Source organism: Pseudoalteromonas sp. APC 3355, assembly GCF_030407615.1.
GTDB lineage: Bacteria > Pseudomonadota > Gammaproteobacteria > Enterobacterales > Alteromonadaceae > Pseudoalteromonas > Pseudoalteromonas distincta.
In genome coordinates, this window is record NZ_JASDDB010000008.1 from 704 (window position 1) to 58,374 (window position 57,671).

General features: G+C 39.3%; 54 protein-coding genes and 1 tRNA gene (1 of these 55 cut by a window edge). 40 read left to right on the forward strand and 15 right to left on the reverse strand.

All coding sequences use genetic code 11. The features are described from left to right. Window positions 1-313 precede the first annotated feature (313 nt). Window positions 314-928, forward strand: coding sequence for a trimeric intracellular cation channel family protein (locus QMA08_RS11365; RefSeq protein ID WP_002957915.1), 615 nt, complete (start codon window positions 314-316; stop codon window positions 926-928). 34 nt (window positions 929-962) lie between these two features. Continuing rightward, a complete protein-coding gene (locus tag QMA08_RS11370; protein ID WP_002957914.1) occupies window positions 963-2,474 on the forward strand; it encodes a YifB family Mg chelatase-like AAA ATPase in 1,512 nt (503 codons plus the stop codon). On the opposite strand, the gene QMA08_RS11375 is transcribed toward QMA08_RS11370, so the two are convergent. Beyond that, complete coding sequence (locus QMA08_RS11375) at window positions 2,471-3,175, reverse strand: response regulator transcription factor (RefSeq protein WP_002957913.1); 705 nt, start codon at window positions 3,173-3,175, stop codon at window positions 2,471-2,473. The genes QMA08_RS11370 and QMA08_RS11375 overlap by 4 nt on opposite strands. Before the next feature lie 216 nt (window positions 3,176-3,391). Next, a complete protein-coding gene (locus QMA08_RS11380; protein ID WP_290174543.1) occupies window positions 3,392-5,887 on the reverse strand; it encodes a prolyl oligopeptidase family serine peptidase in 2,496 nt (831 codons plus the stop codon). A gap of 84 nt (window positions 5,888-5,971) precedes the next feature. Here QMA08_RS11380 and QMA08_RS11385 point away from each other — a divergent pair, with 84 nt between their 5' ends. Beyond that, complete coding sequence (locus QMA08_RS11385) at window positions 5,972-7,048, forward strand: hemolysin family protein (protein WP_002957910.1); 1,077 nt, start codon at window positions 5,972-5,974, stop codon at window positions 7,046-7,048. A gap of 32 nt (window positions 7,049-7,080) precedes the next feature. On the opposite strand, the gene QMA08_RS11390 is transcribed toward QMA08_RS11385, so the two are convergent. Further along, window positions 7,081-8,292 (reverse strand): EAL domain-containing protein, encoded by a 1,212-nt coding sequence (locus tag QMA08_RS11390; RefSeq protein WP_193225523.1) that lies wholly within the window; start codon window positions 8,290-8,292, stop codon window positions 7,081-7,083. 166 nt (window positions 8,293-8,458) lie between these two features. Between QMA08_RS11390 and QMA08_RS11395 the strand changes: the two genes are divergently transcribed. The 5 genes from QMA08_RS11395 to QMA08_RS11415 all read left to right on the forward strand — a co-directional run bounded on the left by QMA08_RS11395 (window position 8,459) and on the right by QMA08_RS11415 (window position 14,568). After that, a complete protein-coding gene (locus QMA08_RS11395; RefSeq protein WP_033020507.1) occupies window positions 8,459-9,475 on the forward strand; it encodes a site-2 protease family protein in 1,017 nt (338 codons plus the stop codon). A gap of 131 nt (window positions 9,476-9,606) precedes the next feature. Beyond that, window positions 9,607-10,848, forward strand: coding sequence for an HlyD family efflux transporter periplasmic adaptor subunit (locus QMA08_RS11400; protein ID WP_290174544.1), 1,242 nt, complete (start codon window positions 9,607-9,609; stop codon window positions 10,846-10,848). A gap of 202 nt (window positions 10,849-11,050) precedes the next feature. Continuing rightward, window positions 11,051-11,230, forward strand: a complete 180-nt coding sequence (locus QMA08_RS11405; protein WP_290174545.1) for a hypothetical protein — start codon at window positions 11,051-11,053, stop codon at window positions 11,228-11,230. Between the two features lie 112 nt (window positions 11,231-11,342). Next, window positions 11,343-12,371, forward strand: a complete 1,029-nt coding sequence (locus QMA08_RS11410; protein ID WP_290174546.1) for a rhomboid family intramembrane serine protease — start codon at window positions 11,343-11,345, stop codon at window positions 12,369-12,371. Between the two features lie 55 nt (window positions 12,372-12,426). Next, on the forward strand, window positions 12,427-14,568 hold the full coding sequence (locus QMA08_RS11415; protein WP_290174547.1) for a peptidase domain-containing ABC transporter: 2,142 nt from the start codon (window positions 12,427-12,429) through the stop codon (window positions 14,566-14,568). Window positions 14,569-14,614: 46 nt separating this feature from the next. Here the strand turns inward: QMA08_RS11415 and QMA08_RS11420 are convergent, their stop codons facing one another. Further along, complete coding sequence (locus QMA08_RS11420; protein WP_290174548.1) at window positions 14,615-15,925, reverse strand: TIGR00366 family protein; 1,311 nt, start codon at window positions 15,923-15,925, stop codon at window positions 14,615-14,617. Window positions 15,926-16,094: 169 nt separating this feature from the next. On the opposite strand from QMA08_RS11420, the gene QMA08_RS11425 reads away from it, so the two are divergent. After that, window positions 16,095-17,162 carry a potassium channel family protein gene (locus QMA08_RS11425; RefSeq protein ID WP_024597278.1) on the forward strand — a complete coding sequence of 356 codons (1,068 nt, stop codon included), beginning with the start codon at window positions 16,095-16,097 and terminating at the stop codon, window positions 17,160-17,162. Continuing rightward, the gene (locus QMA08_RS11430; protein WP_002957905.1) at window positions 17,162-17,359 is read left to right on the forward strand and encodes a PLDc N-terminal domain-containing protein; all 198 of its coding nucleotides are present in this window, start codon (window positions 17,162-17,164) and stop codon (window positions 17,357-17,359) included. Before QMA08_RS11425 ends, QMA08_RS11430 begins: the two co-directional genes overlap by 1 nt. A gap of 36 nt (window positions 17,360-17,395) precedes the next feature. Here QMA08_RS11430 and QMA08_RS11435 read toward each other — a convergent pair whose 3' ends face one another. Further along, window positions 17,396-18,430: a cytosolic protein gene (locus QMA08_RS11435; protein WP_138489747.1), complete on the reverse strand. Its 1,035-nt coding sequence runs from the start codon at window positions 18,428-18,430 to the stop codon at window positions 17,396-17,398. 69 nt (window positions 18,431-18,499) lie between these two features. Further along, entirely contained in the window at window positions 18,500-18,958 is a 459-nt protein-coding gene (locus QMA08_RS11440) for an EVE domain-containing protein (protein ID WP_290174549.1), read from the reverse strand. Window positions 18,959-19,035: 77 nt separating this feature from the next. On the opposite strand from QMA08_RS11440, the gene tesB reads away from it, so the two are divergent. Then, on the forward strand, window positions 19,036-19,893 hold the full coding sequence (gene tesB, locus QMA08_RS11445; protein ID WP_002957902.1) for an acyl-CoA thioesterase II: 858 nt from the start codon (window positions 19,036-19,038) through the stop codon (window positions 19,891-19,893). 20 nt (window positions 19,894-19,913) lie between these two features. On the opposite strand, the gene plsB is transcribed toward tesB, so the two are convergent. Beyond that, a complete protein-coding gene (plsB, locus tag QMA08_RS11450; RefSeq protein WP_290174550.1) occupies window positions 19,914-22,352 on the reverse strand; it encodes a glycerol-3-phosphate 1-O-acyltransferase PlsB in 2,439 nt (812 codons plus the stop codon). A 417-nt stretch (window positions 22,353-22,769) separates the two neighbouring features. Between plsB and rpsJ the strand changes: the two genes are divergently transcribed. From rpsJ to QMA08_RS11555, 21 genes are all read left to right on the forward strand, one after another. Then, window positions 22,770-23,081, forward strand: coding sequence for a 30S ribosomal protein S10 (rpsJ, locus tag QMA08_RS11455; protein WP_002957900.1), 312 nt, complete (start codon window positions 22,770-22,772; stop codon window positions 23,079-23,081). Window positions 23,082-23,108: 27 nt separating this feature from the next. Beyond that, window positions 23,109-23,744, forward strand: a complete 636-nt coding sequence (gene rplC, locus QMA08_RS11460; RefSeq protein WP_002957898.1) for a 50S ribosomal protein L3 — start codon at window positions 23,109-23,111, stop codon at window positions 23,742-23,744. A gap of 17 nt (window positions 23,745-23,761) precedes the next feature. After that, window positions 23,762-24,367, forward strand: a complete 606-nt coding sequence (gene rplD / locus QMA08_RS11465) for a 50S ribosomal protein L4 (protein ID WP_002957897.1) — start codon at window positions 23,762-23,764, stop codon at window positions 24,365-24,367. After that, window positions 24,364-24,666 carry a 50S ribosomal protein L23 gene (gene rplW, locus QMA08_RS11470; protein WP_002957896.1) on the forward strand — a complete coding sequence of 101 codons (303 nt, stop codon included), beginning with the start codon at window positions 24,364-24,366 and terminating at the stop codon, window positions 24,664-24,666. Before rplD ends, rplW begins: the two co-directional genes overlap by 4 nt. Before the next feature lie 15 nt (window positions 24,667-24,681). Next, a complete protein-coding gene (rplB, locus tag QMA08_RS11475; protein ID WP_002957895.1) occupies window positions 24,682-25,506 on the forward strand; it encodes a 50S ribosomal protein L2 in 825 nt (274 codons plus the stop codon). A 15-nt stretch (window positions 25,507-25,521) separates the two neighbouring features. Next, window positions 25,522-25,800, forward strand: a complete 279-nt coding sequence (gene rpsS / locus QMA08_RS11480) for a 30S ribosomal protein S19 (RefSeq protein WP_004588689.1) — start codon at window positions 25,522-25,524, stop codon at window positions 25,798-25,800. A gap of 13 nt (window positions 25,801-25,813) precedes the next feature. Beyond that, window positions 25,814-26,146 (forward strand): 50S ribosomal protein L22, encoded by a 333-nt coding sequence (gene rplV, locus QMA08_RS11485; RefSeq protein WP_002957892.1) that lies wholly within the window; start codon window positions 25,814-25,816, stop codon window positions 26,144-26,146. Between the two features lie 11 nt (window positions 26,147-26,157). After that, window positions 26,158-26,859: a 30S ribosomal protein S3 gene (rpsC, locus tag QMA08_RS11490; protein WP_002957891.1), complete on the forward strand. Its 702-nt coding sequence runs from the start codon at window positions 26,158-26,160 to the stop codon at window positions 26,857-26,859. A gap of 12 nt (window positions 26,860-26,871) precedes the next feature. After that, window positions 26,872-27,285 (forward strand): 50S ribosomal protein L16, encoded by a 414-nt coding sequence (rplP, locus tag QMA08_RS11495; RefSeq protein ID WP_002957890.1) that lies wholly within the window; start codon window positions 26,872-26,874, stop codon window positions 27,283-27,285. Further along, complete coding sequence (gene rpmC / locus QMA08_RS11500; protein WP_002957889.1) at window positions 27,285-27,476, forward strand: 50S ribosomal protein L29; 192 nt, start codon at window positions 27,285-27,287, stop codon at window positions 27,474-27,476. The genes rplP and rpmC overlap by 1 nt, the downstream gene beginning before the upstream one ends. Beyond that, window positions 27,476-27,733 (forward strand): 30S ribosomal protein S17, encoded by a 258-nt coding sequence (gene rpsQ / locus QMA08_RS11505; protein ID WP_002957888.1) that lies wholly within the window; start codon window positions 27,476-27,478, stop codon window positions 27,731-27,733. The genes rpmC and rpsQ overlap by 1 nt, the downstream gene beginning before the upstream one ends. Window positions 27,734-28,402: 669 nt before the next feature. After that, the gene (gene tsaE, locus QMA08_RS11510) at window positions 28,403-28,870 is read left to right on the forward strand and encodes a tRNA (adenosine(37)-N6)-threonylcarbamoyltransferase complex ATPase subunit type 1 TsaE (protein WP_002957887.1); all 468 of its coding nucleotides are present in this window, start codon (window positions 28,403-28,405) and stop codon (window positions 28,868-28,870) included. Window positions 28,871-28,897: 27 nt separating this feature from the next. Continuing rightward, on the forward strand, window positions 28,898-30,241 hold the full coding sequence (locus QMA08_RS11515) for an N-acetylmuramoyl-L-alanine amidase (RefSeq protein ID WP_290174551.1): 1,344 nt from the start codon (window positions 28,898-28,900) through the stop codon (window positions 30,239-30,241). 36 nt (window positions 30,242-30,277) lie between these two features. Then, window positions 30,278-32,125, forward strand: coding sequence for a DNA mismatch repair endonuclease MutL (gene mutL, locus QMA08_RS11520; RefSeq protein ID WP_272451097.1), 1,848 nt, complete (start codon window positions 30,278-30,280; stop codon window positions 32,123-32,125). Window positions 32,126-32,135: 10 nt separating this feature from the next. Next, window positions 32,136-33,053: a tRNA (adenosine(37)-N6)-dimethylallyltransferase MiaA gene (gene miaA / locus QMA08_RS11525; RefSeq protein ID WP_002957884.1), complete on the forward strand. Its 918-nt coding sequence runs from the start codon at window positions 32,136-32,138 to the stop codon at window positions 33,051-33,053. Between the two features lie 78 nt (window positions 33,054-33,131). Beyond that, window positions 33,132-33,395 carry an RNA chaperone Hfq gene (hfq, locus tag QMA08_RS11530; RefSeq protein ID WP_002957883.1) on the forward strand — a complete coding sequence of 88 codons (264 nt, stop codon included), beginning with the start codon at window positions 33,132-33,134 and terminating at the stop codon, window positions 33,393-33,395. 15 nt (window positions 33,396-33,410) lie between these two features. Continuing rightward, window positions 33,411-34,700: a ribosome rescue GTPase HflX gene (gene hflX / locus QMA08_RS11535; RefSeq protein ID WP_024597267.1), complete on the forward strand. Its 1,290-nt coding sequence runs from the start codon at window positions 33,411-33,413 to the stop codon at window positions 34,698-34,700. Between the two features lie 100 nt (window positions 34,701-34,800). Next, the gene (hflK, locus tag QMA08_RS11540; RefSeq protein WP_002957881.1) at window positions 34,801-35,970 is read left to right on the forward strand and encodes an FtsH protease activity modulator HflK; all 1,170 of its coding nucleotides are present in this window, start codon (window positions 34,801-34,803) and stop codon (window positions 35,968-35,970) included. Between the two features lie 5 nt (window positions 35,971-35,975). Beyond that, on the forward strand, window positions 35,976-36,854 hold the full coding sequence (gene hflC / locus QMA08_RS11545; RefSeq protein WP_002957880.1) for a protease modulator HflC: 879 nt from the start codon (window positions 35,976-35,978) through the stop codon (window positions 36,852-36,854). A 214-nt stretch (window positions 36,855-37,068) separates the two neighbouring features. Continuing rightward, window positions 37,069-38,382, forward strand: coding sequence for an adenylosuccinate synthase (locus QMA08_RS11550; protein WP_024597266.1), 1,314 nt, complete (start codon window positions 37,069-37,071; stop codon window positions 38,380-38,382). A gap of 111 nt (window positions 38,383-38,493) precedes the next feature. After that, window positions 38,494-39,132: an SEL1-like repeat protein gene (locus tag QMA08_RS11555; RefSeq protein WP_039489024.1), complete on the forward strand. Its 639-nt coding sequence runs from the start codon at window positions 38,494-38,496 to the stop codon at window positions 39,130-39,132. Window positions 39,133-39,201: 69 nt separating this feature from the next. On the opposite strand, the gene QMA08_RS11560 is transcribed toward QMA08_RS11555, so the two are convergent. Next, window positions 39,202-41,049 carry a sodium:proton antiporter gene (locus QMA08_RS11560; RefSeq protein WP_002957877.1) on the reverse strand — a complete coding sequence of 616 codons (1,848 nt, stop codon included), beginning with the start codon at window positions 41,047-41,049 and terminating at the stop codon, window positions 39,202-39,204. Between the two features lie 870 nt (window positions 41,050-41,919). Here QMA08_RS11560 and proB point away from each other — a divergent pair. Both proB and QMA08_RS11570 read left to right on the forward strand, forming a co-directional pair. Beyond that, window positions 41,920-43,026 carry a glutamate 5-kinase gene (proB, locus tag QMA08_RS11565; protein WP_002957876.1) on the forward strand — a complete coding sequence of 369 codons (1,107 nt, stop codon included), beginning with the start codon at window positions 41,920-41,922 and terminating at the stop codon, window positions 43,024-43,026. Next, entirely contained in the window at window positions 43,023-44,270 is a 1,248-nt protein-coding gene (locus QMA08_RS11570; RefSeq protein WP_149603296.1) for a glutamate-5-semialdehyde dehydrogenase, read from the forward strand. The genes proB and QMA08_RS11570 overlap by 4 nt, the downstream gene beginning before the upstream one ends. Before the next feature lie 72 nt (window positions 44,271-44,342). On the opposite strand, the gene QMA08_RS11575 is transcribed toward QMA08_RS11570, so the two are convergent. The 4 genes from QMA08_RS11575 to QMA08_RS11590 all read right to left on the reverse strand — a co-directional run bounded on the left by QMA08_RS11575 (window position 44,343) and on the right by QMA08_RS11590 (window position 51,345). After that, window positions 44,343-46,550, reverse strand: a complete 2,208-nt coding sequence (locus QMA08_RS11575) for an EAL domain-containing protein (RefSeq protein ID WP_290174552.1) — start codon at window positions 46,548-46,550, stop codon at window positions 44,343-44,345. A 59-nt stretch (window positions 46,551-46,609) separates the two neighbouring features. After that, complete coding sequence (locus QMA08_RS11580) at window positions 46,610-49,828, reverse strand: response regulator (protein ID WP_290174553.1); 3,219 nt, start codon at window positions 49,826-49,828, stop codon at window positions 46,610-46,612. Beyond that, window positions 49,828-51,090, reverse strand: a complete 1,263-nt coding sequence (locus tag QMA08_RS11585; RefSeq protein WP_290174554.1) for an extracellular solute-binding protein — start codon at window positions 51,088-51,090, stop codon at window positions 49,828-49,830. Before QMA08_RS11585 ends, QMA08_RS11580 begins: the two co-directional genes overlap by 1 nt. A gap of 179 nt (window positions 51,091-51,269) precedes the next feature. Beyond that, window positions 51,270-51,345 (reverse strand) — tRNA-Ala (locus QMA08_RS11590). A gap of 166 nt (window positions 51,346-51,511) precedes the next feature. On the opposite strand from QMA08_RS11590, the gene QMA08_RS11595 reads away from it, so the two are divergent. Together QMA08_RS11595 and QMA08_RS11600 are read left to right on the forward strand one after the other, a co-directional pair. Further along, a complete protein-coding gene (locus QMA08_RS11595; RefSeq protein ID WP_002957870.1) occupies window positions 51,512-51,907 on the forward strand; it encodes a hypothetical protein in 396 nt (131 codons plus the stop codon). A gap of 1 nt (window position 51,908) precedes the next feature. Further along, complete coding sequence (locus QMA08_RS11600) at window positions 51,909-52,409, forward strand: prolyl-tRNA synthetase associated domain-containing protein (RefSeq protein WP_290174555.1); 501 nt, start codon at window positions 51,909-51,911, stop codon at window positions 52,407-52,409. On the opposite strand, the gene QMA08_RS11605 is transcribed toward QMA08_RS11600, so the two are convergent. Beyond that, the gene (locus QMA08_RS11605) at window positions 52,376-53,524 is read right to left on the reverse strand and encodes an MFS transporter (protein WP_290174556.1); all 1,149 of its coding nucleotides are present in this window, start codon (window positions 53,522-53,524) and stop codon (window positions 52,376-52,378) included. The two genes, QMA08_RS11600 and QMA08_RS11605, sit on opposite strands and share 34 nt — an antisense overlap. Before the next feature lie 198 nt (window positions 53,525-53,722). Here QMA08_RS11605 and QMA08_RS11610 point away from each other — a divergent pair, with 198 nt between their 5' ends. The 4 genes from QMA08_RS11610 to QMA08_RS11625 all read left to right on the forward strand — a co-directional run bounded on the left by QMA08_RS11610 (window position 53,723) and on the right by QMA08_RS11625 (window position 56,904). Continuing rightward, on the forward strand, window positions 53,723-54,262 hold the full coding sequence (locus QMA08_RS11610) for a DUF2058 domain-containing protein (protein WP_002957867.1): 540 nt from the start codon (window positions 53,723-53,725) through the stop codon (window positions 54,260-54,262). A 183-nt stretch (window positions 54,263-54,445) separates the two neighbouring features. Beyond that, the gene (locus tag QMA08_RS11615; RefSeq protein ID WP_002957866.1) at window positions 54,446-54,769 is read left to right on the forward strand and encodes a c-type cytochrome; all 324 of its coding nucleotides are present in this window, start codon (window positions 54,446-54,448) and stop codon (window positions 54,767-54,769) included. A 165-nt stretch (window positions 54,770-54,934) separates the two neighbouring features. After that, entirely contained in the window at window positions 54,935-55,702 is a 768-nt protein-coding gene (locus QMA08_RS11620) for a class II aldolase/adducin family protein (RefSeq protein WP_010554363.1), read from the forward strand. Between the two features lie 26 nt (window positions 55,703-55,728). Further along, on the forward strand, window positions 55,729-56,904 hold the full coding sequence (locus tag QMA08_RS11625) for a mandelate racemase/muconate lactonizing enzyme family protein (RefSeq protein WP_007375956.1): 1,176 nt from the start codon (window positions 55,729-55,731) through the stop codon (window positions 56,902-56,904). A 94-nt stretch (window positions 56,905-56,998) separates the two neighbouring features. Here QMA08_RS11625 and QMA08_RS11630 read toward each other — a convergent pair whose 3' ends face one another. Together QMA08_RS11630 and QMA08_RS11635 are read right to left on the reverse strand one after the other, a co-directional pair. Beyond that, window positions 56,999-57,370, reverse strand: coding sequence for a hypothetical protein (locus QMA08_RS11630; protein WP_039489041.1), 372 nt, complete (start codon window positions 57,368-57,370; stop codon window positions 56,999-57,001). A 49-nt stretch (window positions 57,371-57,419) separates the two neighbouring features. Continuing rightward, window positions 57,420-57,671, reverse strand: the 3' portion of a protein-coding gene (locus tag QMA08_RS11635) for an amidohydrolase family protein (protein ID WP_290174557.1). It continues 588 nt past the right edge of the window; only the last 252 of its 840 coding nucleotides appear in the window; the start codon falls outside the window, past its right edge — the gene reads right to left on this strand; the stop codon is at window positions 57,420-57,422.

A 57,671-nucleotide genomic window follows, 5' to 3' on the forward strand; every position in this document is an offset into this window, starting at 1 on the left:
AATTTAGTGTGTATATTGAGGCTCATAACCCGAAGGTCGTCGGTTCACCTTTTATAAGTTCAGGCTTCCGCAACCACTGAAATAAATAAGAATGAAACGACACGCTTAAAGCGTGTTTTTTTATGTCTAAAATTTGATGAGTGTGGTGAGATCATCTTCACTGCATGAGGCATTCACTTCTCATAAGCGCAAGCTCCCGCCCCCTGAGATACACTTTAAAAATGTTATAAACTTCTTAAAATAAAGCGTTATTACTTAAAACCTTGTTTGGTTTGTGTTAAAACGGCACAAATATTTTTAGGTTGTTACAAATATGACTGAACTTTACCACTGGTTTGATTTAATAGGCATTGCGGTGTTTGCTGTATCGGGCACTTTGCTAGCGTATGAGAAAAAAATGGATGGCTTTGGGGTCGTAGTTTTAGCGACAGTAACTGCTATTGGTGGTGGTACAGTGCGAGATCTAATTTTAGATGTTCCTGTGTTTTGGTTACACGATCAAAGTTACTTTTTTGCCATACTCGCTTCAGTATTTGTTACAACACGCCTTATAAATAAACAAAAGCCGATACCTCATTATATTTTACAAACAGCGGATGCGTTCGGGTTAGCTTTTTTTGCTGTAATGGGGGCGCAAAAAGCACAGCTTGTTGGTATGCCCGATATGACTGCGGTAATTATGGCTGTAATTACAGGCTGCTTTGGTGGATTAATTCGAGATGTGCTTGCACGCGAGATCCCAATGCTATTAAAGGGTGAGCTTTACGCTATTACCTGTATAGCGGGTGGTACTGTATATACGCTTGGCATTAGTTTTTCGTTAGCAACCGAAATGGCGATGGTATTAGGCATGTTAATGACCTTATTACTTCGTTTAGCCGCTATAAAATGGCAAATCACATTACACGTTTTTAAATATCCTGACTAAACTGGTGTAATCACACCATTTACTAGGATAAGGAATGTCGTTAGCTCGTATATTTTCTCGTGCTCAAGTGGGTATAAATGCCCCTGAAGTTATTGTAGAAGTTCACCTAGGAAATGGTTTACCCGCTTTTCATATTGTAGGTCTGCCCGAAGCGTCTGTTAAAGAGTCGAAAGACAGGGTGCGTAGCGCACTCGAAAACTCACAATTTGGTTTCCCCGATCAACGAATAACCGTAAATTTAGCCCCAGCCGACTTGCCAAAAGATGGCGGACGGTTTGATCTGGCTATTGCGGTGGGTATTTTAGTCGCCTCTGGGCAAATAGTGTGTCCTGATATTCATAAATACGAGTTTTATGGTGAGCTCGCTCTTAATGGTGAAGTGCGTGGTGTAAACGCTATTTTACCTTCGGTACTTGCTGCAAAAGAGCAAGATCGTTGCTGCTTTCTACCCCTTGCAAACGACAGCCTAGCAAGCTTAGTTAATGGCGTTAAACGCAAAGCTGTAAGCTCTATTCAAGAAGTATGGGGCGACCTACTTAATCAACAACCCTTGCCATTAAATATAGAGTACCCCGACTGCACTCAAGCCCCTGATTTTTTACTCGATTTAAGCGATGTTAAAGGTCAGCCTGGTGCCAAGCGAGTACTCGAAATTGCTGCAGCTGGCGGGCATAATTTACTATTTTTAGGCCCTCCTGGTACTGGTAAATCAATGCTGGCCCAGCGAATGGCTACTATAATGCCCACTATGTCGGACGATGAAGCTATTTCAACAGCTGCGCTTTACTCTATTATTGGACAATCCATAGATTTAACTAATTGGCGACAGCGGCCATTTCGTAATCCACATCATACGTGCTCAGCTGTTGCTTTGGTGGGGGGCTCTTCAAATCCCAAGCCTGGTGAAATTTCGCTGGCACACAACGGTGTGCTCTTCTTAGATGAGTTACCGGAATTCGAGCGTAAGGTGCTTGATTCACTGCGTGAACCAATGGAGACCGGCACAGTAACTATTTCACGTGCAGCTAGGCAAATGGAGTTCCCAGCGCAGTTTCAGCTTATTACAGCATTAAACCCAAGCCCAACGGGGAGCCATACTGATAAGCGGGCAACTCCCGATCAAGTTATGCGTTATTTATCACGCGTGTCGGGGCCTTTTATTGACCGTATTGATTTGCAAATAGAACTACCTCGTTTAACGAGTGTTGAGCTACAAAGTACCAAACCAGAGGAAACCAGTGCTGAGGTTAGAGCAAGAGTTGAGGCTGCTTATTATGTGCAGCTAAAACGCCAAGGTAAGGTTAATGCGAGACTTAATAATAAAGAAATGAGTGTGCACTGTGAACTTGCGCCTGCAGAGTTGCAATTTTTAGCTAGAGCAAGCGAGAAGTTGTCTTTATCGCCACGCTCCTACCATAGAGTAATTAAGGTGGCGCGTACAATTAGTGATTTAAAAGGCGCTGAAAACATTAGTTTAAATGAGCTTAAAGAAGCACTTAATTACCGCGCATTTGAGCGCCTTATTGCGCAATTAACTAAGTATTAAATAGAAAGCATATAGCCTTTACCGCGGACGGTAACGATGCGTTTTTGATCTTTTTCATCATTTAATTTTTTACGTAAACGACCAATAAGCACATCAACAGTACGATCGTTTGGACTCCAATCGGGCTGGCCTATTTCTTCAGATATTTTTTCACGGGATGTGGCTTTACCTGCGTTACTAATTAAGCAAATAAGCACTTTATGTTCGGCTTCAGTTAAGCGTGACTCAACGCCCGCAGCAGTAATTAATGTACGGTTATCAGGATGAAGCTTAAAGTCAGCATATTCTATAAACTCTTCGCTTTCGTCGTCTTCTAGGTTGACGGCAACACGCTTATAGAGCGCGCGCATGCGAAGCTCTAACTCAAGTAAATCGACGGGCTTACAAATATAGTCATCAGCACCTTGTGCAAGACCAGCGATACGATCGGCTTGGGAGTCACGACTCGATAATACAATAACGCCAATATCGGTCAGTGTGTTTAATTCTTTTGCGAGCTGAAGCCCGTCGCGCTTTGGTAAGACAATGTCAATTATGGCTAATGATATAGCACCGCGCAGGTTTACCCGCTGCCTTACAATGTTAAGTGCATCAGCGCCAGTTGGGTCTACCTCTATTGTAAATTCGGTATCTGCAAAGTGATTTTGGATGCGTTTAACGAGTAGTTCATCGTCTTCAACCAATAAAACATTAATAGCCATAGTACTTTATTTTGAATGCTTATAGCTCTGTATGGTAGCACCATTAGGTAAATGCTGAGAAGGGGGTTTATTAGTTTTAAGTAACTTAATATTTCAAAGGTGTATAAGACGTTATTAGAGGATGAGGCTAGCACCTTTAGACTAATTAAAAGGTGCTAAATAATTAATTCTACTATTAATAAATCTATATTAAGTCGTTATTTTAAAGGTTCAGGCTCAGTCATTTTTATACATTGAGTCCCACCATTGAGGCTCGTTTTTTAGCTTTTTATCAAAGTATGCGAGCATGGTGTTCCACCAATCAAATCGTTTATCGCGTGCAAAAATTTGATGGTCAGCGCCTTTGTATTCGATTAACTCTACGTCCTTATTAAGCAGTTTAAGCGCAGTGTACATTGTTAAGCTTTCGCCAACAGGTACATTGGTATCGCTATCACCATGAAGAAGTAGCATAGGTGTTGTTACCTTGTCGGCATGAAATACAGGGCTATGTTGGCTGTAAAGCTCAGGGTTATTCCACGGGAAGCTATTTTTTGATGCTTCGCCAGAATATAAGTAACCCCACCAACCTTCACCCCAATACGAGGTAATATTAGAAATACCCGCATGAGCTATTGAAGCACTAAATATATCGGTTTTAGTTGCTAATAACATGGTCATGAAGCCACCGTACGATGCCCCTAAGTTACCTACTTTTTTACTATCAACATAGTTGTATTTATTTAAAAAGGCTTGCGTGCCTTCGATAATATCGTCTGCGGTGTAGTCGCCCCAGGCATTAACATGCTGCGCTGAAAACTTTTGTCCAAACCCTGTTGCGCCAGTAGGTTGCACTACATAAACAACGTAGCCATTTTCTGCCCATAAGTTAAACGGGTAACGACCTGTAAAACCACGCGTAACTGGTGAAGTACCGCCGTAGTAATACACGAGCGCTGGGTGCTTTTTAGTTTTATCTAAATTGCTTGGAATGTAAACACGGCCCGTTATTTCAACCCCATGTTTATTTTTAAAATTAAACTCTTCTAATGTAGGGAGTAGTGTATTTGCATAGCTACTTGGTTTTGAATCCCATATTAAATCTGTTTTATTTTTACTTACGTTCAGGCGCTTTAGTTGTTGTGGTGTTAAAGCGTTAGTGCCACTTAATAAAATATCGGTATTGCGGTCGTGTGAGTAACTAAATTGTTCAACAATATCCAATCCTGTATTTAACTTTTTAAAGCGCTGTTTACTTAAATCAAATAGGTAAAGTGGTTGAGTGTCTTGCTCTGTTACTTTAATGAGCGCATCGCCGTTTTCTAAAACGTGTAGTTGGCCAATAGCGGGGTCGAATTGTTTACTGAGTGTTTTTACGTTTTTACCACTTTCAGTAAGTAGGTAAAGTTGCCCGTCGTAGTTATTAGCAAGCATTGCTTTTGGTAGTGCTCTGCCTGCGCCATTTTTAAAGTCAGGGCCTGCAACTACATAAATATCTTTATTTGTATATTTGGCTAAATTAAACGTTTTGAATTTACCAAGCGATGAAAGCTTGTTTGATTTTAAATCGAGTTCAACTAACTCTGTTTCTGGGTGAGTTGATGCTTGCATTGCCATTACTGGGCGGCTCATTAATACTTTGCCACGGTTACTATTTGAATCTTCAAGGCTGTAAGAAAGAGGACCTTGGCTAAGTGCTTTTGTTAAACCACTTTTAGTATCAAGCATATAAATTTGGCTGATGGAACGTGCATACGACCAGCGATCTTGCAGACCTTTATAGTGCTTGGTTAAGCTGTTAGTGCTCTCAGGTGATTTAGACCAGCTAAACAAAAGACTGGTGTCGTTATAAAAGGTAAAGCCATTAGCTCCTTCTAAATCGTTTGCTAATGTTTTTATTGAGAAGTTTTTACGGTTAAGTTGTTTAAGCTCACCATTTAACAAATACACTAAATATTGGTTATCTGGACTCCAAATAATGTTACTTGGTTGGCCTGCTTCAAAGCGATAAAGCGTTTGATTGTCTGAATCTTTAAGTACAGTAACTGTATTTGCTTGATTTTGTGTTTTATCACTATAAGTGCGAGTGGTAGTAACGTACTGCTTGGCATTAGGTGCGAGTGATAATTGGCTAATTGTAGGAGCATCAAACAGTTGTTTTGCAGATAAACGTTTTATGTGTGAAGTGCTAAGCGTAATTTTATCAATGTCGCTCTTAGGTGCAAAATCAAGCGTTACATCGTGCCAATTAGCTACTTGCTGGGCTACTATTAAAACAGTGTGAGTACTGTTATTTAAAGCTAACTTATAGCTATTTTTATCGCCTGTTTGTAGTTCGCCATTAATAAATAACTGACCTTGCTCAATCCCTTTTAAGGTAAGCGTACCTTGCGTAAAGCGGGTTGTTTCAATATTAAATTTTAGTGCCTGTAACCCACCTAAAGTGAGCGCATTGATTTTATTAAACGGCTGCCAGTTTTGTTTTTTCCCAAATACAGAAAAACTATCTGTGTCTGCTTGTAGTTGTGGCAATAGGTTGTTAATAATCGCACTGCCATGAGGTGTCTGAAAAGGCTTTAACTGCATATATTCGGCAAGTGGGCCGATAAACTGAATTTTTGATTTATCCAATGGTGCAGCTATTGCAGCAAAGCTTAAGCTGCTAAGCGTTAAAAGAGCTGCTGCGTACTTAAATAGCTTATTTTGATGACACCATGGTGCGCTAAATTTCATTATTATGCCTATTATTATTGGAAGTTTGGCCAAATATAGCATGTATTGTTACCATGCTCACATATCCAATATAGAGGAGAGAAAGTGACTTTACTGATAGTTTATATGGTAGTGGCGATTGTTATTTCGTTTTTATGTTCTGTGATGGAGGCTGTGTTATTAAGTATTTCGCCCAGCTATGTTGCATCACTTAGAAAAAAACACCCTGAGCTTGCTAAACAGCTCGAAAAGCTTAAAAACAATATAGATCAGCCTTTAGCTGCTATTTTAACTTTAAATACAGTTGCCCATACAGCAGGTGCAGCGGGAGTTGGTGCACAAGCGGCTGTCGTTTTTTCCGATGCGGCTGTAGGTATTGCATCAGCCATTATGACATTTCTCGTATTAATTCTTTCTGAAATTATACCTAAAACCTTGGGGGCTAATTACTGGCGAGCTTTAACGCCAAGCGTTACCTACGCTTTGCGGTTTTTAGTTATATCGCTAAAGCCTTTTGTATGGTTTGCTCAAAAGCTAACAAATTTAATGGGTCCAAAGCACGATGAGGCTTATTATATTCGTCAAGAGATAGAGGCAATGGCAGATATAGGCACGGAGTCGGGAGCATTACATCAAGATGAATCTGATATTATCCGTAATTTGTTGCATTTTAAGCATGCAAAATTATGCGACTTAATGACGCCGCGAACTGTTATTTTCAAAATCCATAAAGACTTAACAGTTAATCAGTATTTAAATGAACATGGATCGTCATCGTTTTCTAGAGTGTTGGTATTTGATAAAGATGCCGATGATATCGTTGGGTTTGTGCATAAAAACGATATTATGCTGGCATTTCACCGCTTAGGCACCGATTACAAAATTAGCAAATTGATTAAGCCTATTTATACGGTACCAACTTCTCAGAACGTATCGTCGTTACTGCAAACACTTTTAACAAAGCGCACTCATATATGCTTAGTTGTTGATGAGTATGGTGACGTGCAGGGTATTGTAACGTTAGAGGATATGATTGAAGCTTTAATGGGACTAGAGATTGTAGATGAGCGTGACCAATCTACTAATATGCGCGCAGTAGCAAGGCAGCGTTGGCACAAACGCTTAGCAAGTAGTGCACATATAGTTAGTGAAGAAGATAAACACACGCGGGGTGATAATTAGCTAACAGGCCCCGAGTAAATATTAGTACCGCTTTAAGCGGGGCTGCCATCAGTTTTTAGCCAATCTTTAGCCCAAGATATAAATTCGTCTTGTGGTTTAGGGCGACTAAATAAAAAACCTTGTATGGCTAGGTTTCTTCTATAGTGCCTTAAATAATCGAGCTCTTCTGGGCGTTCAACGCCTTCTGCCACTAAATCTAAATGATCTTTATTCGTAATATTAAATAACGAACTTACAACCACTTGAGAAAATAAATCTGTTTCTATATGGCTAATGAGTGAACGGTCTATTTTAATTTCAGTAAAAGGAAGGTTTCGAAGCTGGTTCATATTAGTAAAGCCAACACCAAAGTCGTCTAGCGATATACCAAAGCCATGCATTCTTAATCTATTTAGTGTTTCTAATTGCATGAGGCTTGAGAGTGCATGTTGTTCTGTTATTTCTATAATTATATTACTAGGCGTGAGTTGGTTTAATTCTAAAATGAGCAGTAATTTATTTGGGCAGTTTAGGTCATCGAGCTGGGTTGGCGATAAGTTAAAGGCCATTTTAAAATCATGACCTAGTTGTGCTGTCATATTTTTGAATTCGCTGGTGGCCTTTTCAAAAAGAGAAAATGTAATTTGATTAATTAAGTTGTGTTGTTCGGCAGTATTTATAAAACGGCAAGGTAAAATAATATTGCCATCTTTACTTGATAAAATACGCGCTAACACTTCAACGCTTTCAATTTTATTGTTATCAGCATTTATCTTTGGTTGATAAAAAGGCGTTATTTCATCGTTTTTTAATGCATCAATAAGCTCATCTTTTGAAATGGCTGACTCTTTTAATAAAGTGTGGCTGTTTAATTGCGCCACTTTAATAAGTAACCTACTAACCTGAGACAGTTGCACTGGCTTTGCAATATTACCAATGAGGTGAGCGTTATGTTGTTTCGCGAGATTGGCAGCTAAGCTAATAACTTTATGGTCCATTTCAGAAACAATTATTATACCGCCTTGATAATGTAACTCTCCTAAGTGGCGGATTAATTCCATGCCGTCCATTTCGGGCATATTGAGATCAGTAAAAATAGCATCAAAGTAGTTGATATCCTCTTTAACTTTTTCAAGCGCTTCTTTTGCATTTAGGCACGTAGTTATAGTGTTGGATATACCCAATTCGTTAAGTATAGCTTCCATAACGATCAAAATTGCTTTTGAATCGTCAACAACTAAAATATTAGGCACTATCTTCTTCACTGTTATCCCTTTCAATGTATCGCTTGGAGTTACTATAAAAGTAGTAGTGTTTTTTTATTTTGTCAGTATCAAATGCTTTTATTTTGAAAAAAGTTACCTAGCACCTTCCCTCGTGTTTTTAAGCTGATTAGGTATACTAGCGCCATTGTTTTAAACGGTCTTAATTATGATAAGAATAGATCTTACTTTAGCCGAGCAACCATTTTCGCTTATGGTGTCTGGGCAAAAAATTGTGCAGGTATTTCATGCGCAACAAGCCATTACCTTTGATAACCCTCGTGAAAACTACTATCAGTTTACTTACGACAACAAAAAAATAGGCATCGATACAGGGGCAGTCGAAGAGCAAAGCATTTCGCTTTTTGTAGATGATCAATTTGCAACACAGCTTGCGCTACCAGCACCTACAAATGGCTCACCTAAAAAAGGCTTTTTAGGGCTAGCTGCATTAGGTTTTAAGCTTTTTAAAAGTGCTAAGGTAATTAAAGTAGTGCTTGCAGGGGCTTCTGTTGCAGGCTATGCGTGGTTATTTAGTATTGAATTTGCACTAATGCTAATTGGTTGCTTAGTCGTACACGAGTACGGCCATGTGCGAGCAATGAAATACTTTGGCATAAAAACCAAAGGTATTTACTTAATCCCATTTGTGGGTGGGCTAGCTGTAAGTGACGACAAAATAACAACCCGCTGGCAAGATGTAGTTATATCATTAATGGGGCCTGCATTTGGTTTAATTACCTCGGTACTGGGTGTCGTTTTATATTACGCCACCGAGATGGAAATATTTGCAGGTGTTGCGGTGCTTAGTGCGTTATTAAATTTATTTAACTTGTTACCTATTTTACCGCTTGATGGCGGGCATGTATTAAAAAGTATTAGCTTTTCAATGCGTTCATGGATTGGCCTAAGTGTATGTTTACTCGGTGTACTGTTTGGTTTATGGCTGAGCTACACATTTGGCTTAATGTTACTGGTATTCTTTTTGTTTGTAGGTGCGCTGGAAATTGTATTTGAATGGCGAGGCCGTCACTATTCACACTTAATGCCGCTAGATAAATATGGCCAAGGCTTTTCAGCGGTTATGTATGCAATTGTAGTAGCTGGGCATGTAGCTGTAATGATGCACTTTGCCGATTCAGAAAATCCAATATTGAGCCTGCCGATGACTATTTTATCGAGCTAGTATTTTTATTTTTCCAACAGCATAAGTTAGTTTTTTGCATTAATATTTTATTTTTTAACTTTCTATGTTGATTTATTGTTAATTGAATTCTAGTGTAATATAAATTAGAACAATCTTAGCGAATCAACTGGATGTTATTTAGAAAGGAAGCTGTCGCTCAGCAAAGTGAGCGTTTAACTGGTGTAATTACGCTAGCACAACCATTATCAATAAAACTTACCGTATTTGTTTTGGTATGTATTGCGATTGTAGTGATAAGCTTCTTATTTACAGCAGAATATTCCCGCAAGGAAACAGTACGGGGGTTTTTAATACCCAGTAAAGGGATAATCCAAAGCTTTGCTAGTCAAGGTGGTATGATTGAGCAGCTATTTGTACGAGAGGGTGATGCAGTTATTAAAGGTCAGCCACTGGCGACTATTATTGTGCAGCAAAATAACAGCCAAGGTATAGCCTTGAGTACCCAGCTTGTTGAGCAGCTAAGTATGCAAATACAGCTGCTCAATGATGAGATAACACAAAACCATACCCTACAAAAGCAAGAGTCACTTAACTTGCAAGCGCAAAAACGTGCACTTACTAATGAGCAAGTTGCATTACAAAGTCAACTTGCTCTGGCTGATGAAAAATTAGGGCTACTTAACCGCCAACAAAGCAACCTTAATCAACTTAATAAAAATGGCTTTTTATCAAATATTGAACGTGAGCAACAACAGCAAGCTTTGTTAGATGTTAAGCAAGAAAAACAAAACCTAGCGCGCTTGCTTATGCAGCAAGAAAATCAATTAAGTCAACTTAGTTTTAATATTGCTAACGTACCCCAGCAGTATACTTTGCGTATAAATAGTCTTAAACGCCAACAAGCGGATATTCAAAACCAGCTCACACAAATTAAAAGTAACTATCAATATACCATAACAGCCAGTAACAGCGGTGTTGTTACTGGCATTCAAGTGGTTGAAGGCGAAACACTTACCCAAGCCAAACCACTGTTGCATATCATTCCTGAAGGATCAGAGCTAGTAGCAGAGTTGTTGCTACCAACACGTTCCGCAGGCTTTATACAGCTAGGTAACGATACGCGCCTGCGTTTTGATGCTTTCCCTTACCAACGCTTTGGTTTTATTAACAGTAAAATTAGCCGTATCGACAAGGCGCTCATTACTCCAAATGAAATACGCCTGCCTATTACCCTGCAAGAGCCAGTGTACCGTTTGCGAGCGACACTCAGCCAACAACAAATGCAGGCCTATGGTAAGGCGTTTGAGCTGAAAAGTGGCATGTTGTTTGAGGCAGATATTATGTTGGAGCAGCGCACATTAATCGAGTGGTTACTCGAGCCACTGTACAGCCTAAAAGGGCGCGTAAGTTAAGTGTAGCGTTTTATAAAATAAAGAAAAATTTGAAAGTTTTGGTGGTTTGCTAAATGCAAACAACCGAAAAAGACGGCCAGCTTTAGTTAACTTTAGCGAGCAGCTAAAGCTAGCCTATTAACCGCTCACCTTTATTGAAGGCGAGCATATTAACAACCCGATGACTTAATTAAAAAGCATCGGATTTATGGAGTATAACATTATGCGTGAATTAAACGTAAATGAAATTAAAGACGTAAATGGTGGGATGTCTGCAGAAGATGGCGGTGCTGCTAGTTTAGCTTTAGCTGCAACAGCAGCAATCGTAGGCGCCCCTTTCGCATTGGGCTTCGGATTAGCTGTTGGTGTTGGACTGCTTTACGCAGCTTATTCAGCAGAATAATACGATTAATAGCACTCATATTAATAACTTGATCTGAGTGCTTTTTAAGCTATTTATGTAACTAGATAAAATTTTATAACAATGTATTAGTAAATTTGAGGCAGTTAAAGTTATGACTAAAAGATGGTCACTATTAAAAGGAGGTAAAATTCGGGAGTTTGAATCTTTAAGTCAAGTTAATAAAGCATTAAAGAATTGGTCTCCATTCACACCAATATTGATCGCAAAACCCAATAGCAATAAGTTTTTACCACCGACTTGTTTTAATGAGTTAGCTTCTACAGTAGTTGTAAATTATAAAGCTCGAGTTTGTATTTGTATCTTAATGACTCTAGTTACAACATTGATGTTATTTTTGGGTATGTTAATTTATGGTAGCCCTATGTTTATAAATGGGACTGTTTTGTTTTCATTAATAACAATAGCGGCACTATCTGATTATTTAATTTCGTTTAAATCCTTACTTACCATGGGTGAAAGAACTAAGTTTTTTTACTGGGTATTTAATTCTAAGTTAATGAAGAAGATAACAATAGCTTGGCTATTGTCCATAGCTGCTCTTGCATTTTTTCAGTTATTTTTTGAGTTCTATTTAGTAGGAAGAGAGCCTCTATTTAAATTCATGGGTACTGTTCATATTCAGGTTTTGAGCGGTGAGATATGGAGGCTAGTTACAGGTCCATTTCTACACTCATCTCCAACACATTTTATTTTGAATGCCATATTTTTAATGGTAATAGGGCCTTTAGCATGGTGCTTATTTTCCTATAGGTCAGCTTTGATTCTTATATTTGGAAGCGGTCTAGGTGCTTTAGTATCAACGCTATTAGGTACTTATACGGAGGACTATCCTTATGATAGTTATGCAGGTATTTCGCCAGGTGTTTTTGCTTTATTTGGAGTGGTTTCTATGTTGGGGCTTATAAGGAAAAATATACTGCCGCAAGGTGTTGCATTACATTTAGGCTTTGTAGCAATAATATCTATTGTTGCAGCTAGTGTATATACAAATAATTCGGCTAATGCCAGCCATTGGGCTGGATTTATATTTGGGATTATTTTATCTCCGCTATTAAACTATAAAAAAATAATCTTAACCGAAGTTAATGTACTTAATTTTAATTGCTTGGAAGAAATTTAAGCTTCAAATATGGGTACGTTTTATTTATAAAATAATATGTCAATTGAAATTAATTATGCAAACAGCTTTAAATTTTACATTATCTAAGTCCGTACCTTTAATCCTCCAATCCGGAATAGCGGAATGTGGCCTAGCTTCTATGGCTATGATGGCATGTTATCACGGCCATAAGTTGGACATGCCTGCTATGCGTAAGCGCTTTTCGGCTAATTTAAAGGGGATGAATTTACAGCAGCTGATTGAACTGGGTGATAACTTGGGGCTCGCCAGTCGTGCATTACAATGCCCGCTTGATGAAGTTCATAAACTGCAAACGCCGTGTATATTACACTGGGATATGAATCACTTTGTGGTATTGACCAAAGTCTCTGGTAAAGGATCTTCAGCTAAATTTGCAATTAACGACCCAGCTGTTGGTAAACGCAGTTTAAATAGTAATGAGTTTAGTAAACACTTTACCGGTATTTGTTTAGAGCTCACGCCAACGAGTAAGTTTGAAGCTAAACAAGAAAAAGCGCAGATGAAGTTTACCCAACTTTGGAGCACCATGAAGGGCTTAAAAGCAGGGTTACTAAAACTGATTGCGTTGTCACTGGTATTACAGTTATTTGCCTTGATGACCCCTTATTATATGCAGTGGGTGGTGGATGAAGTATTAATCAGTTTTGATGAATCGTTATTAACGGTGCTTGCTATGGGTTTTGCGCTGATTGCTATTATTTCGGTGGTGACTAATGCGGTACGAAGTTGGCTAATTTTACGTCTTTCCAGCCTTTTGAATATGCAAATGGGTGTGAACTTACTCCGGCACTTATTGCGGCTACCGATGAATTATTTTGAGTCCCGCCATATTGGCGATATTGTCTCGCGCTTTGGCTCATTAGCGCAAATACGTGAGCGTATTACCACGGGGTTTGTAGAAACACTGGTCGATGGCGTGATGGCTATTACCGTATTGATTATGATGCTAATTTATTCGCTAAAGCTCACTGCAATAGTTGTAGGTGCAATTTTGCTTTACACCTTAGTACGTTTAGCGCTTTATAGGCCGCTGCACCAAGCTACTGAAGAAATGATTCAATCATCTGCCAAAGAGCAATCGAACTTTTTAGAAAATATTCGCGGTATGCAAACTATAAAGCTGTTTGGCAATGAATCGCAGCGCCAAGGCATTTGGCAGAACCGTTATGCTGAAGTCATTAATAGTGAAATCCGTTTAGGGCGTTTAAACATTAGCTTTGATTCATTTAATAAGCTGTTATTTGGCCTTGAAAATGTATTGGTGATTTACTTTGCTGCATTGCTAGTTATGAGCAATAGCTTGTCTGTTGGTATGGTACTGGCGTTTATTGCTTATAAAAACCAGTTAACCAGCCGCTTTGCCAACTTAATTGAGCAAATTATTCAATTCAAAATGATGCGCTTACACTTAGACCGTATTGCAGATATAGCACTCACGAAACAAGAAGCTAATCGTGACGGTGAAATGGCATATACAGGTGATGACGAAGGTAAAGTTAAAGGCCAGCTTACGCTCGAGAATATTTGCTTTAGTTACAGTGAAGAGCAAGCGCCTATTTTAAATAATGTTAATTTAACGCTGAATACCGGTGACTCGATTGCGATTACAGGGCCATCTGGCGCGGGTAAAACTACGCTAATGAAAATTATGCTGGGGTTATTACAGCCGACCTCGGGTAAAGTGCTGCTGGATGGTAAAGATATCACCCAGCTTGGCCTTAAAAACTACCGCAAACAAATAGCTGCAGTAATGCAGGATGACACATTGTTAGCTGGCTCAATCGCTGATAACATCAGTTTTTTTGACCCTCAGCCGAATTATTTAAAAATAGAGACGTGTGCTCGTCATGCGGCTATTCATGATGATATTACCAAAATGACTATGGGTTATAACTCATTAGTAGGTGATATGGGATCAAACTTATCTGGCGGTCAAGTACAGCGTTTACTCCTTGCTCGCGCATTGTATCAATCGCCCTGCGTGTTGTTTATGGATGAAGCAACTAGTCATTTAGACAAAGGCAACGAAGCCAAAATAAGTGAGCAAATTCAGCACTTACCCATCACACGGATTATGATTGCTCATCGCCAAGAAACCATTAACATGGCCAGCAAAGTCTATCAACTGAAAGAGGGTAGGTTGGTGGAGCTACAACAGCAGAGCGAGAGTGCATAAAACAATCAAGACGTGTTTATTACACGCCTTTTTATTATGTTTACAGTTAATAAAAGCTCAATACCAGCGATATAAAAACCCCAGTTACAAACAACTGCACAACACAAAACCCCATAATATCTTTTGCTTTTAAGCCTGCGATAGCAAGGACGGGTAATGCCCAAAAAGGTTGAATTAAATTAGTCCACGCATCACCCCACGCAACAGCCATTGCAACGCGAGATATATCGGCACCTAGCTCTTGTGCTGCGGGTATAACAATAGGCGCTTGTACTGCCCATTGGCCGCCGCCAGAGGGTACAAACATATTAACGAGTCCTGCACTTATAAAACTAAAAAATGGCAAGCTATCAGCATCCGCAACGGCAATAAAGCCACGTGATATCTGTTGTGCTAATCCGCTATCAACCATTACCGCCATAATGCCAGCATAAAAAGGAAATTGAATAACAATGCCAGCCCCGCTTGGAGTTGCTTGCTGCAGACTGTTAAGTAAATTATGGGGTGTTTGATGCAGCGTAATAGCTAAAAACAAAAATACGGCAATAACGCTATTAAGGTTTAAGTTTCCGCCAGCAATAAAAAAGTAATAACCTAAATATGCCAAACCTAATAAGCCAATTGTCATACCGAGTAGTTTACTTTGTTCCAAATGTTGGGCAGGTCTGGTTATTGTTGTGGGCTTAGGTGTTGTCTCTTGTAAAAGAGCTGGGTCGATATATACGCTTTCTTGCTCGCTTGGCAGCATATAGCGATTAACGAGCGGCATAATAATGAATAAACCAACTAATATGGCTATATTAAAGCCCGCAAATAAAGTGTGCTCTGTACTAATAATACCAATGCTGGCCTCTGAGAAGTGACCATCGGTTGCGATAGTTAAAGGAATCGAGCCAGCTAATCCGCCATGCCATACAACAAAACCTGAGTAAGCGCTGGCTACTAATAATCGATAATCAACACGAGTATGTTTAGCAATTGCTTTGGCAAAAAGGGCACCAATAACTAAGCCAAATCCCCAATTTATCCAGCTCGCTAAAAGCGAAATAAGCGTTACCAATATAATTGCTTTAGGTGCTGTATTTGCGAGTGTTGCTAGTTTTTCTAATAACTTACTTATAGGTGGCGTACTTGCCAACATATAGCCTGTAATTAACACTAGTAGCATTTGCATCGCAAAACTTAATAAGTTCCAAAACCCACCTCCCCACGCTTGTAATACTTCAATGTTAGTTGCGGTTGTAAATAAGCTCGCACTGACAAGGGTAATTATTGTAAGTAAAATTACAAATATAAAAGGGTCGGGAAGATAACGCTCTACAATTTTAGTAAAAGGGCGGGCTATTTTATTAAGCATAAGCACAACTGTTTTGGTTATTATTTTAACGCTAATTAATCATGAAAAATCACCATTGGCAAACAGCATTTAGTCTAATATTTGCGGTTAAAAGCTTAAACATTGCTTAAAAGCATCGCTTACAGTAACGTACTGTTTATAGATAATTTACTAACGAAGACTTTGTATTATGCCGGTGATATTTAAAAGGCTAGCGTTACTTGTTCGCGCTCATATAGATCAGTTGAGTTGGCAAGCAGTGGCATTAGCTATTTTGACTCATATGCTATTAACATGGAGCTTACTATTTATAGCGAATGAGAAAGCGTTAACCTCGCTTACTACCTTTTTTTACTATTACACAGTAACAACATCAACAGTGGGATATGGTGACTTTAGTCCAACTACTGATCTTGGTCGTTGGGTGGTTGCATTAATACAAATTCCATTTGGTTTAGCTTTATTTGGTGTTTTGCTAGGAAAAGCAGGACAAACTGTTACTTACTTAATTAGGCGCGCTATGACTGGTGATAAAAACTTTGCTCACAGTAACCACCATATTATTATTTTTGGTTGGCACGACACTCGTACAAAAAAGATGATTGATTACATTTTGGCAGATACGAAACGTACTGACCGTCGTATTTTACTCGCGGTAACAGAGCAAATGGATCATCCTTTTTTAGCTAACGAAAGCGTTGATTTTGCACGTTTAACGAGTTTTACTAATTTAGCTGAACTAGAGCGGGTAGCTATTCGTAGTGCTGATAAAGTGATTATTGATGGTCAAGATGACGATCAGACATTTACAACAGCCCTGCGCATTAGTCGCTTAGTAAAAGATGATTGCCATATAAGCGCTCACTTTTTAGATGAAACCAAAGTTGAGATGATGTTAGAGCATTGCCAAAATGTAGAGTGTAGTAGTGCAAAATCAGCTGAGATACTCGTACGCTCAATGCAAGATCCTGGTTCGAGCCGTGTGCAAGAGGAGCTGCTATCTACTTTGCACGGCGATACACAATTTAGTTTGAAAATACCAAGCGGCTGCAAAGATATGGAGTTTGGTACTTTGTTTCATCATTTTAAGCTTGAGCATGATGCAATACTGTTGGGTGTTGCTCATAATTTAAGTGCGCAAAATATGGATTTAAACCCACCATTAGATTACAAAGTAAGTGAAGGCGATATTTTGCACTATATATCGGTAGATCGAGTATTAAGTAGTGAAGTAGACTGGTCGAGCCTAGAAAAATAATGAATGAAGTTGTATTTTTAATTGTTGTTTTAAGTGCTTATATATTACCTGTCGTTATTGTACTCAACAGTAAGCGTACACAGGGTCATGAAAAGAATGGCTGGCTAATGGGAATAATTATATTTTCTTGGTTAGGGTTAATGATGTACTTTGCCATTGTGCCCAAGTATGGGCACAAAAAGAAAAAGGCCAAATAGAGTAGTTGGCCTTTACAGCTGCTTTTACTGGCGTAACTACTCTTCTAGTTGCTTAATTTTATGCTCAATTAAAGGATCGTCAGGTACAAGTTGTTGAGCAACTTCTAATAACTGAATGGCATCATTAGGATGCTCATCTTGATGCTTAAGGGCAACATCTATTAATGGCTGAATATCAATTTTTGCCTGATGTTCCTGTACGTGAACTTCTTTTTCATCAATCAAAATATTATGAGCTTTGCTTAATAGTGTTTGACGGTGAGCTGAGTTTACATTCGCTTTATTAAGGCTTTTGTAATAATCCTCTTTAAAGCGTAAGGTTTTAGTTTGCATACGAAACTGCGCAATATCAATTTGCTGATGCTGGATAAAATCGACGGCTACTTGCTTATAAAATCCAAACTTATTCAAATATGTGGCATGCGTGCCATGTCCCATACCAAATACTCGTAAGTGAGTTAACTGCTTATAGCGCTTAGCGTGCATTCGGTCTATACGATTAGTAGGATCGTAAATAATATAGCCTTGGGCATCTCCTAAATCTAGATCGTGATAATCTTGCTGCCAGTCAAACTGCTGAGCTATATCGGTACTAGAGCGGTCATCCCACGGTACTAATTCTTTATTTTTAGTACTTACCGGATGGAAGAACAACACCTGATTTAGCTTTAATAGTTTAGCAAAAGCGCCAACAGCAAATCCGCCACGACTTAAACCATAGCCAAGTCGACAATTAAACGGCGTAAGTAATGTTGATAATTGCTCGAGAAAAAAGATTAAATTACGATTACGAAACCAATTACTTTTACCTAAATGCTGAAAAGCGATTACGTTTACGTTTTGTTTTTGAGCTAAGTGATAACCCCATGGTGCAAAATCAGGGTGAAGATCTTGCTCTTGCACGTTAGTGCCAGCAGGGGAGAAAGTAAAAAGCAGGGGTTTATTAACGTCAACAAAATCATACTTAACAAATACATCGCCGAGTAAATCATTACCCGTCATGGGTAATCGAGTTTGTTGCTCATTGCGCGGGAGAGTTAACCATTCATCTAACCAATACAGTAATTTCATTAATCCTCCAGCTATAAGTCAATATAGATCATATCAAACTCAATGAAATTAGGTCAAACCGATAGGATATTACTGCGTCATTTTGATTATTTCATCCCAGTCATTTTTAGTAACAGGCATTATTGATAGTCGTCCGCCCTTTTTAAGGGCGATTTCAGTAATATTGTCATTGGCTTTAATATCTTTAAGGCTAATTAATTTTTTTAAATGGCTTTGATAAGTAACCTCAACAACAACCCAACGTGGTTTGTCGCTGGTGGCTTTTGCATCGTAATAGTCGCTGCTTAAATCAAATTGAGTGGGGTCTGGGTAGGCTTCTTTGGTAACCTCGGCAATGCCGGCTACGCCCACGTGTTTGCAGCTTGAATGATAAATCATGACTGAATCGCCGACCTCAACGCCGTCACGCATAAAATTTCGTGCTTGGTAATTACGCACGCCTTCCCAAAGAGTCGTTTGTTTTGGTGCATTTTTTAAGTCATCTAATGAAAACGCATCGGGTTCAGTTTTAAATAGCCAGTAAGCCATAACAGTATTCCTAACAAATATTTACTTCCCACTATTGTATAGTATCATTTGGACACTAGGGTAATGAGGAAGAAATAATGAGCCAAGTATTAGATGATTTATTGTCGTTGTTAACACTTGAAGAAATTGAGCAAGGTTTATATCGAGGACAAAGCCAAGATTTAGGCTTTGGTGCTGTATTTGGTGGTCAAGTAATGGGGCAGGCGCTTTCTGCTGCCAAAGAAACCCTACCTGAAGGGCGAATAGTTCATTCATTACATTCTTACTTTTTACGCCCAGGCGATCCGGCTAAACCCATTGTTTATGACGTTGAAACTATTCGTGATGGTAAGAGCTTTAGTACGCGCCGAGTCAAAGCAATTCAGTACGGTAAACCTATTTTTTATATGACCGCGTCGTTTCAGGGTGAAGAAAATGGGTTATCGCATCAAGCGACAATGCCTGATGTTCCCGCACCTGAAGAATTACGTTCATCGCTTGAGTTTTACCAAGATAACGCTTCGCATATCCCAGAGGTTATCCGTAATAAGTTTACCCGTGAAATGCCAATTGAAATGCGACCGGTTACTTTTCATAACCCGTTTAAACCAGAAGTTATGGAGCCGGTAAAGCATATTTGGTTTAAAGCTAATGGTGAAATGCCGGACGATCAGCGTATCCATAATTACTTATTAGCGTATGCGTCTGATTTTGAGTTTTTACCAACTGCATTACAACCTCATGGTGTATCGTTTATGCAGCCAAATATGCAAGTAGCTACTATTGATCATGCAATGTGGTTTCATCGTCCATTTAGAATGGATGATTGGATTTTGTATTCAATTGATAGTCCAAGTGCGAGTAATGGGTGTGGTTTGGTACGGGGGCAGTTTTTTGATCGCCAAGGCAACTTGGTTGCCTCAACAATGCAAGAAGGGGTTATGCGTCAGCGCTAACCCCTTCTGTAAATGCATTGCTAGTTACACTGATCTTGTACTATATCGCTGATTGACTGCCAGACGCGTGCTGGCAGTAATGTTTTAAGGTGTGCGTAGGTTTCACATAGTTGTGTGCTACCTACTAAGCCCTTATCACCCTCTGTTATTAATGACTCGCCACGTAAGTTTTCAATAAAACTAACAAGTACTTTTTTGTCAAAAAACTCAGGTGTTTTTATGCCGTGCAGTGTACCTAAACGTTGTGCGAGTACTTGGCTTTCTCTTTCAAGCTCGGCTTTTTCAATGCCATCACTTGTTTGAATAAAACCAATCACAATAGCGTAACGTTGTAGGGTAAAGCTAAGTGCTCGTCCAAGCATTTCTAGCTTAGCTAAGCAGTCGTTACTGTTCGTTATATGAATGTTATCGCCATCAAACTCAATTAAATTTTGATCGGCAAAATTAGCTAAAATACGCGTTATGTAGTTTTCATCAAGAGGTTGTAAATACCATTCTTTAGCAAATAGCGGATAAAATGTTTTTACAAGTTGTTGGCATTGAGCAATCGTAGTGCTGTGTTGTTTAAATAGATGTAGTGCAATTAAGCTTGGTACTGAAAACAAGTGCAAAATATTGTTTCGGTAGTAGTTAAACAGTACTTTTTCTTTATCGCTAATCGTAATAATTTCGCCAAACTCATCACTGATAACTTCAAACTTATTAAGCTTTAATGCATGCGTTAGTAATTGCTCTGGTGTTTCGTCTGGTGTAGTTACTTTATTACTGTAGCTTGCATCACGCTGTAAGCGCAGATAAAAATCAAGCTGAGCTAATAGCTTTGGTTTACTCAATGCTTGCTTATCATTAACCAGCAATATCATCGCTAGTAAGTTAACCGCATTAAGCGCCGCTGCATTATTAATTTTAACCATTACTTGGTCGGCAAGTTTAGTTACTTGTGGTGCTAACCATTGTGGCTTTTGCACGTCAGTTGGGTGTATTGAATCACGCCAATCAGGTTGGTTATCGTTTAAGTATTGGTTAATAGAGATTGGATCGCCAAAGTTTAAATTACCACGACCGTAGTTTTTAAGGTTTTTGATTGCCTTAAAAATACCAAATATAGATTCGCCTTTTTTATCTTTACCATCCAGCTCTTTAAGGTAGGTGTTAATTTCCATGACGTGCTCGTAGCCAATGTACACAGGTACAATAGATATTGGTCTGTCTATTCCGCGTAGCATTGCTTGTAATGTCATAGATAGCATGCCCGTTTTAGGCGGCAGTAAGCGTCCAGTTCGGCTTCGACCGCCCTCCGTGTAAAACTTCACAGAGTAACCTTTAATAAACAGTTGGCTTAAATACTCTTTGAATATGGCAGAATAAAGTTTATTACCTGCAAACGAGCGACGAATAAAAAACGCACCAGAGCGTCTAAATATGCCTCCGGCAGGGAAAAAGTTAAGGTTTATACCTGCAGCTATATGCGGAGGTACTAAACCTAAATGATAAATAGAGTAAGTAAGCAGTAAGTAATCCATATGGCTGCGATGACAAGGCATATAAATTATTTCATGGCCTTTATCTGTTAGTTCATGAATTTGTTCGGCGTGTTTAATATCAATACCATTATAAAGCTTATTCCATAACCAAGTTAAAAACCTTTCGGCCACACGTATCATTGCTTCAGAGTAATTAGCGGCTATTTCATCAAGTAGCTTAAGTGCATTTTGACGAGCTTCTGTTTGGCTAATGTTTTTAGCGTTAGCTTCATCTTGAATTGCTTTTTTTATAGTAGGTGACGCTAATAATGAATTAAACAATTGCTCACGAGATGGCATTTTAGGGCCTGTAGCAGCTAGCTTTTGGCGCTTAAAGTGAACACGCGCTACGCGTAATAATTTATGAGGTAACTCACTTACGTCGGCTTTTTCATTGACTAAAAGTGATAAGTCGAGTGGTTGGCTAAAGCGAATAAAGTTATCGCGCCCTGAAAATAACACCACAAAAAACTTTCTAAACCAGCTTGGAGTAAGAGAGTGTGTAATTAAAGTACGTAGTCCTGGCTTTTCTTTACCTGGGTCGCGCCCCCATAAAATAGTAACAGGCACCACTTGTACGTTTTGCTGACCGCTTTTTATTAAGTACTCAATAATTTGCTTGCCTTGGGCTAAAGCATTGGTTGGTTTTGCTTCATCACCAAATAACGGTGGAGGATTTTTAATACCAATAAAACGGTCTAAATTTTGAGTCCCTAGCACTTGCTCTTCTGTTGGGCTTGGTAGGCCATTCTTTTTACAAACATGCGCCAGCGCGGCTAAATCAAAACGTGAATTTAAACGCACTATATAAAATGTAGGGTACTCAGGGTTTAGCTCATACTGTTTAATAGGATTTTCTGGTAGCACTTTGCTTTTCACAAATAAGCGGCTAAATCCAGCAGACATAACATTTAAACAATAATTAAAAATACGCATCGACTCACCATATTGAGAGTATTAAGGGCAAAATTAGCGCAACAGGATACCATAATATCTAAAAATCCCTTAGTTTGCGCAATTAAGATGTTTAGTTGTTTGTTGACTAGCATCAAAAGCATTAGTTCAAGTATAGCTATTGAACATGTATGGACGCATATTTAATCAAATTAGTGGTCATTGTATTGTTTCTAAATAGTTGTTGCATTTATCACCAATACCTCTATAATACGCAGGCTTTCAAAATTCCTCTGGGAATTAGAAAGGATAAATTAAGCTTGGATTTCAAGCTAATAAACAGGAGTTCCGATTTGGAACTCAACGTAGATATAATCAAACAGCCGACATCTTAAGTTTTAAGATTGTTTCGGTCGTTTTTTTATGCTCTTTTATATGCTCTTTATATTGAGGTTAAGAATGTCAAATCAACGCATTCGTATTCGCCTAAAAGCTTTTGACCACCGTTTGATTGACCAATCAACGGCAGAAATCGTGGAAACTGCGAAACGCACTGGCGCACAAGTACGTGGTCCAATCCCACTACCTACACGCTTTGAACGTTTTACTGTACTAACTTCACCGCACGTTAATAAAGATGCGCGTGATCAGTACGAGATCCGCACCCATAAACGTCTGATAGACATCGTAGAACCAACTGACAAGACTGTAGACGCGCTTATGCGTTTAGATCTTGCTGCTGGTGTTGATGTTCAAATCAGCCTGGGTTAATCGAAAGATTAGAGAGGTTTTAGGAAAATGGCATTAGGTCTAGTCGGTCGTAAAGTGGGTATGACACGAATCTTCACTGAAGATGGTGTATCTATCCCTGTGACAGTTATTGAAGCGACACCTAACCGCATTGCTCAGATCAAATCTGACGCAACAGACGGTTATAACGCGCTTCAAGTAACCGCAGGCACTAAAAAAGCAAGTCGTGTAAACAAAGCTAAAGCGGGTCATTTCGCTAAAGCTGGTGTTGAAGCGGGTCGCGGTCTGTGGGAATTCCGCCTTAACGGTGGTGAAGGCGATTTTGAAGTAGGTGCTGAGCTTACTGTTGAATTATTCAACGAAATCAACAAGGTTGACGTAACCGGTACTTCTAAAGGTAAAGGTTTCCAAGGTGGTGTTAAGCGCTGGAATTTCAGCATGCAAGACGCTACACATGGTAACTCTCTATCTCACCGTGCTCCTGGTTCAATCGGTCAAAACCAATCACCTGGTAAGGTGTTTAAAGGTAAGAAAATGGCCGGTCATATGGGTGCTGAGCGTGTAACGACTCAAAACTTAGAACTAGTTCGCGTTGACGCTGAGCGTAATTTGCTTTTAGTTAAGGGTGCAGTACCTGGAGCTATTGGCGGTGACGTTATCGTTAAACCAGCTGTTAAAGCATAAGTCCTGGAGATTTAGTGATGGAATTAGCAATTAAAGACGCTTCTGGCGGTCTTGAAGTTTCTGAAGCTACTTTTGGACGTGAGTTTAACGAAGCATTAGTACACCAAGTAGTTGTTGCATACGCAGCAGGTGCTCGTCAAGGTACTCGTGCTCAGAAGACACGTTCTGAAGTAAGCGGTGGTGGTAAAAAACCATGGGCTCAAAAAGGTACTGGCCGTGCACGTGCCGGTACAATCCGTAGCCCAATTTGGCGTTCAGGTGGCGTTAGCTTTGCAGCTAAACCACAAGACCACAGCCAAAAAGTAAACCGTAAAATGTACCGTGGTGCGATTAAAAGCATCTTATCTGAATTAGTTCGTCAAGAGCGTTTAATCGTTGTTGAAAGTTTTGCTCTAGCAGCACCAAAAACTAAAGAACTAGTTGCTAAGCTTAAAGAACTTGAGCTTAAAGATGTTCTTATCGTGACTGAAGAAGTAGATGAAAATCTTTTCTTATCGGCACGTAACCTTTATAAGGTTGACACACGTGATGTAGCTGGTATCGATCCTGTAAGCTTAATTGCTTTCGATAAGGTACTTATTACAGCCGCTGCTGTTAAGCAACTTGAGGAGGCGCTAGCATGATTCGCGAAGAACGTCTTTTAAAAGTGATCCTTGCTCCACATATCTCTGAAAAAAGCACAATTGCTGCTGAAGAAAACAATACTATTGTTTTTAAAGTAGTAAATGACGCAACTAAAGCTGAAATTAAAGTAGCAGTTGAGAAGCTTTTTGAAGTAGAAGTAACGGGTGTTCGCACACTTAACGTTAAGGGTAAAACAAAACGTACTGGCGCACGTTTCGGTCGTCGTAGCGACTGGAAAAAAGCTTACGTTACTCTTAAAGAAGGCAGCGAGCTAGACTTTGTCGGCGGCGCCGAGTAATAAGGGGATAGAATTATGGCACTTCAAAAGTGTAAGCCTACTTCTGCGGGCCGTCGTCACCTAGTTAAAGTGGTTAACTCTGATCTACATAAGGGTAAGCCATACGCACCACTTTTAGAGAAAAACTCTAAATCAGGTGGTCGTAATAACAATGGTCGTATTACGGTTCGTCATATCGGTGGTGGTCATAAACAACATTACCGTTTAATCGATTTTAAACGTACTAAAGATGGCATTCCAGCCACTGTTGAACGTTTAGAATACGATCCAAATCGTAGCGCAAACATCGCTCTTGTATTATATGCAGACGGTGAGCGTCGTTACATTATCGCACCAAAAGGCTTAAAAGCTGGCGATGCAATCCAGTCTGGTGTTGATGCACCAATCAAACCTGGTAATGCATTACCAATGCGTAATATGCCTGTAGGTTCGACTGTTCACAACGTAGAATTAAAACCAGGTAAAGGTGCTCAAATCGCACGTTCTGCTGGTGCATACGTTCAAATCCTTGCTCGTGATGGTCAGTATGTAACATTACGTCTTCGTTCAGGCGAAGTTCGTAAAGTTGAATCTGATTGTCGTGCGACACTAGGTGAAGTAGGCAATGCTGAGCATATGCTTCGTTCACTTGGTAAAGCAGGTGCAAATCGCTGGCGTGGTATTCGTCCGACAGTTCGTGGTGTTGCCATGAACCCGGTAGATCACCCACACGGTGGTGGTGAAGGTCGTACATCTGGTGGTCGTCATCCTGTGTCTCCATGGGGTAAGCCGACTAAAGGTGCGAAGACGCGTAAGAACAAGCGTACGGATAAATTTATAGTACGTCGTCGTACTAAGTAATATTGAGGAATAGCCATGCCACGCTCTCTCAAGAAGGGTCCTTTTATAGACCTACACTTGCTGAAGAAGGTAGAGAAAGCTTTGGAAAGCGGTGAGAAAAAGCCAATTAAAACTTGGAGCCGTCGTTCAATGATCATACCTAACATGATCGGATTGACCATTGCTGTCCATAATGGTCGCCAGCACGTACCAGTTTTCGTTTCTGACGAAATGATCGGTCACAAACTAGGTGAATTTGCACCAACTCGCACTTACCGTGGCCATGCTGCGGATAAGAAAGCGAAGAAACGATAAGAGGGGAAGATAAATGCAAGCATTAGCTAAACATAAATTCGCCTCTGGTTCGGCGCAAAAAGCACGTCTAGTTGCAGATCAGATCCGCGGGTTACCTGTAGATCGCGCACTAGAAATCCTGGCGTACAGCCCTAAGAAAGCGGCTGTATTAGTTAAGAAAGTACTTGAGTCTGCTATTGCTAACGCAGAGCATAACGAAGGTGCTGACATTGATGAGCTTCGTATAACAACGATCTTTGTGGACGATGGTCCTACAATGAAACGTATTATGCCTCGTGCTAAAGGACGCGCAGATCGCATCCTTAAGCGTACAAGCCATATCACTGTTATGGTTTCAGATAGCTAGGAGTATAAGTAATGGGACAAAAAGTTCATCCTACTGGTATTCGCCTAGGTATATCTAAACCTTGGGTTTCTACCTGGTACGCGAGTTCAAAAGATTTCTCTGCACAGCTTTTTGGCGATCACAAAGTTCGTACATTCCTTACTAAGGAATTGAAAACGGCTTCTGTGTCTAAAATCGTTATTGAGCGTCCAGCAAAATCAATCCGAGTAACAATCCACACGGCTCGTCCGGGTGTTGTTATCGGTAAAAAAGGCGAAGACGTAGAAAAATTACGTCAAGCGGTAACTAAAATCGCTGGTGTACCTGCTCAGATTAATATCTCTGAAGTACGTAAACCAGAACTAGATGCACAACTAGTAGCAGACGGCATTGCCTCTCAACTAGAACGTCGTGTTATGTTCCGTCGCGCTATGAAGCGTTCGGTACAAAATGCAATGCGCATCGGTTCTAAAGGGATTAAAGTTGAAGTTAGCGGTCGTCTTGGCGGCGCTGAAATCGCACGTTCAGAATGGTATCGTGAAGGTCGTGTACCTCTACATACTCTTCGTGCTGATATCGATTACGCAACTTCTGAAGCCTTAACCACTTATGGTATCATTGGTGTTAAAGTTTGGATCTTCAAAGGCGAAGTTATTGGTGGTTTACCACTAGTACAAGAGCAAGAGAAGCCAGCTAAACGCGCACCAAAGAAAGCCAAGAAAAGTGCTAAGTAGAGGTAGCGAGTAATGTTACAGCCAAAACGTACAAAATTCCGTAAAATGCACAAAGGCCGCAACCGCGGTTTAGCGCAAAACGGTAACAAAGTAAGCTTCGGTACTTTCGGATTGAAAGCAACTGGCCGTGGCCGTATGACTGCTCGTCAAATCGAAGCAGCTCGTCGTGCTATGACGCGTCACGTGAAACGTCAAGGTAAAATCTGGATTCGTGTCTTCCCTGACAAACCGATTACAGAAAAACCTCTTGAAGTTCGTATGGGTAAAGGTAAAGGTTCTGTTGAATATTGGGTTGCTGAAATTCAGCCTGGTAAAGTACTTTACGAAATGGAAGGTGTTTCAGAAGAGCTTGCTCGTGAAGCGTTTGACCTTGCTGCTCGTAAACTGCCATTCAAAACAACTTTCGTAACTCGGACGGTAATGTGATGAAAGCTAGCGAACTAAAAGATAAAAGCGTAGAAGAGCTTAATGCTGAACTTCTAGGACTACTTCGTGAGCAATTTAATATGCGCATGCAAGCTAGCACTGGTCAGTTAGCTCAGACACACACGCTAAGAACAGTACGCCGCGATATCGCGCGTGTAAAAACAGTTATTAACCAGAAGGCAGGTCAATAATGAGCGATAAAATTCGTACTCTTCAAGGCCGTGTAATCAGCGACAAGATGGAAAAATCTTTCACTATCGCTATCGCACGTTATGTGAAGCACCCAATCTATGGGAAATTCATTAAACGTACGACTAAGTTACACGTACATGACGAAAATAACACAGCAAAAGCGGGTGACGTAGTTACTATCCGTGAATGCGCACCAATTTCTAAGAATAAATCTTGGACTTTAGTAGACGTTATTTCTAGTCCAAAACAAGCTTAATTTTTAATTAAGTTAGTTTTGTAAAAAAGCCCTGGCATTAGCCGGGGCTTTTTGTTTTCTGGAACTGCCTTGTCCTGAAACGTGTTTATACATTTAGGACTTATACCAATCCGCAATAATACTTAATCATTTTGCGGGGCTAAACGTGTCGCTACCTGCTTTAAAAAATGCTCATTTAGAACAACTAAATAGCGAATTTCTGCCTACCTATCAACACGTTTTTCCAGCCTCAAAATAGATCACTTAATTAAGCGAATTGGTATTATTTTATGAAAACTATTAAAACTAAAGACGCGAAGTTAGTTGGTATTATCTTTTTATCAGAAATACAAAAGCATGCAGGGTAGTTTTCTGGTTTGTGTCATCAACTCCGTTGTTGTTATATATTTTTGGTGTCAGAACTAGTGGGTGAATCACAAAAATTTGATTATAAGCTTACATATCTCAGTAACTTTAATACTTGCTATAGGCATATAAGCCGTTGTGCTGCTTTTCTCTTACTTTATTTCAATGTTACAGTTTTAAGGTATCGAAAATAGATATTCAAATATAACTTTAATCATTCGCTTGTGTGGTTTTTTTATGTCTAAAACCTCAATTTATCGCCTTAAATGAATATTCTGGTATGATTAGCAAATATGCGCTTTTGAATGAATTTTTGAGGTAATAATGACGCGTAGTTTTGAATTTCATTTAACTGATGAGATTGCCACGGTTGCAATGGGTAATCGCGTTGCTGATATTATAGAGCAAGGTGCGGTTATTTATTTACATGGTGATTTAGGTGCTGGTAAAACAACGTTTACACGAGGTGTAGTGCAAGGCTTTGGCCATACAGGTAAGGTTAAAAGCCCGACCTATACACTAGTAGAACCTTATGAGCTTGAGCGTGCAAATGTTTATCATTTTGACTTATACCGCTTAGGTGATCCTGAAGAACTCGAATACATGGGAATACGCGATTATTTCTCAGCAGACGCAATTTGTGTTGTTGAATGGCCTGAAAAGGGTGGTGAATTTATTCCTGTGCCTGATTTAGATATTACTCTAAGCTATGTGGGTAACGAACGTAAAATTGTTATAAATAGTGCGAGTGAGCGCGGTATAGCAATTGTCGAAAAACTAAATAATCAATAATAATATAGTTAAGGCAGTAATTATCCAATGAGTCGAGGTGTAGTTAAACTTTTTATTTATCTTATGGTTATCACCATAAGCTTGCCGCTATGGGCTAAAAACATAATCAATAGTGTGCGTGTATGGCCGTCTCCAGATAGTACGCGCGTGGTATTTGATTTAAATGATAAGCCCGACTTTAGCTATTTCATGCTTAAAAACCCTAGCCGCCTAGTGATTGATTTAGAAAATACTAGCGAGTTAAAAACATTGCCAGGTGTGCCCCCGAAACATCAAATAGTAAGCAAATTACGTTACTCAAAACCTAAAAATAAACAAAGCGTACGTTTAGTATTTGAATTAAGTGCGCCAATAAAGCCAGTGGTATTTGCCCTCGCACCTACAGGCCCTTATAAAAATAGACTCGTTGTTGATTTATACAATAAAAGCCAAGCTACTACAGTTGTTTCTCCTGCTCAAACAGCCGCTAAAAACCGTCAACTAAGCCAAGAGCGCGACATTGTTATTGCAATTGATGCGGGGCATGGCGGCGAAGATCCTGGTTCAATTGGGCCATCAGGCACCTACGAAAAAACAGTTACACTGCAAATTGCGAAACGTTTAGAGCGCATGATTGATGGCGAACGTGGCATGATTTCGCGCATGGTACGAAGCGGTGACTATTTTGTAAAATTAAATACCCGTACTAATCGAGCCCGTGAAAAAAAGGCAGATTTTTTTGTTTCTATTCATGCTGATGCATTTACAAGCCCTGGGCCAAATGGTGCCTCTGTGTGGGTTTTATCATTAAGACGTGCTAATTCAGAAATAGGTAAATGGATAGAAGATAAAGAAAAACACTCCGAGCTTTTAGGTGGCGCTGCTGATGTAATGAAAGATGCCGCCAATGAAAAATATCTAGCACAAGCGTTGCTTGATATGTCGATGGACCACTCAATGAAAACTGGCTTAAATGTAGCTGATGAAGTGGTTAAAGAGCTTCGTAAGGTTGCCAAACTGCATAAAAAAGATCCCCAGCATGCGAGCCTTGCAGTACTAAAATCACCAGATATTCCATCTATTTTGGTAGAAACAGGGTTTATATCTAACCCGCGAGAAGAAAAGCTACTTAAAAGCCCTAATCATCAAGAGCGTTTAGCTAAAGCGATATTTACTTCAATTAAAAATTATTATTTGAAAAATCCGCCGGATGATTCGTTATTTGCTAAATTAAAGTCGCAATATCCAACAAAGCATAAAGTACGCCCCGGTGAATCTTTAAGTATGTTAGCGAGTCGCTATGGCGTTACAGTCAATAAATTAAAACAAGTTAATAAGCTTAGTTCTAATACCTTATTTATTGGGCAAGAGCTCGATATACCTCAAAGTTAGTCATTATTATTAGCGCAATGCTTGCTAGGAAGTCTCATGAATATTGAAATATTACCCGCGCGTTTAGCCAACCAAATTGCCGCAGGCGAAGTGGTTGAGCGCCCAGCGTCGGTAGTAAAAGAGCTTGTTGAAAATAGCTTAGATGCTGGCGCAACGCGTATTCAAATTGATATTGAGCGCGGCGGCCACAAACTTATTCGTATTCGTGATAATGGCGCAGGGATAAGTAAAGATGAGCTAACGCTCGCACTTTCTCGCCACGCGACAAGTAAATTAAAATCACTTGATGACCTTGAAAACATTTGCTCACTTGGCTTTAGAGGGGAAGCACTTGCGTCAATTAGTTCTGTGTCGCGTTTAACGCTGAGCTCAAAACCAAAAGAGCAAGAAGCAGCTTGGCAAGCTTTTGCAGAAGGCCGCGACATGGCCGTTCAAGTAAAACCTGTAGCGCATCCCGATGGCACAACCATTGAAGTAAAAGATTTATTTTTTAATACTCCAGCACGTCGTAAATTTTTACGCACCGAAAAAACTGAATTTAGCCATATTGATGAGTTGATAAAGCGTATTGCGCTTAGTCGCTTTGATGTTTCTATTACACTAACTCACAACGAAAAAGTAGTAAGGCAGTATCGTGCCAAAACTGATCCCTCTCAGGCTATAACACGCGTAGCACAAGTTGCAGGTAAGGCCTTTGCCGAGCAAGGTTTGCATATTCAATCAGGAGAAGGCGGTTTACAGTTGCATGGTTGGGTGCTGCCTGTCGGCTCAGCTAATACGACTCAGTACACTTATGTGAATAATCGCATGATGCGCGATAAGCTTATTTTGCATGCGATACGCCAAGCGTTTGAAGAGGTAAGTGGGACGCAAGAGCTACCAGGGTTTGTTATTTATATTGATATTGACCCACGACAGGTTGATGTAAATGTTCACCCTGCTAAGCATGAAGTGCGTTTTCATCAAGGGCGATTAATTCATGATTTTATATTGCAAGCTATTAAGCAGGTAGTCGTGCCATTGCAAGGCGAATTCACTAACGAATCAGCGAGCACAGAAGCAGAATTCACGCCAGCGTTCATTGAGTCAACGCATAGCAGTGCTAATAATATAGAAAGCGAAGGAGTGTTTGATTACCCTAAATCGCAATTACAGCCCTCTTACTCTGGAAGTACTGGTAGCTCAAGTTCGTCCTCAGGTACTAGAAGTGTTGGCGGTGCATACCGTGCAGCACCAAGTACGAGCCATCATGACGTAAATGCGTTTTATCAAGGAGTGAGTGAGCAACACGCCGCGCATTTTGATAATGCAGCCAATATATCTGCTGCACCACACCAGTCCGTATCTGTGGATAATGTCTTAAAAGCTGTTTCTATTATAAGTGTTAGTGAAGGAGTGTGTGTCTTTAGTGAAGAGCAGCAATTGTATTGCTCACATTTTAAATATGCATTAATTGATGATTGGCATAATCAAATTAAAGAGTTCGGAAGTTTAGAAGGGAAAGCCCTTTTGTTACCAGTGCGAGTAAACTTAGAAAAAGAAGATTGCTTACTTATAGAATCCCAGCAATCGTGGTTTACCTTACTTGGTTTTGAACTTGTAATAGAAAAACAATTTGTAATGGTTAAAAAATTGCCAGCGTGTTTATATTTACTTGACGTAAGTGCAGCGTTAGGTGAGCTACTTGATGCGTGTAAAGCAAAACTTGAAAATATAGAGAATTGGTTAGAATGGCAAATGAAATGCGTGCCGACCCGATTTTATTTAAGCAATGTATTTTTAGCGCAACAAATGCGCTTACAAAATAATCCACAAACTATTGAACGCTTGCGTAAAAAAGCAGTTAAAATAGAGCTAAATCACTATTTAACGCAATTAGATTAAGGTATCAGTGTTGAGTAATTTACCAGTTATATTTTTAATGGGTCCAACTGCAGCAGGTAAAACAGCATTGGCAATCTCGCTGTGCGAGCATTTAAATACAGAAATAATCAGCGTAGATTCAGCGCTAGTGTATAAAGGTATGGACATTGGTACAGCAAAACCTGATGCGGAAGAATTAGCCAAAGCTCCGCATCATTTAATTGATCTACTTGACCCGAGTGAAACGTATTCAGTTGCAGATTTTAGGCGCGATGCAGTGCAAAAAATTGACGAATTTCACAGACAAGGTAAAGTGCCTGTATTGGTTGGAGGTACAATGCTGTACTTCAAATCTTTAATTGATGGTTTATCGCCTTTACCTGAAGCAGATACAGAGATAAGAGCAGAGTTAGAAGCGCAAGCGAAAGAATTTGGCTGGCCTCATTTATATAAAGAATTAGTTAAAGTTGACCCAAAAGCAGCCGAAAAAATAAGTGAAAATGATTCACAAAGAATTAATCGAGCTTTAGAGGTTTACAGGTTAACTGGTAAGACCATGACTGAGTTGCAAATGCAAAAACAGCCGGCTTTACCTTATACTTTTCATCAATTTGCGATTGCACCGCAAGAACGCAGTGAATTACACCGCCGAATTGAAGAAAGGTTTAAAATAATGATTGATCAGGGGTTTGAAAATGAAGTTTCGACCCTATATCTACGTAAGGATTTACACCCCAATATGCCTTCTATTCGTTGTGTTGGTTATAGACAAATGTGGGATTACCTTGCGGGTGAAACAAACCATGATGAAATGGTTTTTCGTGGCATCGCAGCAACACGTCAGCTGGCAAAACGGCAGTTAACGTGGCTTCGTAGTTGGCCTGATGTTACTTGGTTAACAACAGGCGACGAAGAAAACTTGCATCGTGTAGTAAGTTCGCTAAGCTAGTAGTAGTTGAATATTGTTTTTTATCAAATAAGTTCAGCCACTTAATTATAATAACACCTAGAACGAAGGAACAATAACATGGCAAAAGGCCAATCGTTACAAGACCCATTTTTGAATGCACTACGACGTGAGCGCATTCCAGTATCAATCTTTTTGGTAAATGGCATAAAATTACAAGGCAAAATTCAGTCATTTGACCAATTTGTTATTTTACTAGAGAACACCGTAAATCAAATGGTTTATAAGCATGCAATTTCTACAGTTGTCCCTGCTCGCGCAGTTAACTTCCAAGCAGTTCAAGGAAGTGATGATACTGAAGAGGCAGAAGCTGGAAACTTTTAATTAGGAGCATAATGTTTGTTTGACCGCTATGAATCCGGCGAACAGGCAATTTTAGTTCATATCGACTTGCCTAAAGAAGGAGATCGTGAAGATCTTCATGAGTTAGAAATGTTGGTATCTTCTGCTGGTGTTAGTAGTTTGGCGGTTGTGCAAGGCAGCCGTCAAGCACCACATCCGAAACTATTCGTCGGTACCGGTAAAGCAGAAGAAATAGCTGAGATTGTCAAAATCCACAAAGCAGATGTCGTAATTTTTAATCATCAACTCAGGCCATCACAAGAGCGTAATTTAGAGCGCGTTTGTCAATGTCGTGTGCTTGATAGAACGACGCTAATTCTTGATATTTTTGCCCAGCGCGCACGTACCCACGAGGGTAAGCTGCAAGTTGAATTGGCTCAACTTCGCCATATGTCGACTCGATTAATTCGAGGCTGGACTCACCTTGAACGTCAAAAAGGCGGGATTGGTTTACGTGGTCCTGGTGAAACTCAACTTGAAACTGACAGAAGATTACTTCGCGCCCGTATCCAAAATATTCGTGCACGTTTAGCTAAAGTTGCAGTGCAACGTGAACAAGGTAGGCGAGCTCGTACTCGCAACGAAATACCTACAGTTTCGTTAGTTGGTTATACCAATGCGGGTAAATCTACATTATTTAATCGAATTACAAATTCAGATGTATACGCGGCCGATCAGTTGTTTGCCACGCTTGACCCGACTCTACGTAAGCTTGAGTTAGGTGATGTTGGCCCTGTTATCTTAGCTGATACAGTGGGCTTTATTCGGCACCTACCACATGACTTAGTTGCTGCTTTTAAAGCAACGCTTACTGAAACTCGCGAAGCTGATTTGCAGTTACATGTAATTGATGCAGCAGACTCACGTCTGCAAGAAAATATTGAACAAGTACAATCGGTGCTTAAAGAAATTGAGGCCGATGAAGTACCACAGCTATTAATTTATAATAAAATTGATGCGCTGGATAACGTCAGCCCACGTATTGATCGAGACGACGAAGGCCAACCTATAAGAGTATGGCTTAGCGCTCAGACTGGTGAAGGGTGTGAATTACTTAGCGAGGCTATTAGTGAGCTACTAGCTAAGAAGATGTTTAACGAAACATTATTTCTTACGCCATTGTACGGTCGCTTAAGAGCTGCATTGTTCAGTTTAAATGCAGTGCATGAAGAGCAATTTGATGAGCAAGGTAATTGGCTGTTAGATGTTAGAATGCCAATGGTTGAGTGGAATCGTTTAATTAAAGAATTTGGTCCTGAAATTGCTGGTTTTATCAACCGTAATTAAAAATTGACGTTTTAATGTCGGTTTTAGTATGAGAAACGCGGTAGATTTGTTAGATTTAACACAATTTCCTAATTTATTTAGATAACAATGGAGTATAGCTATGGCCTGGAATGAACCGGGTAATAATGGCAATGACAAAGATCCGTGGAATAATAAAGGCGGACGTGATCAAGGCCCACCTGATTTAGACGAGGTGTTCCGCAAGTTTAGTAACAAGTTCAGCGGCTTATTTGGCGGGAAAAAATCCGGCAATGGTAGCGGCGGTGGACTTGGCGGAGCCGGTATTTCATTCATACTTATTATCGCCGTTATTGTATGGGCGTTAAGTGGTATTTATACGGTTAAAGAAGCCGAGCGTGGTGTGGTTCTACAATTTGGTAAATATGACCGAATTGCTGATCCTGGTTTGCGTTGGAAAATGACTTTCATCGAAACGGTAATCCCAGTAGATATTGAAGCAGTTCGTTCATTATCGGCTTCTGGTTTTATGCTTACTGAAGACGAAAACGTAGTGAGCGTAGAGTTTCAGGTGCAATACCGTGTTATTGACCCATATCTTTATGAATTTAGCGTAACTAACGCTGATAGTAGCTTAGAAGAAGCGCTAGACAGTGCACTGCGTTATGTTGTGGGCCATGCAAAAATGGACCAAGTATTAACTAATGGCCGTGAGGTTGTTCGTCAAAATACATGGGATGAGCTTAATAAGATTATCGAACCATATAACTTAGGTTTAATTGTTACTGACGTAAACTTTAAAGACTCTCGTCCACCAACTGAAGTTAAAGATGCATTTGATGATGCAATTGCTGCACAAGAAGATGAAGAACGTTTCATCCGTGAAGCAGAAGCATATGCTCGTGAAATTGAACCGCGTGCTCGTGGTCAAGTAACGCGTATGACTCAAGAAGCGGAAGGTTATCAAGAGCGCATTACATTGGAAGCGCAAGGTGAGGTAGCTCGCTTTGAAAAGCTTTTACCGGAATATCAAGCAGCTAAAGAAGTTACTCGTGAGCGCTTATACATTGATGCAATGGAAGAAGTGTTAGGGAGTAGTTCTAAAATATTGGTTGATGTTAAAGGCGGTAATAACATGATGTATTTACCTCTTGATAAAATCATGGACAAGCAAGGGACAGCAACACGAGTTGCACTTCCAAGTTCAAGTGATATTCAAGACTTACGTAATAAAGTTAATACGTCGCGTAATAGCTCTGTTAATAGTGGCAATGACCGCTTTAACAACGACCGCTTCAATGATGGGAGATAATCATAATGAAAAACTTTAGTTTAGTAATACTATTAGCTGCCATTGTTATGTCTTTCTCATCGGTATTTGTTGTACCTGAAGGGCAAAAAGCAATTGTAATGTTATTTAGTAAAGTACAAAAAGATAGCGACGATAAAGCGATTGTATATGGCCCAGGCCTACAATTTAAAGTACCATTTTTTAGCCAAGTACGTCGTATTGATGCACGTATTCAAACGCTAGATGGTGCGCCAGATCGCTTTGTTACTAGCGAGAAAAAAGACTTAATTGTTGATTCGTTTGTAAAATGGCGCGTTAATGACTTTAGTGCTTTTTACTTACGTGCTCGTGGCGATAAGCAATATGCTGAAACGCTACTTAAGCAAAAAGTAAACAATGGTCTTCGTACAAACTTTGGTACACGTACAATTCGCGAAATTGTATCAGGTGAGCGTAGCGAGTTGATGGAAGAAGCGTTAGTACAAGCTTCTGAAAGTGCACGTGAGCTAGGTATTGAAGTACTAGACGTACGTGTTAAGCAAATCAACCTACCACAAGAAGTGAGTAGCTCTATTTACCAACGTATGCGCGCTGAGCGTACTGCGGTTGCAAAAGAGCACCGCTCTGAAGGTCAGGAAAAAGCAGAGACTATTCGTGCGGGAGTTGACCGTCGAGTAACTGTAATGCTTGCTGATGCTGAGCGTAATGCACGTTCTGTACGTGGTCAAGGCGATGCTGATGCTGCAGGCATTTATGCTAATGCGTACAACAAAGACCCTGAGTTCTTTAGTTTTGTACGTTCGCTTGAAGCTTACAAAAAGACTTTTAAAGATAAGCAAGATGTTATGGTGCTTTCACCAGATAGCGACTTCTTCCAATATATGAAAGGCGCTAAAGCTCAATAGACTTTACGTTAATTATTTAAAAGTTAAAAAGCCTCGCATTTGCGGGGCTTTTTGTTAAATACAAACTAGTGCGTTAAATCACTGTTATTTATGTGGTTATTGGTCAATATTTGGATATAACAATTGCCCGCAGAAAAAATAAGCTGAACAGGGGTGATCTTTACTTTAGTTTTCTGGTAAAATCTCGTCCTAATTTTCTCTAAGTGAATTTACGATGGGTAAAAACGTTGTTGTATTAGGCACCCAATGGGGTGACGAAGGAAAGGGTAAGGTAGTTGATCTCCTTACAGACAAAGCATCTTTAGTAGTTCGTTATCAAGGTGGCCACAATGCGGGTCATACTTTAGTTATCGAAGGTGAAAAGACGGTTCTACACCTTATTCCATCGGGTGTATTACGTGACAATGTTAAATGTGTGATTGGTAATGGTGTAGTTTTATCACCAGAAGCGCTAATGAGGGAAATTGGCATGCTTGAAGAGCGCGGCGTACCAGTACGCGAGCGTCTTTTAATAAGTGAAGCATGTCCGCTAATCTTGCCTTTCCATGTTGCATTAGATGTAGCCCGCGAAACAGCTCGTGGCGATAAGCCTATTGGTACAACTGGCCGTGGAATCGGTCCTGCGTACGAAGATAAAGTAGCACGTCGTGGTTTACGCGTAGGCGATTTATTTAATCCTGAAGTATTTGCAGCTAAATTAAAAGAAGTGCTTGAGTACCACAACTTCACTTTAGTTAACTACTACAAAGTAGATGCTGTAGATTTCCAAAAAACGTTTGATGATGCAATGGCTGTTGCTGATATCTTAAAAGCAATGGTTGTAGATGTAACTGAGCTTTTAGATCAAACGCGTTTAGCAGGCGAAAACATTTTATTTGAAGGTGCACAAGGTACGTTACTTGATATAGATCACGGTACTTACCCTTATGTAACATCTTCAAACACTACCGCTGGTGGCGTTGCGACTGGTGCAGGTTTTGGTCCATTAAACCTTGATTACGTTTTAGGTATTATTAAAGCGTACACGACGCGTGTTGGTTCAGGTCCTTTCCCTACAGAGCTTTACGACGGTCTTGATAAACAAGATCCAGTTGGTAAGCACCTAGGTGATAAAGGCCATGAGTTTGGCGCTACAACAGGTCGACTTCGTCGTACTGGTTGGTTAGATGCAGTGGCTATGCGCCGTGCAGTTCAAATCAATAGTATTTCAGGTTTTTGTTTAACTAAGCTTGATGTTTTAGATGGCTTAGAAACACTTAAAATCTGTACTGGTTACAAGCTTGAAGATGGCACAGTTACTAACGTAACACCATTAGCGGCTGAAGGTTACGATAAAGTAACACCAGTATACGAAGAAATGCCAGGTTGGTCAGAAAACACTGTTGGTGTAACGAGTCTTGACGGTTTACCAAAAGCTGCGATTGACTACATCAAACGTATTGAAGAAATTACGGGTGTTCCAATTGATATTATTTCTACAGGTCCTGACCGTGTAGAAACTATGGTGCTTCGCAATCCGTTTGCGTAATTACCATTAGATTAAAAAAAGCTGCTTCGTGCAGCTTTTTTTGTGTCTAAAATTCACCTTGGAACGATCTTTGTATATTATTTAATAAGTTTATTTATATAAGTGGTGAACATGCGTTTATTTAATCGTAATTGCGTACTAAGGCTTTCGTTAATACCGCTGTCTTTATTTATAGCAACCAACAGCTTAGCTACAGAAAGCCCTGCTGCTGTGCCGCTGTATACAGAATCAGAGCTAATTGCGTTAATAAATAAAAATACGCATTTAGCGCGCGTAAAGGCAGATGATTGCCAGTTGGTGCAAGATATAGAAGCACGAGCCAATAAAATGGCATTGCCGTCTTATCAATTTTTATACGGCGATATGCTGGCTTATAACGTGTGCGTTGATCGCAATGTAGAGTTAGGTGTGTATTACATGCGAAAAGCAGCTGAGCAAGGCTTAGCGGCAGCGCTAGAGCAATTGGGACGATACTACGACACTGGTCGCTTAGTTCAGCAAGATAAAGCAATGGCAATTACGTATTTGCGTGAAGCCTCGTCGCAAGGCAATTTAAAAGCACAGCTACGTTTAGTTAAATTATTTAATGATGGTTATGGCAGCCCGCGTGATTTTGAAGATGCCTATCGTTGGCTATTCAATTCTATGGTGGCAGATAAAGCGACTCATAGAAAAATTGAGCGAGCGCTGACTAAGTTAGCGCAAAAAATGCCAGATAGTGTGGTTGCTCGAGCTCGCCTTCCTATTTAATGGCTTTTAAAAACAAAACCCTAACTTTTTAAGTTAGGGTTTTTTAGTTTTTACAGTTTGTAAAAGTATTTAACTGTCTTCTTTAGCCTTTGTTTGCGGGTCTTTTAAAACTGACATTTTAGGCGGCTGTAAAGCAACAACGCGTTCGCCTTCTTGCGGCGGTTTTTCCATGTTGATTGTAAACGGTCTTAGCTTAATTGGTGTATCGTCATCACTGTCTTTATCACCTTTGAGAATAAATAAAGGGATAGCCTCAGGGTTCATTTCTAAGTATTGTTCCCAGCTAAACTCATCCGAGATACGTGTTGAACTAACCTTACCGCCTTTAGCTATAATACTGCTTAAACGTGCATACGAGCCTTCGTCTCCAAACAGTATTTGTCTAGATAAAAACGTTGCGCTGTCTTTATTTGCTTTTGCATGCGACGTTGATGAGCGTAGCGAAAATACATTTTTTTCATTAAGTAAATGAGAAAAGTATTGAACACCTAACGCATTATGATGACGATTTGGCGATAACGCTAATACACTACGAATCGTTGTTAGAGGTAAGTAGCGTTCAGCATGCTCTGATTGCGGGTTACCATAATAACAAGCTAAACCATCCATACGTGCCATTCTGCAGTTTTCCCATGCAGGATCTGACAGGTGAACCGGAATGTTTTGCTCTTGTAAGCCTCGGCCGATTGCACGCGATACATGGTTTGCACCAATAATTAATATTGTATTTGGCGATGGTTGGCGTACACCTAATAGCTTGGCAACAGGAATGGCGGTTAAGCTCTGTAGTACAACGGTAATTATAATTACTGTAAATATAAGAGGTACCATTTTTTCAGCATCAGCAACACCAGACTCCATCATACTAAGCGCAAATACCGACCCAACGGCTGCGGCGACTATACCTCGTGGAGCTATCCAGGCAAGTACCAAACGAGACTTCATTGGTAAATCAGTACCAAAGGTCGAAATAGCAATACACAGTGGACGAGCAACAAAAAGCACGATAGCTAAAAATATAAATACATCGCTGTCGAGCATCATTAAATCAGAGAGCTGTAAGCGTGCTGCAAGTAAAATAAACAGCGTTGATATTAATATCATCGACAAGTCTTCTTTGAACTCAAGTACAGAATCTATTTCTAAATCGTCTTGGTTAGCAAGCCAAATACCAAATACAGTCACTGCTAATAGGCCCGATTCATGGCTTAAATAGTTTGATACAGAAAAACTAATGAGTACTAATGCCAATATACCAAACTTATGTAATTCAAATGGTAGCCATTCGCGGCGCATTAATAGTGTTGTTAACCAACCAGCAGCAACACCAATACTTAATCCAACACCGAGGGTTTTAACTAAAGCAATAATAGTGTGGCTAAATACTTCGCCTTGGCCTACCAGCATTACGGCTTCAAATACTAATACAGCGAATAATGCGCCGATCGGGTCTATTACAATACCTTCCCATCGAAGTATGCGGTCAATGTCTTGTGTTGGGCGCATTGAGTTTAATAGCGGTGCTATAACAGTAGGGCCTGTTACAACTAGCACTGCACCTAATACCGCAGCTACACGCCAATTAAGTTCAAGTAACCAATAGGCGCTGAGACTAATAATAATACAGGTAGTAAGCATGCCGATGGAGCAAAGGTTCCTTACAACTTTTCCGATTCCTTTGAGCTCTCTGAAATGCAGAGTTAAGGATCCTTCAAATAAAATGATGGCAACGCTTAGTGATACAACTGGAAACAGTAAATCACCTAACAATGCATCAGGGTCTAAAACACCACTAAATGGCCCAAGTAAAAGACCAGTAAGCAATAAGAAAAGAATAGCGGGCACTCTAAAAGCCCACGCGACCCATTGGGCAAGCACAGAGCAAAGTGCGATACCGGCTATGTAAATTGCTGACATAGATTAAGAATTCCTTATTTATGACGGTTTGTTTAGAAAGTATAACTTTTGTTAATTATTAATACAGGGGTATACACGGGAAATTCAAATATTACTAATCAATTTTAGCTGCTTATAGAAGATTAGTAGGCTTAAATTATTTTGCGCGTGTAAAGCCGCCTTATTTTAAGCGGTATTAATTGTTTAATTTGTTGAATTTTAATAACAATCTAACACCACAAACGAGAAGGAATTAGCTTCGCTCGAATTTTAACCTTGATTTTTAAGGGGTATTTAGTGTAATATGCTTCGTGTTCTAATAATTAGTTATCTAATGAAGTTTATTGGAAGTAAAAGTGGTTTGTTAATCTTAACGTCATTTTTAATCTTTATAATCATGCATTAGTGGTGTTACTAGTATTCGAACACTACATAATTTCATTTGCCGAACTCTTGGTATGGTTTTGCTAAACAAGTTTATTTAATTATTTAAGTAAATAAAGGTTTGAGTTGAACTATTACTTTCAATGTTTAACCCCCATCGTGGCGGTTAAATCTCGGTCCTTTGGTCTTCACCCTATCTGTTGGTGTATCAGACTTTAGAGGCTCTATGTATGTTGTTAATAAAAAAGCCACACACAGCTTTTTACAGCGATGCATAAACAACACTTTTAAATTTTTTGATTAGTGCTGCTCAATATTATTGGGTTGTTGCTACTTTATACTTAACCTTAAATCTAAGCTTATTGTTTTAGATATGGTTTTCGCGTGTGTGTAAAAAAAGTGTTGCCTAAATGAAAGACAAATTCGAAGCTATGTTTTAAACCTAGCTACTTAGTTTTAGCTCGCCTAATTAAGGTGAGCGCAGATAAAATGGAAAGTTGAGCATTTATGCAAAAGTTAAATTGGCGACGTATCGTACTTAAAGTAGGTAGTGCATTAATTGCACCAGATCAAGATGGCTGCCGTTCGCGTTACATATTAACCATCGCACAGTTCATTGTTCGTTGTCGTGCCCGTGGAATCGAGGTGATTTTAGTATCATCGGGTTCTGTAGCTGCTGGCGCGCATTTATTCCCATCAGACAAACCACGCTCTGTGGTAATGAAAAAAGCAATGGCGGCAGCAGGTCAAACAGAAATGATTGCCATGTGGGACCGCTTTTTTGACTTTCCATCTGCGCAGCTATTATTAACGCATGGCGATTTACGTGACCGGGAGCGTTACCAGAGCATCCGTGAAACCGTGTTCACTTTACTTGAACATGGTGTACTTCCTATCATTAATGAAAACGATGCCGTAACAACCGACGATTTACGAGTAGGTGACAACGATAACTTATCAGCAATGGTCGCAGCAGCTGCCGATGCCGATGCTTTATTAATATTCTCAGACGTAGATGGGCTATATGATAAAAACCCTAACTTACATGACGATGCGGTATTACTGCCTGAAATAAAATCAATTGATGAATCTATTTATGCTATGGCAGGATGTGCTACAAGTGCGGTAGGTACTGGTGGTATGAAAACTAAAATAGAAGCGGCTGAAAAAGCAACGTCACATGGTATAGCGACTTATATTATAAATGGCTTTAAAGAAGAAACATTTACAAAACTGCTAGCTGGGGAAAACCCAGGTAGTGTATTTTTACCGTACGAAAAACCGATGCAGGACTCTATTCATTGGATGACACATACAGCAAATGAGCAAGGTGAAGTTGTTGTTGATGGATCATTTGATGAATCTCTTGAAGGTGAAAGTGGATGTATTCGTGGTGACGAAATCATGGAAGTTCACGGTGAATTTGCCGTGGGTGATACCATTTTAGTACGTAGTGAAGATGGTACGCGTTTAGCTAAAGCGACCGCAAATTATAGTAGCTGTTTGTTAAACTTTATTGCAGACAACGAGCAGAGTGAATTCAGCGAAAAAATGCAGGATTCAATTGGACCAGTTATATCTGAAAAACATATCGCATTATTGGAGAAGTCATGAGTTTAATTACGGACATTTCACGTCAGGCAGCTAAAGCTGCACATACACTTGCTTTACTCGATACCGAGACTAAAAACCAAGTATTAGTTGAAATGGCAGCGGCACTAAGAGAGCAAAAAGCATTTATAATAAAAGAAAATGAAAGTGATTTAAGCGCAGCACGCGACAATAACTTAGCAGCCTCAATGATCGACCGCTTAACGTTAAATGATGAGCGTATTGAAGCAATGGCACAAGGTATTGAAGTAATCGTAAGCCTTGATGATCCTGTTGGTCAGCTGCGTGATATTACTGAGCGCCCAAATGGTATTAAAATTCGCAAAATGCGAGTACCTCTTGGCGTTGTATGTATGATTTACGAAGCACGCCCGAATGTGACAGCAGACGCTGGTGCATTATGTTTTAAATCAGGTAATGGCGTAATTTTACGTGGCGGCAAAGAAGCACTTAGAAGTTCACAAGCTATCGCAAGTGTAATGCACAGCGTACTTGAGAAGCACAACTTACCGGTATCACTTATTTCAGTGATTCCAGATCCAGACCGTGCGCTGTTAATGGAACTGATGCAGCAACGCGAAAGCATTGATTTAATCATTCCACGCGGCGGCGAGGGTTTAATTAACTTTGTTACTGAAAACAGCACGATCCCAGTAATTCAGCATTACAAAGGCGTTTGTCATCTATATGTAGATAAAGATGCCGACCTAGAAATTGCGCTTAACTTACTGCTTAATGGTAAAACGCAGCGTACCGGTGTTTGTAATGCACTAGAAGGCTTAGTTGTGCATCAAGATGTGGCAGATGAGTTTTTAAATCTGTGTGCAGTTGTATTACGCCAAGAAGGTGTAAAAATAAATGCTGACAGCTTTGCAGCTAAATACTTTGATAACGCAACAGTCCTAGCCGATAACGAGTTTGGTGAAGAGTACCTAGACTTAGAAATCGCTATTCGCGTTGTTCCAAACTTTACGGCAGCGGTTGAACACATTGCACAGTTTGGTTCAAACCATACAGAAGTAATTTGTACTAAAAATGAAGCAGCTGCAGAGTTATTCCAACGTAGTGTTGATGCTTCTGTAGTAATGGTTAACGCATCGTCTCGTTTTTCTGATGGCTCACAATTGGGCCTAGGCGCAGAGATTGGAATAGCGACATCTAAGCTACATGCATACGGTCCTATGGGGCTTGAGTCACTAACGACCGAAAAGTATTTAGTTAATGGAGTTGGCCAAGTTCGCGAGTAACCGCAAAAATTAAGTCCATAAAAAGCCGAGCATATTCATGCTCGGCTTTTTAGTTTATAAATCACTCTACAGTTACTTTAACTTTTTAAACCAATCACTTGCAGGTTCAGGTCTGTGTAAATAATAGCCTTGCAGAATAACCTCAGGATACTCCTGTAGTAAATCAAAGTGGGACTGGTTCTCTACGCCTTCAGCAACTATCTCGAGTTCAAATAAACGACCTAAGCTTACAATCATATCAATAATTAGTTTATCGTTGTTATCGGTAGGTGCCTCTAAAACAAAAGAACGATCAATTTTAAGTTCTTGTATTGGTAATTGTTTTAGGTAGGTTAAGCTCGAGTATCCAGTACCAAAGTCATCGATTGATACTCTAATACCTAGCTTCTTGAGAAAGTGAACAGCTTCAATAGCCGCTTCCATATGATTAAGTAACGTACCTTCAATTATCTCAATAGTGAGTTGTTGAGGATTAATGTTATGTTGCTTTATCTGTTGGCTAATAAAGTTTAAAAAACGCGCTTCATGAAAGTGCCTGCCACTTATATTAATTGATAAGTTTAACTCAGGGTGGGTTTTACTAAGTTGCGTTAGTATTTCAAGTGCATTTGAAGTTACCCAGCAATCTAAATCATAAATTATGTCTGACTCTTCCGCTATAGATATAAACTCACCAGGGCTTATAAAGCCTTTTTGAGGGTGCTCCCATCTTAATAAAACCTCTGCGCCCTTAAGGGTTTGGTTTCGATCAAATTGGGATTGTAAATATAGCGATAGCTCATTATTAGAAATAGCTTTACGTAAATCTTGTTCTATTTCAAAGCGGCGTTTTGCTTGCTCGCCAAATGAAGTATCAAAAAAGGTAACTCTATTGCCGCCTTTCTCTTTTGCTTTGTAACAGGCCGCTTCACAGTTACGAATAGTCTCAATAGCGCTTTCCCATTGATCTTCTCGTGGAAAAATATACGTACCAATACTGACCGTTAAGCTAACCTCTTGCTCATCCACTTTAAATGGATGGTTTATACCTATAAGTAGCTCTTGGGCTTTATTTTCAGCCATAGCTTGAGCTCTAGTTCTGCCCACACCTTTTTCAACTGTACACAGCACTGCAAACTCATCACTGCCTAAGCGAGCAATAACATCTTTTTTACTCACCTTAGAATGAATTCGTTTAGTTAATTCTTTTAAAATATTATCGCCAGCGAGTAAGCCTAATCCATCATTAATTGAGTGGAAGCTGTCTATATCAATAATATAAATATAGGCATAACTATTTTCGGTACTATAAACCTGAAGTTGCTGCTCTAACTGCTTTAAAAACCCATTTCGGTTTGGTAAACCCGTAAGTTCATCATGCCATGTAAGGTAATGAATTCTTTCTTGGGTTACTTTAACGCTCGAAATATCACTAAATACACCAATATAGTGCACGTTAGTATCTTGCTCACCTTTTACCATACTGAGCGTTAGTAGCTCAGGGTAAAGCTCGCCATTTTTTCGTCTAGTTACAAGTTCTCCACTCCAATAGCCTGCTTGATTTGCATGTTCCCATACTTGGTCAAAGCTAATACTAGGATGGTTATTTTGTTTAATATCGTGCAACTGCATTTGCAGTGAGTCTGATTCACAGTAACCGGTTATACGACAAAATGAAGGGTTTACAGCAATAATTTTGCCATTACTATCGGTAATAACAACACCATCGGCGGTTCCCGTTAGGGCTTGGTAAAATAACTTTTGTTTTGATGAGAGTTCTTTTAATTCTTCTTCACGCTGGCTTAGCTCTTGTATTAGCGATTCTATTTCGAGTAGTTTGTCGTGCAGGTCAAAGTTTTTTTCTATTAACCTGTCTAGCATGCCTTGCGCTGTAATATGAGTGCGAATGCGTGCTCTAACTAGAGCTAGTTTGTAAGGCTTATGTATGTAATCAATTGCGCCCATCGCGAAGCCTTTTTCTTCAGACTCTTCTTCGGTAAGCGCTGTTACAAATATGACGGGGATGCCTTTGGTATTTTGTTTCGCCTTGAGTATATTGCATACTTCGTAGCCGTCCATGCCTGGCATCATTATGTCTAATAAAATCAAGTCAGGGCGAGTTGACTCAACAAATACTAATGCTTGCTCACCACTTGTCGAAATACGTACATCGTAGTCAGTTAAAAGTCCTTCAACTAATACGTGTAAATTACTAGGTTCGTCATCAACAATAAGAATTAAAGGTTTATGCTTTTTCTCTGTGGTTAATCCATTACTGTTTGCAAGATAATTTGAATGCACTATCTATCCTTCTTTGCGTTCTTTGCAATATTAAATCTAGTTCAGGTTAGTGGTTATGCCTAATTTTTATTATCGTTTCTATATTTATCAATCAGCTCTATTACTAACGCATAGTTAAAATGATCAATTGCTTCTTTGAGCTTAAATAGAGAGTGGCCTCTCTCATATTGATTCATTTCTAGCTGCCTAACCAAACTGCTAGGTACGGGGCGAGCCGTTAATGCTAATGAGTATATATTATCGATAACCGAGTCTTCGTTTTTTAGCTCATGTTGCTGTATATGTTCTTTTTTAAAGTTATCAGCTATCAAAAATTGTTTTACAGCAAAAAGTGTAAGTGTTAATTGTTCGTTAAAATGAGATAAGTTAATACTTTTCTTATCTATTAAGCTTTTCTCAACATTTTGCGCGCTTTGTTGCAGTAGCTCAAAGCCTAATGTGCCGGCCAGTCCTTTGAGTGTATGTACTAGTCGAATTAAGCTTTCTAACTCTCTATTTTTGATTAATATATCAGCTTTAGTCGAAAAGTCATTGTAATCGTTAACAAACTGAGTAAATAATTTAGTTAACAATTTGTCATTGTTTTCTAGGTTTTCTTTTGCTAATGGCAGGTTTATAGTGCTCAGAGGTTCATTACTTTGCAGATGCTTTTCTATGCTTTCGTAAAGTGAATCAAAAATAATCGGTTTTACTAAAAAGTCATCCATACCGGCTCTAAATGCTGCTTTTTTATCATTAGGGTCTGCGGCTGCCGTAATAGCAATTATAGGAGTTTTGTAGCCTCGCTCTCTTAATATGCTTGTTGCTTCTAGTCCGTCCATAACTGGCATTTGAACATCCATAAAAATAATATCGATGTCATTCGTCTCTATTTTATCTAATGCGTCACGTCCATTGTCAGCAATGTTCACGGTCATATCTAGTCTTGCTAAAAGGGCTGAGGCTATTTCTTGGTTAATTTTATTATCGTCAACAACTAATGCATTAAAACCCGAGAATCTAGGATGGGGCTTTAATTGCTTTTCTTTAAAATTATTTGGTGAGAGTGCTCTTAAAATTTCTACTTCACTATTTTTATTACCAATAATTATAACGTCGATATTTTCATTTTTTGCAATTGGTTCTGGAGACTCTTCATCGGTAATTAATAAAATAAGTTTCAATTTTTCATTAACGTTTTTATTTTGAGCGTACAGTTGTTGTAAAATGAAGTTATCGTTGAGCTCTTTTTTTTCTATCGACATTATTACAATACTAAATGGGCTACTAGGCTGAGACATTTTTGCAATGGCTCTTAATGGTTCTTGTGTTGTTTCTGTCGTTATATTTATATCACTTAGTAAGTCCATTAATTTTTTAATTTGCTCATTATCGGGGCTAATTAATAAGGCGTGTTTTTTAAGCTTTTGTTGCTCAGATAAAGTAAAGGGTAGAGTAAAGAAAAACTCGCTACCTTGATTAATCGTGCTCCTTACTTGTATATCTCCGCCTAGCAATTTAGTTAATTGTTTGCTTATAGTGAGTCCTAAACCGGTCCCACCATACTTTCTTGTTGTGCTTGAATCACCTTGCGAGAAAGACTGGAATATAATTTTTGATTGCTCTTCAGTCATTCCAATACCCGTGTCTTTTATACTAAAGCGAAGGTTTATTGTTTTTTCGTGTTGAGATGTCGCTTCTATAATTAATGATATTTCACCATGCTCAGTAAACTTAATTGCGTTACCTACACAGTTATTTATTATTTGGCTTAAGTGCATTGGGTCGCCAATAAGTTCAAGTCCTGCATCAACGTGTAAAGTAAAATTTAGTAGCAAGCCTTTTTGCTTGGCATTTGTTGAGAATAAATTTTGAACGTTAGAAACAATAGTATGTAAGGTAAAAGGGATTTGCTCTAACTGGACTTTTTCCGATTCAAGTTTAGAAAAATCCAGAATATTATTTAAAATCTGCAATAAATTTTGAGCACTTGAAAAAGCTTTATCTGCGTAATGTTTTTGCCTTGAGGGAAGCTCACTGCTTTGTAATAGCTGCAACATACCTAATATGCCATTCATTGGAGTGCGAAGTTCATGACTCATATTGGCTACAAAATCTATTTTTGTTTTATTGGCTTTATCGGTTTGCTCCATAGCGCTCGTCAAGTCGGCATTCATTGCTTCCATTTGGGAATTTAATACGCGGGTTTCATTGAGTAGCTCTTTGGTTTGCTTATTTTTTAAATATAAAGCGTTGGCTGCTTTTATTACCGATGCTATTTCAGTTTGATTTTGGCTGGTATTTGAAATAGTTACTGGCTTTTCGTTATTCATGTCTTTAAGTAATAAAGTGAGCTGGGTAATCGGTTTTATAACCGATCTAAAAATAAAGTAGCTTAACAATAAAATGATTAACATAATTAAAACGGCAAATATATTTGCCTGTTCTGTATTTTTTGTTAAGTGGCTACTTAGTAGCTCTTCTGTTTCGGTTAGTTTATTTTTTTCTATATTTTTAATTTTATTAGTTAAATACAGCAATTCGTTTTCTATGCCAGTTAGCACTACATTTACAGAAAAAGTGTAGCTGCGGGTTAGCAATACAAGTTTGTTATAAGCTTGTTTTAAGCTTATTGTTTTATTGGAGAAGGACTCATTTATTACAGACGTGCTCGTTAGTTTTTTATGTAAGTAATCTAGGTTTTGTTTTACATTTTGCGCTTCATCAAAGTTAGGCTTATAAAGGTAGCTTACAGCAGCGTGCTTTAAATTACTTATTGTGAGTAAAACATCGTTAAAAATAACTTTATTGTCATTGTTTGAAGACTCTTCTAAATCAATAATTGTTACTTGTAAGTCATCAATAGGTTTTTTGAACTGAGTGGTGTAAAGGTGTTCGCGTTTTTGTCTGTTTATGACAACTTGGCCAAATGTATCTTGGTAATTATTTAAATATTCGCCAAGGCGTATTAGTGAATTTTGATACTCAGGGGTCAGGTTTAGAGTGTTTGTTTTTAGCTGCTCAAGATTTAAGTTTGCCTTATTTAAATAAAAATTAAATTTGGTAATCGTAGTTTCATTTGCATTGTCAATAAATGAGACCGCATGCGCTTGCAAGGAGATAATATCGTTTTCTAAATTAGTTACAGCTTCACTTTGAATAAGTGCGTTATGTTGCGATTTTTGCAAGTTAAGTAAAGACGTTTGCGAATAGTTAAACAAATAGCTCTGTAAAAAAAGTAATCCAATCAGCGAACACAGAGCTAATATTATTTTTGATTTAATTGAGTTTATTATCATTATCGGCTAATCAACTCATACCATTTTTGCAGGCTGTAGTCATAGGTTGGCATAACTGTATTCCACACTGCTACATTACTAAAGCGTTTATGGTAACTACCGCCATTACGTTGCCCACCTGCTTTTACTGCTACATCGCCATTGGTATTTAATAAATCTATGTTTGTTGCTTTTCCACCGTACCAGTAATCCCATTCAGACTGAGATAGGAGTAGTTTAGAGCGCTGCGGGTTGCTAATGTAATAACCTTGGCGAGCAATAAATGCACCAGGCCAGCCTGAAAGCCACCAATTCATATAATCGTACGCAGCATCTTTTGCGCTACTTTGTATTTGTGACGATAAGCACATAACACCATGCCAGCCTCGGTAGCCTTCTTTTGGTGCGGCAAATCGTACATTAATATTTTGGCTGTTTAATGCAGACACGGCAGGCGAAAACATACTTTCTATATGGACTCGTTTACTTTTCATAAATTCAATCGACTCAGGAACCGAATTCCAATAGCCACTAAAGTGACCTTGGCGTTTAAAGTCGAGTAATATACTAAACAATCTATCAAGTTCTGGGCGGGTCATTGCACCTATATTGTTAAATTTTATAAGTCCTTTACTTTGCGCTGCTAGGGCTAGGTCAAATAATCCAATGGTAGGCGCATTTACAATAGCTACTTTACCTCTGTTCTCGTCATCAAGCAGCCAACTCCAGCTTTCTGTTTCGTATGCTATACCGGGCTTAATAAAGTCGGTGTTGTAACCAAAAGAGTCAACATTATGCACATAAGGTAAAAAGCTAAGATGATCGCTTTCTTGTGCGCTTAATGTGCCATCGGGTTGAACATTTAATAATTTATAGGGGGCATCACCTGCACCAATACTTGCAGTTTCGGTTAGTTTTCCCGTTTTAGTAAGTGGATTTATCTCGTTAAAGTAGGTGAGTCGTTTTTTTTCTATTGGCTGAATGGAACCTGCATCCCAAAGCACATTAATGCTGTCTGACCATTGTTCGTATAAATCAAAGGAGCTAGGGTCCATTGATGCCTTTTGCAAAACAGCAGCGCTGCCTGCGGGAGTAAATTCTATATTAATACCCAAGTCACTCATCGCTTGCTTGCGGATAGCCTCTTGGAGTGTTACATGCGTACCAAGCACTCTTAATGTGACTTTTTTTCGGGCAAAAACATAAGGCGCATGTGTTATTGCACCAGCTGTTAAACCTATTGCAGCTAGCTTTTTTAGCGTTGAACGCTTAGGGTTGTCCATGTTAAGCCTAAAGTACTAATGTGTGACATTATGTATAGCTAAGAACTTGTAAAGACACAAGTTGAATGGATAGATTTAAAATTATATAGAATGAAAAATTAGAATATTAGGATGTCAAAAAATAATAAAAATAATGGAAAAATAGAAGAGTAGAACGAATTTGAAAAGGAGTAGGAAAGTGGTGGAGCTAAGCAGGATCGAACTGCTGACCTCCTGCGTGCAAGGCAGGCGCTCTCCCAGCTGAGCTATAGCCCCACATTCCTAAGTTACATATAATGTAACTGCTTGACTGCTGAGTTCCAAGCGGGACGAACTTTAAGTTTTTTTATAAATTTGGTCAAGTATTTTTTCGTAAATTTTCACTGTTTACGTCAATTTTTGTTAGACTCGGCTTAATTCAAAACTAAAACGATAAAAAACAATGAAAAAATGTGTTCTAGCGCTTATGGTTTTACTCGCTGGCTGTGCCTCAAATGATGAGCCGCCTTTTGAAATAAATAATAAACAGTTTCACGAAAAACAAGATGAGCAAGGTAATAAGCTTTTTGCTTATGTTGTTTCGGTAAAAGCTAAGCATCGTGAAAACTTTAACTTAGACCGTGGTCCTAATAAGAGACCAAGTCGTGGTGAGGTTAAGCAGTATATAGAGAAAGAGCATTTTGAAGAATCGAGCATTCTGAAGTTACAGCTAGAAGACCAAGCAGTTGAATTATTAAATCAAGAGCTAAAAGATCGTAAGTATTGCGACAACAAGCATGAAGTTAATGATGTTTTATGGCGAGATTTGAGTGTACAACTAAGAGGGCGTTGTTTGTAATATGTTGGCTGATAAAACTAAGTTAGCAGAGCTTTTGGCGCACCTAGATATTAACTATGATGTAATAGAGCATCCGCCGCTACATACTAGCTTAGCAGCAGATGAGTATATGATTAAGCGCCCAGGTACTCGTCTTAAAAACCTATTTTTACGCGATAACGAAGGCAAGCGACACTTTTTAGTTATTACAGCGCACAATAAGCAACTCGATTTAAAGGCATTATCAAAGCAACAAGGGCTTTCACGTTTAGGGTTTGCATCGAGTGAACGCTTAGCAACGTATTTAAAAGTGGCTCCTGGGTGTGTATCTATGCTGGCTCTTTTAAATGATAAGCAAAACGAAGTGAGCTTATGGGTTGACCAAGATATTTGGCACGGTGATTTGTTTCATTGTCATCCGTTTGAAAACACCCAAACATGGTTGCTTAGTAAAGCTGACTTAGAAATATTTTTTAATCACACAAAGCATCAACCGCGCGTTGTATTTTTACCCTCAAAATAAGCCCACATAATTAACGATAAACCGCATAAACAAACCGCGAGCAGCGTAAACATAAACGCTGTTTGCCCATGATGTTGGTATACCACACCGGGTAATAACGACCCCAATGCACCGCCACTGTAATAAAACGATACATATCCGCCATTGGTTACACTTGGTGGGGCTTTACTGATTTTATTAACGAGCGGTGCGGCAGTTGAATGAATCACAAACATAGCACCACAAAACAAAGTAAATGCGATTAAAAATAAGCTAAGCTGATGGCTCATTAATAAAATAATACTCACACTATAAAAACTAAATACCGCAGTTAATAAATGCCAAGGCGAAGGGACTTTTTTAAGTAACCAAGGTGCAGTAATAGAGGCGAGGGCACCAATTAAATAACCACTGTAAACTAAACCTATGTCACGAGTATTGGTAATTAAAAACGTGTTTTGTAATATAAACGGTAAGTAATTAAGTAGTGCAGCGAAACAAAAGAACATACAAAAAACGGCGCCGTAAACTTTAAGTACAGCGCCTTCTTTAAGTTGTTTAATGTAATCCAGAGGGGAGAGTTGCGACTGTGTAGCTGGGTTTGTAAAGCGAGAATGCTTAATTGTCAAAGCTAAGCAAATAAGCATAAAAGCAATTACGTAATAAAAGCTCTGCCAATTCCATAAGTCGCTAAACAAAGCGGCAAGCACACGTCCAAAGTAACCACCAACTATACTGCTACCAATATATAGGGTCATATTTTTTTGAAGAGTATCGGCGCTATAACTCATGCCTATATAGCTAGTCATTGCTGTTAAAGCTGCGGGGAGCGTTAAACCTTGTAAAAATCTGACTAATAATAAAAGCTCAAAGCTAGGTACATAAATAAAAAGTAAGCAGCTAAGGCCTAAAAGTACCATTGCAATACGTAGTATGAGTAGTGGATTTATTTTTGCTAAAAATAAACCATACACGAGCGGGGCAATGGCTAAGGGCAGCATAGTTGCAGTCATTAAGCTGCCAGCTACCGCAGGTGCTACATTAAATTCGCTCGCAAAAAGGCTAAGTAGGGGTTGCGGTGCATAAAGCACAAAAAATATAAATACCGAGCAAACGAGTAGATGAGGTAAACGCATTATATGGCTTGTGCATTTGCTGATTGGTTGTCTGGTATTGTATTAAAAATTGCTTTTAATTCATAATTAAAACCATAGCCATTGCGCTATATCATGGTTTGTTTTAACTAGTTTGCTAGATTAATGTCGATAGCGCTGTTATTTGAACTCGTTGGTGATTAAAATAGCGATAATATTAGTTTTTAGTGGAACAAAGTCATGGGTTCATTACAAGACCAATTGCTTCAAGCAGGATTAACAACATCGCATAATGCTAAAGTTGCTAAATCAGAAAAGCGTAAGCAACAAAAAAAGCAAAAGAAAGGGGCTACTAGCAACCCAAGTGATCTGCAAAAGCATATTCAACAAACCAAGCTAGAGCAGCAAAAAAAAGCTGAAGAGCTTAACCAAACACGCCAAGTGAGCTTAAAGCAGCGCGAACAAGAAGCGCGTGTTAAACAAATTTTAGAGCACCACAACCAAGACGCTATTCGTGGTGAGCGCACATTTAATTTTACTTATCAAAATAAAGTAAAAAATATCGACGTGAACGAGAAAACGCAAAAAGCGTTATCGGGCGGTCGTTTAGCTATTTGTGTACTAGAAGGGCAGTTTTACGTATTAGACGACGAACCAGCACGCAAAGTGGCTGAAGTTGACGAAAAGTATATTGTTTTTCATGTAGAGCCAGAAAACAAACCAAAAGATGAAGATGACCCGTACGCAGACTTTGAAGTACCAGATGATATAGTGTGGTAATAAGTTATTAAGGGTAAGCTCATTTTTATTTGCTAAAGTATATAAAAGTGAGACAGAAACGAGTTAGCGGTTTTTGGTTAAGTTGATCGTCTAGCGTCGTTTCGTACGTATGCTTTTTATTTGATTGTTTACTACAATCAATAGAACAGTTTTTCTAACCGTCAAAAAAGAAGAGTAAATACAATGAGCAAGATGAAAACACTACTATTAGGCGCGGGTATTACTTTAGCCGCAAGCTTCTCGTTTAATGCAGCTGCTGCCGATGGCGCTGCACTTTATACCGCTAAAAATTGTCAAACTTGTCATGGCGCTGAAGGTAAAGCACCAATTATGGGTATGTACCCTAAACTAAACGGTCAAAACAAAGACTATTTAGTAGCGCAAATGAAAGATATTAAGTCAGGTGCACGTAATAACGGTATGACCATGGCAATGAAAGCAATGGTTGCAACGGTAACTGATGAAGAGTTTGAAGCAATTGCAGATTACCTAGCTAACGTAAAATAATTTACGCAGTCATACCATTTTAATGCAATTGGTATTTTAGTTTTATAAACAGCCACACAATAGTGTGGCTGTTTTGTTTGGTGTTTGCTATAAAATAGAGACTGCTTTAGACTTCTAAACATCTGTTCGTACAGGTTAATAATGTACGTTTTTAAAAGGCTTATTATGTTTGATTTACCCCAACTCGATTTAAAAAATAAAGTATCAGCACAAGAGTGGCAACTTCGTGTTGATTTAGCCGCGTGTTATAGACTGGTAGAGCACTTTCGTTGGGGGGATTTAATCTATACGCATTTATCAGCACGTTTGCCTGGCACCGACCACTACTTAGTGAATGCGTTTGGTTTAACCTTTGATGAAGTAACTGCCTCTAATTTAGTAAAGGTCGACTTAGACGGTAACATTATTGACGATACGCCATTTAGTATTAATCCAGCTGGTTTTACTATTCACAGTGCGATTCACGAGGTACGCGAAGACGCTCATTGTGTTATTCACCTTCATACTAAAGAAACAATCGCAGTCGCTACACAAAAAAATGGTTTATTACCGCTTAGCCAATATTCAATGTTTTCACTGCCATCGCTTTCTTATCATGGCTACGAAGGGCTTGCAGTAAACGACGACGAGCGAAAAGTGCTGCAAGATGATTTGGGCAGCACTAACCATATGTTATTGGTAAATCACGGTGGCTTAACAGTAGGCCCAACGGTAGGCGATGCGTTTATGCGCTTTTATGATTTACAGCGAGCGTGTGAAATTCAACTAGCGCTACAATCAAGCTCGCAAGAGGTGATTGAAGTACCGCAACCTATAATCGACAATATTTATAATCAAGCAAACGTAGTACACAGTGGCAGCACCGGCGGGCAACTTGCGTGGCCTGCAATGTTACGAAAAGCGTATCGACTTGACCCTAGTTTTGCAAAATAACCCATAGCGGTTAATAAGGAATTTTAATGAAAGTAAATCGCGTTGAAGTATTTGATATTCACTGTCCTGATAGACCTTCTTGGACACCTGTGTTTGTACGAATTCATACTGACGAAGGTATTAGTGGTGTTGGCGAAGCCGGCCTTGCATACGATTTAGGTCACAGTGCTGCAGCGGCTATGATTAAAGAAATGGCCGACGCCTTTTTAATCGGCCACGACCCATTTCAAACAGAAAAACTATGGTCACGTATGTTACGTGAAAGCTTTTGGGGTTTAGGCGGCGGACCTGTTGTATATGCTGCAATGAGCGCAATTGATACCGCACTTTGGGATATAAAAGGTAAAGCGCTTGGTTTACCTGTATACCAGTTATTAGGCGGTAAAGTTAACGACAAACTACGCACTTACGCATCGCAATTACAGTTTGACTGGGATAGCGAATTTAAAGCGCTAGTACAACCGCAAGAATATGCAGAAGCGGCTTTAAAGGCGATGGCCGAAGGTTACGATGCAGTAAAAGTAGATCCAATTCAGTACGATAAAGACGGTAATACTTATTATGACCGTACAAAAATAATTTCACGTACTGAAATGAAGCTATACCGTGCGCGCATGCAAGCTATTCGCGAAGCAGTAGGCGACGAAGTAGACATTATTTTTGAATGCCACAGTTTACCAGGCGTGACAACAGCCATTCAGTTGGGTGAAATTGCAGAAGAATTTGACTGTATGTACTTTGAAGAGCCAGTTAACTATTTAAACCATTCATTACATGCAAAAGTAGCAGATAAAGTTAATGTGCCAATTGCTGGTGGTGAACGTTTGTATAATCGTTGGGGTGTGCGCCCGTATTTAGAAGATCAAAGTATTGATGTTCTGCAACCTGATATTGGTTTATGTGGTGGTTTTACCGAAACCAAAAAAGTGTGTGATTACGCAGATATCTTTGATGTGCGTATTCAAGCTCACGTATGTGGCGGGCCTGTTGCAACAGCAGCATCACTGCACTTAGAAACGGCTATCCCTAACTTTTTGATTCATGAGCACCACACTTATGCGATTAAAAAGTGGAACCGCGAGTTATGTTTACAAGACCCACAACCTAAAAATGGTTTCTTTGAAGTGTCAGAAGAGCCAGGGTTGGGTATTGAATTAAATGATGAGATTGTTATGCGTTCTCAACGCGTAGAAATAAAATAATAGTCTTTTAACCTAACTTTAGGTCATGCATTAAAAAGCCGGTAAGTGATTGGTAACTTACCGGCTTTTACTTGTTTGGTAAAGTTTTAGCTTGTTATAACTCGTTAATTCTACATTCTACGTCTTTAAGCTCGATAGTGGCTTTACTATCAAGGTGGCGTATATAGCATTGCTTGCCTTTAATCATCAATTCAAACTGATCGGGTGTATTGCGACTTTGCGTGTCGATAATATTATTACCATCCACATTGCTAAGGGTTACTGTGCTGCTGGTAGTAAATACATTATCAGCTAATTGAGTTTCTTGTATATGTACAAGTGTTTTAATTGCTTTGCTAACGGCTGTTTTATTTGGCTTTGACAGTAGAGCATGTTGCAGCTTAGGTGTCGGATCTGGATTTTGAGATATGCAGCCATTGAGAAAAAACGCAGAAAATACAACGATTAGTAAAAAGTACATTTTCATAAATTGGCCGTATTATTATAAAAAGAGAGTTTAATATAACTAGTTTTACTTAAACTTGGTAGTAGTGCTTAGCGTTTGCATAGCTAAGGTTATGCCATGTCTTATCGTTTGAGCATAACGCCTTATGGCAGTGCCATAGAGTGTTGTAGCTTGTATTTATTTGGCACACAGGAAAGTTGCTTGCAAACATAATACGCTGCTGGCCAAAGTGATTAAAAAGAATATTAAAACACGCTGCTTGTTGCTCACTGGTAAGTTGTAGTAATTCAAAACCAGAGAATTTAATTGCTATGTTGTCGTG

Coding starts and splice junctions, on each gene's coding strand:
- QMA08_RS11630 (WP_039489041.1), bottom strand. CDS start 57,370: ATGAAAATGTACTTTTTACTAATCGTTGTATTTTCTGCGTTTTTTCTC.
- QMA08_RS11615 (WP_002957866.1), top strand. CDS start 54,446: ATGAGCAAGATGAAAACACTACTATTAGGCGCGGGTATTACTTTAGCC.
- hflC (WP_002957880.1), top strand. CDS start 35,976: ATGAAAAACTTTAGTTTAGTAATACTATTAGCTGCCATTGTTATGTCT.
- proB (WP_002957876.1), top strand. CDS start 41,920: ATGCAAAAGTTAAATTGGCGACGTATCGTACTTAAAGTAGGTAGTGCA.
- rplD (WP_002957897.1), top strand. CDS start 23,762: ATGGAATTAGCAATTAAAGACGCTTCTGGCGGTCTTGAAGTTTCTGAA.
- QMA08_RS11600 (WP_290174555.1), top strand. CDS start 51,909: ATGTTGGCTGATAAAACTAAGTTAGCAGAGCTTTTGGCGCACCTAGAT.
- rplV (WP_002957892.1), top strand. CDS start 25,814: ATGCAAGCATTAGCTAAACATAAATTCGCCTCTGGTTCGGCGCAAAAA.
- QMA08_RS11365 (WP_002957915.1), top strand. CDS start 314: ATGACTGAACTTTACCACTGGTTTGATTTAATAGGCATTGCGGTGTTT.
- tesB (WP_002957902.1), top strand. CDS start 19,036: ATGAGCCAAGTATTAGATGATTTATTGTCGTTGTTAACACTTGAAGAA.
- hfq (WP_002957883.1), top strand. CDS start 33,132: ATGGCAAAAGGCCAATCGTTACAAGACCCATTTTTGAATGCACTACGA.
- QMA08_RS11395 (WP_033020507.1), top strand. CDS start 8,459: ATGATAAGAATAGATCTTACTTTAGCCGAGCAACCATTTTCGCTTATG.
- rplP (WP_002957890.1), top strand. CDS start 26,872: ATGTTACAGCCAAAACGTACAAAATTCCGTAAAATGCACAAAGGCCGC.
- QMA08_RS11370 (WP_002957914.1), top strand. CDS start 963: ATGTCGTTAGCTCGTATATTTTCTCGTGCTCAAGTGGGTATAAATGCC.
- rplC (WP_002957898.1), top strand. CDS start 23,109: ATGGCATTAGGTCTAGTCGGTCGTAAAGTGGGTATGACACGAATCTTC.
- QMA08_RS11435 (WP_138489747.1), bottom strand. CDS start 18,430: ATGAAATTACTGTATTGGTTAGATGAATGGTTAACTCTCCCGCGCAAT.
- rpsJ (WP_002957900.1), top strand. CDS start 22,770: ATGTCAAATCAACGCATTCGTATTCGCCTAAAAGCTTTTGACCACCGT.
- QMA08_RS11610 (WP_002957867.1), top strand. CDS start 53,723: ATGGGTTCATTACAAGACCAATTGCTTCAAGCAGGATTAACAACATCG.
- QMA08_RS11515 (WP_290174551.1), top strand. CDS start 28,898: ATGAGTCGAGGTGTAGTTAAACTTTTTATTTATCTTATGGTTATCACC.
- rpmC (WP_002957889.1), top strand. CDS start 27,285: ATGAAAGCTAGCGAACTAAAAGATAAAAGCGTAGAAGAGCTTAATGCT.
- QMA08_RS11625 (WP_007375956.1), top strand. CDS start 55,729: ATGAAAGTAAATCGCGTTGAAGTATTTGATATTCACTGTCCTGATAGA.
- QMA08_RS11400 (WP_290174544.1), top strand. CDS start 9,607: ATGTTATTTAGAAAGGAAGCTGTCGCTCAGCAAAGTGAGCGTTTAACT.
- QMA08_RS11560 (WP_002957877.1), bottom strand. CDS start 41,049: ATGTCAGCAATTTACATAGCCGGTATCGCACTTTGCTCTGTGCTTGCC.
- QMA08_RS11570 (WP_149603296.1), top strand. CDS start 43,023: ATGAGTTTAATTACGGACATTTCACGTCAGGCAGCTAAAGCTGCACAT.
- QMA08_RS11410 (WP_290174546.1), top strand. CDS start 11,343: ATGACTAAAAGATGGTCACTATTAAAAGGAGGTAAAATTCGGGAGTTT.
- QMA08_RS11375 (WP_002957913.1), bottom strand. CDS start 3,175: ATGGCTATTAATGTTTTATTGGTTGAAGACGATGAACTACTCGTTAAA.
- plsB (WP_290174550.1), bottom strand. CDS start 22,352: ATGCGTATTTTTAATTATTGTTTAAATGTTATGTCTGCTGGATTTAGC.
- hflK (WP_002957881.1), top strand. CDS start 34,801: ATGGCCTGGAATGAACCGGGTAATAATGGCAATGACAAAGATCCGTGG.
- rplW (WP_002957896.1), top strand. CDS start 24,364: ATGATTCGCGAAGAACGTCTTTTAAAAGTGATCCTTGCTCCACATATC.
- rplB (WP_002957895.1), top strand. CDS start 24,682: ATGGCACTTCAAAAGTGTAAGCCTACTTCTGCGGGCCGTCGTCACCTA.
- mutL (WP_272451097.1), top strand. CDS start 30,278: ATGAATATTGAAATATTACCCGCGCGTTTAGCCAACCAAATTGCCGCA.
- QMA08_RS11550 (WP_024597266.1), top strand. CDS start 37,069: ATGGGTAAAAACGTTGTTGTATTAGGCACCCAATGGGGTGACGAAGGA.
- tsaE (WP_002957887.1), top strand. CDS start 28,403: ATGACGCGTAGTTTTGAATTTCATTTAACTGATGAGATTGCCACGGTT.
- QMA08_RS11605 (WP_290174556.1), bottom strand. CDS start 53,524: ATGCGTTTACCTCATCTACTCGTTTGCTCGGTATTTATATTTTTTGTG.
- QMA08_RS11595 (WP_002957870.1), top strand. CDS start 51,512: ATGAAAAAATGTGTTCTAGCGCTTATGGTTTTACTCGCTGGCTGTGCC.
- QMA08_RS11585 (WP_290174554.1), bottom strand. CDS start 51,090: ATGGACAACCCTAAGCGTTCAACGCTAAAAAAGCTAGCTGCAATAGGT.
- QMA08_RS11555 (WP_039489024.1), top strand. CDS start 38,494: ATGCGTTTATTTAATCGTAATTGCGTACTAAGGCTTTCGTTAATACCG.
- QMA08_RS11420 (WP_290174548.1), bottom strand. CDS start 15,925: ATGCTTAATAAAATAGCCCGCCCTTTTACTAAAATTGTAGAGCGTTAT.
- rpsS (WP_004588689.1), top strand. CDS start 25,522: ATGCCACGCTCTCTCAAGAAGGGTCCTTTTATAGACCTACACTTGCTG.
- rpsQ (WP_002957888.1), top strand. CDS start 27,476: ATGAGCGATAAAATTCGTACTCTTCAAGGCCGTGTAATCAGCGACAAG.
- QMA08_RS11620 (WP_010554363.1), top strand. CDS start 54,935: ATGTTTGATTTACCCCAACTCGATTTAAAAAATAAAGTATCAGCACAA.
- QMA08_RS11430 (WP_002957905.1), top strand. CDS start 17,162: ATGAATGAAGTTGTATTTTTAATTGTTGTTTTAAGTGCTTATATATTA.
- QMA08_RS11415 (WP_290174547.1), top strand. CDS start 12,427: ATGCAAACAGCTTTAAATTTTACATTATCTAAGTCCGTACCTTTAATC.
- QMA08_RS11425 (WP_024597278.1), top strand. CDS start 16,095: ATGCCGGTGATATTTAAAAGGCTAGCGTTACTTGTTCGCGCTCATATA.
- QMA08_RS11380 (WP_290174543.1), bottom strand. CDS start 5,887: ATGAAATTTAGCGCACCATGGTGTCATCAAAATAAGCTATTTAAGTAC.
- QMA08_RS11440 (WP_290174549.1), bottom strand. CDS start 18,958: ATGGCTTACTGGCTATTTAAAACTGAACCCGATGCGTTTTCATTAGAT.
- QMA08_RS11405 (WP_290174545.1), top strand. CDS start 11,051: ATGCGTGAATTAAACGTAAATGAAATTAAAGACGTAAATGGTGGGATG.
- rpsC (WP_002957891.1), top strand. CDS start 26,158: ATGGGACAAAAAGTTCATCCTACTGGTATTCGCCTAGGTATATCTAAA.
- QMA08_RS11580 (WP_290174553.1), bottom strand. CDS start 49,828: ATGATAATAAACTCAATTAAATCAAAAATAATATTAGCTCTGTGTTCG.